We start from the raw sequence: 55,033 nt of genomic DNA, 5'->3' as shown, positions 1-55,033 counted from the left end.
GAGAATTACAATGTATTGGTGCGACAACTTTAGATGAGTATCGTAAATATATTGAAAAGGATGCAGCTTTAGAGAGACGTTTCCAGCCAATTCATGTTGATGAGCCGAGTCTAGAAGAATCAACTCAAATCTTGAAAGGGTTACGCGATCGTTATGAGGCGCATCACCGTGTGTCTATTACAGATGATGCAATTGATGCAGCTGTAAAACTTTCAGATCGTTATATTACGGATCGTTTCTTACCAGATAAAGCAATTGATTTAATTGATGAAGCTGCTTCAAAAGTTCGCTTGCGTTCTTATACAACACCACCAAACTTAAAAGAGCTTGAAGTGAAGCTTGAGGAAATTCGAAAAGAAAAAGATGCGGCTGTACAAAGTCAAGAGTTTGAAAAGGCTGCTTCCTTACGTGATATGGAACAACGCTTACGTGAGAAATTGGAAGATACAAAACGTCAGTGGAAAGAACAACAAGGAAAAGAAAATTCAGAGGTTACGGTAGAAGATATTGCAAATGTCGTTTCTACATGGACACGTATCCCTGTTTCTAAACTTGCACAAACAGAGACTGATAAATTATTAAACTTAGAATCCATTCTTCATGATCGTGTCATCGGTCAGGATGAAGCTGTAGTGGCTGTAGCGAAAGCTGTTCGTCGTGCAAGAGCAGGATTGAAAGATCCGAAACGTCCAATTGGTTCATTTATTTTCTTAGGGCCAACAGGTGTAGGTAAAACAGAATTAGCAAGAGCATTGGCAGAATCTATGTTCGGTGATGAGGATGCAATGATTCGCATTGATATGTCTGAGTATATGGAGAAACATTCAACTTCTCGCTTAGTTGGTTCTCCTCCAGGATATGTTGGGTATGAAGAAGGCGGACAATTAACAGAGAAGGTTCGTCGTAAGCCTTATTCAGTTGTCCTATTAGATGAAGTAGAGAAGGCACATCCTGATGTATTTAATATTCTACTACAGGTATTGGAAGATGGTCGTTTAACTGATTCTAAAGGACGTACAGTTGATTTCCGTAATACGATTGTTATTATGACGTCTAACGTTGGTGCTGAGGCGTTAAAACGTAACAAACATCTTGGATTTAACGTACAAGATGAAAGCCGTGATTATTCGGATATGAAAGGTAAAGTAATGGATGAGCTGAAAAAGGCATTTCGTCCAGAATTCTTAAACCGTATTGATGAAATTATCGTATTCCATATGCTTGAGAAAAAACATATTCAAGAAATTGTGACTCTTATGGTAAATCAGTTAGTGAATCGCTTAAAAGAACAAGAAATTGAATTGCACTTAACAGAAGGAGCGATTGCAGCTATTGCTGATAAAGGGTTTGATCGTGAATATGGTGCTCGTCCACTACGTAGAGCAATTCAGAAGCATGTAGAAGATAGACTATCGGAAGAACTTTTAAAAGGTGCTATTGAGAAAGGTCAAAAAGTTATCTTTGATGTAGAAGGGGAAACATTTGTCATTCATAGTGCTGAAAAGGTAAAATAAGTATAGACAAACTAAGAGGGCTACGAGATAGCCCTCTTTCTTGTACGAGAAGGTCAAATGTTTATAGATGAAAGCGAAGTGAAATATAAAAAGATATGGCTAAAAAGAAAACAAAATTCACATGTCAAGAGTGTGGTTATCAATCACCAAAATATATGGGTAAATGTCCAGGGTGTGGTCAATGGAATTCGCTTGTTGAAGAGATGGAACCCGTTGTATCATCCAGACGCCTAAATTATGCAAATGCAATTCAAACAGAAGTAACAAAACCAAGACGTCTTACAGAAGTAGAAACAAAGTCTGAGGCACGTATTGAAACAAAATTTCAAGAGTTTAACCGTGTACTAGGTGGCGGAATTGTAGATGGATCTTTAGTACTTATTGGTGGGGACCCTGGGATTGGAAAATCAACGTTATTATTACAGATTTCCTCGCAATTAGCAGATGCTTCATATGATGTATTGTATATATCAGGTGAGGAGTCAGCAAAGCAGATTAAGCTTCGTGCAGATCGTTTACATGTAAATGGTAGTAATCTATTTGTTGTATCAGAGACAGATTTACAGCGTATTGCAGCACATATTGAAGAGATGAATCCTGCTTTTGTTGTTATTGATTCTATTCAAACGATACATTTACCTGAGGTGACATCAGCTCCTGGTAGTGTGGCGCAAGTACGTGAATGTACAGCAGAATTAATGAAACTTGCAAAAACAAAGGGAATCCCAATTTTCATCGTAGGACATGTGACAAAAGAAGGTGCAATTGCGGGACCGCGTATGCTAGAACATATGGTCGATGCAGTTCTTTACTTTGAAGGAGATCGACACCATACATATCGTATTTTACGAGCTGTAAAGAATCGTTTTGGTTCTACGAATGAAATGGGTATCTTTGAAATGAAAGAACTTGGCCTTGCAGAAGTCTTAAATCCTTCTGAAATTTTCCTTGAGGAAAGACCAGTTGGAGTTGCAGGTTCAACAGTAGTTGCCTCAATGGAAGGAACAAGACCAGTTTTAGTAGAAATACAGGCATTAATTTCCCCTACTAGTTTTGGAAATCCTCGAAGAATGGCGACAGGAATTGATCATAATCGTGTCTCGCTTATTATGGCGGTACTAGAGAAAAGAACAGGTTTACTATTACAAAATCAAGATGCGTATTTAAAAGTAGCTGGTGGTTTGAAATTAGACGAACCGGCAATTGATTTAGCTGTCGCCTTAAGTATAGCTTCAAGTTTTAGAAATAAATCTACGGCACCAACTGATGCGGTAATAGGAGAAGTTGGATTAACTGGAGAAATAAGAAGAGTATCAAGAATTGAACAACGTGTACAAGAAGCAGCTAAATTAGGATTTCAACGTGCTATCATTCCTAGAAAAAATTTAGGGGGATGGACAATTCCAGAGGGGATTGAGGTTGTAGGTGTTTCTAATTTGGGAGAAGCGCTTCGTTTGACATTAGGAGGCTAGGCTATGGAAGAAAATAAGCAACGTGTCAAAAGTATGATTAACATTTTACAGCTCGTGGCCCCAGGAACACCACTGCGCGAAGGGATAGATAATGTACTTCGCGCACAAACGGGGGGACTAATTGTTCTTGGGTATAATGAGCAGATTAAAAGCATTGTTGATGGTGGTTTTCATATTAATTGCGCATTCTCTCCTGCTAGTTTATATGAATTAGCAAAAATGGATGGAGCACTTATTTTAAATGAAACTGGAAGTAAAATTTTAATTGCAAACGCACAGTTAGTTCCAGATTCATCTATTGATTCTATTGAAACAGGTATGCGTCACCGAACAGCAGAGCGTGTAGCAAAGCAGACGGGCAGCCTTGTTGTGGCCATTTCACAAAGACGTAATGTAATTACGCTATATCAAGGGAACTTACGTTATACATTAAAAGATATAGGTGTCATTTTAACGAAGGCAAATCAAGCAATTCAAACGCTAGAAAAATATAAGGCTGTATGGAATGACGGCATTACGAATTTGGGTATTCTAGAATTTGAAGAGGTCGTTACAATGTCCGAGGTGGTTCACGTTTTACATAGTGTTGAAATGGTGCTGCGTATTAAAAATGAAATATTGAGCTATATTCATGAGTTAGGAACAGAAGGTAGGTTAATTCGTTTACAGCTTACAGAATTACTAGCTGATTTAGAGGCAGAGGCAGCATTGTTAATTAAAGATTATCACCAGGAGAAAACACAAGACCATCATCAAATCTTGAAAAAGTTACAAGATCTTGCAAATACACAACTTTTAGAGGATAGTGATTTAGTTAAATTACTTGGCTATCCAGGACAAACAAGTTTAGAAGAAAGTGTGACACCTAGAGGGTACCGAATCACAAGCAAGATTTCTCGTGTTCCGCCACTTATTATCGAGAATTTAATTAATCGATTTAAAACATTGCAAGGTGTTTGCCGAGCAACTATTAATGAATTGGATGATGTGGAAGGAATTGGAGAAGTGAGAGCGAAGAAAATACGAGAAGGTCTAAAAAGAATTCAAGAGCATCTCTATATGAGTAGACACAATTAAGAATATTACATTGATTCTATAATATAACGACACTAGAACATTTTTGGTATATGATATGATATATTGGTAAATAAAACTATTTACAAAAAAACACGTCCGCTTTTGCATTCGGCGTTTTGATTAGCGAAACAATGGTTAATAATGAGTAGGAGGTGGTTGGATGTTAAAACGGATTGTACAGCTCTTCTTTTTAGTGATCGGGGGAGCGTTAGGGATTTACTTAATCCCCAAAATTATTAATGTATTAGATATCGGTGCGGTTCCTTTGTTGGAAGGATCGTATGTTCGTGCAATTATTGGTGCAATTATTTTATTTTTAACAACATTTTGGCTTGTAGATTATATTGTTCAACTTATTAAGCATATTGAAGAGGCTCTTGTAAAGGCGCCTGTAGCAGATGTTTTATTTGGTACATTAGGATTAATCTCTGGTCTTATTGTTGCATATTTAATTTTGATACCAATTCGTGAATTTACAATTCCAGTTATTAGTACGGTGTTGCAAGTGTTCTTCACCCTTTTACTTGGATATTTAGGATTCCAAGTAGGATTTAAAAAGAGGAATGAATTGCTAGGATTATTTACATTACCCCAACGCGGAGGTAAGAAGAAAAACAATAGTGAGAATGAAGAGATAGAGGTCGAAGCAGAAAAATCTACGACTCATTGGAAAATTCTCGATACGAGTGTAATTATTGACGGACGTATTGCAGATATTTGCCAAACAAAGTTTTTAGAAGGAACAATTGTCATTCCGCAATTCGTATTAGAAGAGCTTCAGCATATTGCCGATTCTTCAGATGCTTTAAAGCGTAATCGTGGCCGCAGAGGGCTAGACATTTTAAATCGTATTCAAAAGGAGATGCCAATTCCGGTAGAAATTTATGAAGGCGATTTCGATGATATCCAAGAAGTAGATAGCAAGCTTGTAAAGTTGGCAAAAATCACTGGTGGAACTGTAGTAACAAACGATTTCAATTTAAACAAAGTTTCTGAATTACAAGGGGTTACGGTGTTAAACATTAATGATTTAGCTAATGCGATTAAACCAGTCGTACTCCCTGGTGAAGAATTAAGTGTTTATGTTGTGAAAGATGGTAAAGAACAAAATCAAGGTGTTGCATACTTAGATGATGGTACGATGATTGTAGTAGAAGATGGTAGAGAGTATGTGGGTTCACAACTTGACGTACTTGTTACTAGCGTATTACAAACATCGGCTGGTCGTATGATTTTCGCAAAACGTAAATTGCTAGAAAAAGCATTATAAGTAGAGGATTATTAATATGTATACATTAATTATTCCGGCAGCGGGCCAAGGAAAACGAATGGGTGCTGGTAAAAATAAGTTATTTTTACTTATAGATGAAGTACCAATTATTGTGCACACATTGCGTGCTTTTGAAAAAGATAAAGCGTGCAAAAGTATTATTATGGCAATTAACGAAGAAGAACGCCCGTATTTTGAAGAGTTAATGCAGAAGTACCAGATTGAAAAGCACGTACAATTCATTCAGGGTGGAGCCGAAAGACAAGATAGCGTCTATAACGCACTTCAGTATGCGAGTGGTGTCGAATATGTTCTTGTGCATGACGGGGCGCGCCCGTTCGTAACGAATAAAGTGATTCGCGATGTATTAACTGCAGCAGAAAAATATGGAGCTTCCATTTGTGCAGTGCCAGTAAAAGATACTGTTAAGAAAGTAGAGCAGGGTGTTGTTGTAGAAACGGTAGAGCGATCTCAACTTAACGCTGTACAAACACCGCAAGGATTCTCTGTTTCTCTTTTGCTAGAAGCTCATAGAAGCGCAAAGCAAAGTTGTTTTCTTGGCACAGATGATGCAAGTCTCGTAGAACGTGTTGGGAAGCAAGTAGGTGTAGTAGAGGGGAGTTACTATAATATTAAAGTGACGACTCCGGAAGATCTATTAATTGCTGAAAGTTTCCTACGTGTTCAAAAGAAATAACATTGATGACGTGTTAATAAAGAAAAGCTCGGCAACAGCCGGGCTTTTCTTTATAAGGATAGCGATATAATATAGAGTCATAAAGCTCAGTAGTTTAGCTTAAGGAGGAAGTAAGGATGTTTCGAATTGGACAAGGTTTTGATGTACATGAATTTGCGGAAGGGCGCCCGTTGATTATCGGTGGAATTACAATTCCACACGAGAAAGGATTAATCGGCCATTCAGATGCAGATGTATTATTACATACGATTGCTGATGCATGTTTAGGTGCGATTGCAGCAGGAGATATCGGAAAGCATTTTCCTGATACAGACCCAGCTTTTAAAGATGCAGATTCAGCTGTATTGTTACAAAAAGTTTGGGAATTTGTGCGTGAACAAGGTTACGAGTTAGGAAATTTAGATTGTACAATTATTGCTCAAAAACCAAAAATGGCACCACATATTGAGAGTATGCGTAAGCGCATTAGTGAACTGTTAGAAACGTCTATCGATAACATTAATGTAAAGGCAACAACAACAGAAAAATTAGGATTTACAGGTAGAGAAGAAGGGATTGCTTCTCAAGCGGTTGTTTTATTACAGAAAAAATAATGGTTTTTAATTCGTAAGATGGATAATCACATTTTTTTGGTGTACAATTATAGAATGTGTTGACATTAAGAATGGAAGGTGTACCAATTATGGAAAAGCAAGTGAGAGTGCGCTACGCGCCAAGTCCAACAGGACACTTACATATCGGAAATGCGCGTACGGCATTATTTAATTATTTATTTGCTCGTCATTTAGATGGCAAATTTATTATTCGTATTGAAGATACTGATGTAAAACGTAACGTGGCTGGTGGAGAAGAAAGCCAATTAAAATACTTGAAATGGCTCGGTATGGACTGGGATGAAGGTGTTGATGTTGGTGGTGAATTTGGACCATATCGCCAAACAGAGCGTTTAGATATTTATAAAAAATTATATGAAGATTTATTAGAGCGTGGTCTAGCTTATAAATGTTATATGACAGAAGAAGAGCTAGAAGCAGAGCGTGAAGGACAAATCGCTCGCGGTGAAACACCTCGTTACGCAGGTAACCACCGTGAATTAACTGAAGAACAAGTGAAAGAATTTGAAGCTGAGGGACGTATTCCAAGTATTCGTTTCCGTGTACCAGCTGATCGTGACTACACATTCAAAGATATTGTAAAAGATGAAGTTGCGTTCCATTCAAATGATTTCGGTGATTTTGTTATTGTGAAAAAGGATGGAATTCCAACTTATAACTTTGCAGTAGCAGTAGATGATCATCTAATGGAAATTACACATGTACTTCGTGGTGATGATCATATTTCAAATACACCGAAACAAATGATGATTTATGAAGCTTTCGGCTGGGATATTCCACAATTCGGTCATATGACTCTAATTGTTAATGAAAGTCGTAAAAAGTTAAGTAAGCGTGATGAATCTATTATTCAATTTATTGAGCAATATAAAGAGCTTGGGTATCTTCCAGAAGCAATCTTTAACTTTATTGCACTACTAGGTTGGTCTCCGGTAGGAGAAGAAGAAATCTTCTCTAAAGATGAGTTTATCAAAATGTTCGATGCAGCTCGTTTATCAAAATCACCTGCATTATTTGATTCTCAAAAACTAAAATGGATGAACAACCAGTATATGAAAAAGCAAGATTTAGATACGGTTGTAGAGTTAAGCTTACCGCATTTAGTGAAAGCTGGACGTGTGGGAGAAACTTTAAGCGAACAAGACCAAGCTTGGATTCGTGATGTAATTGCTTTATACCATGAACAAATGAGTTTTGGAGCTGAAATTGTAGAGCTTTCTGAAATGTTCTTTAAAGATCATGTTGATTATGAAGAAGAAGGACAAGAAGTATTAAATGGTGAACAAGTACCTGAAGTACTTCGTGCATTTGCTGGTCAAATAGAAGCTCTAGAAGCAATGGAGCCAGCAGCAATTAAGGCAGCGATTAAAGCAGTTCAAAAGGAAACAGGACATAAAGGTAAAAATTTATTTATGCCAATCCGTGTTGCAACTACAGGACAAACGCATGGTCCAGAGCTTCCGAATGCTATTGCACTTCTTGGAAAAGAAAAAGTTTTAAATCGTCTTCAAAAAGTAATTGGTTAACATTTTCTAGGTTTAGAAATATAATAAGTATACCTAAAACCTAATAAGGAAAAGCGACGAGAAGGAGAAGTAGAAAATCAGGCTTTTTACAGAGAGAACCACCTTTAGGCTGGGAGTGGTTTATAAGCGGATTTTTGAAATGCCCCTTCGAGTCTTCTGCTGAACAGCGAATTGCTTCGTGGGATGTCTTAGGCCGCAAAGTAAGCAGAAGCGGTTTACACCGTTATCATGGATGAGTTTGAGGCTTTTTTAAGCCTAAACAGAGTGGAACCGCGCTTAAAAGGCGTCTCTGTCAATATGACAGAGACGCCTTTTTTTTATACCGTGTAAATAGGTATGAATATAGAATTTATCTCCTTATATAAAGAATTAGGGGAGAAGTGATGAGTTAGGGGAGTTAGTTCGCTCGACAAAAAAGCAGCCCATAAAGGGGAGGGAACACCGATGTTTAAGAGGCTTCGGGAAGATATTGAAGTCGTTTTTGAACAGGATCCAGCGGCAAGAGGTTATTTCGAAGTCATTTTAACTTACTCTGGATTACATGCAGTTTGGGCCCATCGAATTGCACATGCTTTTTATAAAAGAAATTTTTTCTTTCTTGCACGTTTTGTTTCACAAGTGAGCCGCTTTTTTACTGGTATTGAGATCCATCCAGGAGCAACAATTGGTCGACGTTTTTTCATAGATCATGGAATGGGAGTTGTAATCGGAGAAACTTGTGAAATTGGTGATAATGTAACGATTTATCAAGGGGTTACATTAGGTGGTACAGGAAAAGAAAAAGGAAAGAGGCATCCAACAATTCAGGATAATGTATTAATTGCGACGGGTGCTAAAGTTCTTGGTTCTATTACTGTGGGAGAGAATTCTAAAATCGGAGCAGGGTCTGTCGTATTAAAAGAAGTTCCTGCACATTCTACAGTTGTAGGTATACCTGGCCGTGTCGTTATTCAAAATGGAGTAAAGATTGGTCAAGAATTAAATCACTCTGACCTTCCGGATCCGATTTTTGATAAATTAAAGGCTATGGAAGTAGAACTTGATAAATTGAAGAAACAATTGGAATTAAAGGTAGAAAGGAAGGATAAAAATGACTATTCACATTTATAATACGTTAACACGTCAAAAAGAAGAGTTTGTTCCATTAGAAGAAAATAAGGTAAAGATGTATGTATGCGGACCTACAGTTTATAACTACATTCATATTGGGAATGCAAGGCCTCCTATGGTATTCGATACAGTGCGTCGTTATTTAGAATACAAAGGATACGATGTGCAATATGTATCTAACTTTACGGATGTAGATGATAAATTAATTAAAGCGGCAAATGAATTAGGTGAAGATGTACCGACAATTGCTGATCGTTTTGTTGAAGCGTACTTTGAAGATGTAACAGCACTAGGTTGCAAACACGCAACAGTTCATCCTCGTGTAACAGAAAATATGGATATCATTATTGAATTTATTCAAGAACTTGTGAATAAAGGGTATGCATATGAATCAGAGGGTGATGTGTACTTTAAGACGAAGGAATTCGAAGGTTACGGTAAATTATCACATCAACCAATCGCAGATTTACGTCACGGTGCTCGTATTGAGGTAGGGGAAAAGAAACAAGACCCTCTTGATTTTGCTTTATGGAAAGCTGCGAAAGAAGGAGAAATCTTCTGGGAAAGCCCTTGGGGGCAAGGACGTCCAGGATGGCATATTGAATGCTCAGCAATGGCGCGTAAGTACTTAGGGGATACAATTGACATTCATGCTGGTGGTCAAGACTTGGCTTTCCCACATCATGAAAATGAAATTGCGCAGTCAGAGGCATTGACTGGAAAAACGTTTGCACGTTACTGGATGCATAATGGATATATTAATATTAACAATGAGAAGATGTCTAAATCGCTTGGTAACTTTATTTTAGTTCACGATATTATTAAGCAATACGACCCGCAGTTAATTAGATTCTTTATGTTATCAGTACACTATCGTCACCCGATTAACTTTAGTGAAGAGTTATTACAAAGTACGAATAATGGACTGGAAAGAATTAAAACAGCTTATGGAAACTTAAAGCATCGTATGGAGAGTAGTACGGATTTAACGGACCATAATGAGAAATGGTTAGCTGAAATAGAGAAATTCCAGACTGCATTTGAAGAGGCAATGAATGATGACTTTAACACTGCAAATGCAATTACCGAATTATACAACGTAGCAAATCATGCAAATCAATATTTACTTGAAGAGCATACATCTAAAGTTGTGATTGAAGCATACGTAAAACAACTGGAAACGTTATTTGATATTTTGGGATTAGAATTATCAAAAGAAGAATTACTGGATGAAGAAATTGAAGAGCTTATCCAAAAGCGCATTGAAGCTCGTAAAAATCGTGATTTTGCATTGTCTGATCAAATTCGTGACGATTTAAAAGAACGTAATATTATTTTAGAAGATACTGCTCAAGGTACAAGATGGAAAAGAGGATAAGGATGATCGATGCAAAGCAATTAAACAGCTTGGCGTTAGCGTATATGGGTGATGCGGTATATGAACAATATATCCGCTATCACCTCCTTCAAAAAGGAAAAGTTCGCCCTAATCAATTACACCGCTTAGGGACGAGCTTTGTTTCAGCAAAAGCACAGGCGAAAGTTGTTTATCATTTATTAGAGACGGCATTTTTGACAGAGGAAGAAGAGGCGGTATTAAGAAGAGGGCGTAATGCAAATTCAGGTACAGTTCCGAAAAATACGGATGTACAAACATATCGACATAGTACAGCCTTTGAAGCGCTAATTGGTTATCATCATTTATTAAATAATCGTGAAAGATTAGACGAAATTGTATATAAGGCAATTGCAGTTTTAGAAGAAAAGGAAGGGGGCACATCATCATGACTAGTGAATATATTATCGGACGTAACCCTGTAATTGAAGCGTTAAGATCAGGGAGAGATATTAATAAAATTTGGATCGCAGAAGGTGCTGCCAAAGGACAAGTACAAATTGTACTAGCGTTAGCGAAAGAAAATAAGATTATTTTACAACATGCACCAAAGAAAAAGTTAGATCAATTAGTTGAGGGTAATCATCAAGGTGTAATTGCTCAAGTAGCTGCATATCAGTATGCAGAGTTAGAAGATTTATTCAAAGTGGCAGAAAAACGTAATGAAGATCCATTCTTCTTGATTTTAGATGAGATTGAAGATCCGCATAACCTAGGTTCTATTATGCGTACTGCTGATGCAACAGGAGCTCATGGAATTATTATTCCGAAGAGAAGAGCTGTGGGACTTACAGCATCAGTTGCGAAAGCATCAACAGGAGCGATTGAATACATTCCTGTTGCACGCGTAACAAACTTATCTCGTACAATTGATGAATTAAAAGAGCGTGGACTTTGGATTGCTGGTACAGATGCCAAAGGGAAAACGGATTACCGTAATTTAGATGGTACAATGCCGATTGGGTTAGTAATTGGTAGTGAAGGAAAAGGTATGAGTCGTATTATTGGTGAAAAGTGTGATTTCTTAATCACTTTACCGATGGTTGGTAAAGTTACATCCTTAAATGCTTCAGTAGCCGCAAGTTTGTTAATGTATGAGGTATATCGTAAACGTCACGAAATTGGTAAATAAAAAATGAACGATATTTTAATCGTTGACGGTTACAACATTATCGGAGCTTGGGGAGATTTGAAGAAACTGCGGGATGTAGATTTACAATCATCAAGAGATGCGCTTATTGATAAGATGGCGGATTATCAAGGTTATACAGGTACAAAAGTGATGATAGTCTTTGATGCCTATACAGTCCATGGTATTGAAAAAAAGATGAAACAATCTCGTGTAGAAGTAATATTCACACGAAAGAATCAAACTGCAGACGAAAAGATAGAGCAACTTGCGATAGAGCTTAGAAATATAAATACACAAATATATGTTGCGACTTCTGATTATACAGAACAATGGGTTATATTTGGGCAAGGTGCCCTTCGAAAATCTGCGCGTGAATTAGAGTTGGAAGTACAAGCGATGGAACAACAAGTAAGAAGGCGCACAAAAGACACGAAAGAACAGCAGCCCGCCATGCGAAAGATATTTAGTAAAGATATTACAGAAAAATTAGAAAAATTAAGAAGAGGAGAGCGTTGAAGCATTGACGCTCTTTATCTTTTTACTGTATAATATTGCTAAATAAATAGCGGTCGGAGGGATCAAGGTGGAAGCAGGCTTCGTAAGTATAGGCGACGTTACATTTCGTGATTTAGAGGATGAGGCAATCGTTGAGTTAGTTCGAAAAGGTAATACTGACGCTCTAGAATATTTAATTCACAAGTATAAGAACTTTGTTCGTGCGAAATCAAGATCTTACTTTTTAGTGGGTGCCGATCGAGAAGACATTGTTCAAGAAGGTATGATAGGGTTGTTTAAAGCAATTCGTGATTATAAAGAGGACAAGCTGTCTTCATTCAAAGCATTTGCTGAACTATGTATCACTCGACAAATTATTACCGCTATTAAAACGGCAACAAGACAAAAACATATTCCTTTAAATTCGTATGTGTCTTTAGATAAGCCGATTTACGATGAGGAATCTGATCGAACGTTATTGGATGTTATTTCTGAAGCGAAGGTGACTGATCCTGAAGAGATGATCATTAGCCAGGAAGAATATACAGACATAGAATCAAAAATATCTGAATTATTAAGCGATTTAGAAAGGAAAGTGCTTTCTTTATATTTAGATGGTCGTTCTTATCAAGAGATTTCAGAACAGTTAAACAGGCATGTGAAATCTATTGATAACGCTTTACAAAGAGTAAAGAGAAAATTGGAACGATATATGGAAATGAGAGAAAGTACAACTTTAAATTCATAAGAAGTAACAAGTGCTACAGGTGTAAAATAAATCACCTGTTTTCTTTTGTAGAGAGTACAAAATGCATGTCATTGACATTGTCTTTTATTGTATGATACATTTTTAGGGACATAATGTTACAAGGTTGGTGTAACTAATGAGGAAAAAAGTTGTACTCTCATGTGAAGAGTGTAAAAATCGAAACTACTCTACTATGAAAGATACGAGCTCAATAGAGCGACTTGAAATAAAAAAGTTTTGTAAAACATGCAATCAGCATACAGTTCACAAGGAAACAAAATAAATAATTGAAATAATACACTGGAGGTCCCGCAGATGCGTTTAACGAACTTTTTCGGCGATGTAGGTCGCGAAATGAAAAAAGTAAGTTGGCCTAAAAAAGATGAATTACTCCGCTCAACAGCGACTGTTGTTGCTACAGTTGTGTTCTTTGCGATTTTCTTCGCAGTAGTTGATATGGGCATTTCTTCTTTAATTCGGTTAATTCTTGGTTAATTCTTGGTTAATTCTTGAATAAGAAGCACTTATCCATGATATAATGTTATTTATAAGAACTGTGTAAAAGCCCGGTGAACGGGTTTTTTCATTTGCGCAAAAAAATGTACGTCAGGGAGGGAAGGACGCTCGTCCTAAATGAATGGAAAAAAGTTGGTATGTTGTCCATACTTATTCTGGATATGAAAATAAAGTAAAAGCAAACCTAGAGAAACGTGTAGAATCAATGGGTATGCAAGATAAAATTTTCCGTGTTGTTGTCCCGGAAGAAGTAGAAGTAGAAATGAAAAACGGAAAAGAAAAATTAATGAAAAGAAAAGTGTTCCCAGGTTATGTATTAGTAGAATTAATCATGACTGATGACTCTTGGTATGTTGTACGTAACACGCCGGGTGTAACTGGGTTCGTTGGTTCTTCTGGTTCTGGATCTAAACCATCACCTCTATTAGAAGAGGAAGTTGTTACCATTATGAAACATATGGGAATGGATAACGAAGTGGTTGATTTCGACTTTGAACTTCATGAGACAGTACGTGTAAATGAGGGACCATTCGCAGATTATACAGGTGCTATTGAAGAAATTGATGTGGAGAAGAAAAAGGTTAGCGTGCTTGTGGACATGTTTGGTCGCGAGACTCCAGTTGAACTTGACTTCCATCAAATTGAAAAATTATAAAATGAAACTTGAAATGAATTGTAAAAAGTGATAATATCTTTTAAGTCAGTACGTCTTCGTTATCGGAGACGTTTTTTGAAAGATTTTATCCTTACAGATAAAATATGACGTGGGAGGGCAAATCACTGTCCAATTGACCACATCACGGACTTAAGGAGGTGTGTCTCGTGGCTAAAAAGGTAATTAAAATGGTAAAGCTTCAAATTCCTGCAGGTAAAGCTAACCCAGCTCCACCAGTTGGTCCAGCATTAGGACAAGCAGGTGTTAACATCATGGGCTTCTGTAAAGAGTTTAACGCTCGTACAGCAGATCAAGCTGGTCTTATCATCCCTGTTGAAATTACGGTATTTGAGGACCGTTCATTCACTTTCATTACTAAAACTCCTCCTGCTGCTGTTCTTCTTAAGAAAGTAGCTGGTATTGAGTCTGGTTCTGGTGAACCAAACCGTAATAAAGTGGCAACTGTTAAGCGTGATAAAGTACGCGAAATCGCTGAAACTAAAATGCCTGACCTAAACGCTGCTAGCGTAGAAGCTGCAATGCGTATGGTTGAAGGTACTGCACGCAGTATGGGCATCGTTATCGAAGACTAATTCGATTTGTTTTTAAAAAAGGTTGCGGGTCTGGAATTCCAATTCGCAACCTTTATTATCGTAAATGATTATCGTTTTTAAATAAATGGATGGCGCTCATCCTCAGGTTATACCTGAAAACAGGCGTAAACGTGGGAGGTTATTCCGCTAAAACCACATTCGAGGAGGAAATAAAAATGGCTAAAAGAGGTAAAAAGTACGTAGAAGCTGCAAAGCTTGTTGATCGTGCAGCTGCTTACTCTGCGACAGAAGCAGTAGAATTAGTAAAGAAAACAAACACAGCTAAATTTGATGCAACTGTAGAAGCTGCATTCCGTTTAGGTGTTGACCCTAAGAAAGCTGACCAACAAATCCGTGGTGCAGTTGTTCTTCCACACGGTACTGGTAAAGTACAACGTGTATTAGTATTTGCTAAAGGTGAAAAAGCTAAAGAAGCTGAAGCTGCTGGAGCTGACTTCGTAGGCGATACTGATTACATCGGTAAAATCCAACAAGGTTGGTTCGATTTCGATGTAGTAGTAGCAACTCCTGACATGATGGGTGAAGTTGGTAAACTTGGTCGCGTATTAGGACCTAAAGGTTTAATGCCAAACCCTAAAACTGGAACAGTTACTTTCGATGTAACTAAAGCTGTTAACGAAATCAAAGCTGGTAAAGTTGAATACCGCGTTGATAAAGCTGGTAACATCCACGTTCCAATCGGTAAAGTATCTTTCGAAGATGCTAAATTAGTAGAAAACTTCAAAACAATTGCTGACACTTTACAAAAAGTTAAGCCAGCTGCTGCAAAAGGTACTTACATGAAGAACGTAACAGTTGCTTCTACAATGGGACCTGGCGTACGTGTAGACGTTTCTACATTAGCGTAAATTTTGGAAGTTGACTTCATAAAGAAGTTTTAATATAATCATTTATGTTGTGAATTTAATTAGTGTACCGTAGACAGTAGGTGTCAATAGACTTAATTTCCTACCTAGGTGTTAATATACGAAGCGGAATCTTTTTTCTGTGACTATATGCCTCCATGTCTACAAGTTGGGCATGGAGGTTTTTAGTGCACTTTCGGTACATCTTCTATATAATCTACAGGAGGTGTAATAACATGAGCAAAGTAATCGAAACTAAACAACAAGTTGTAACTGAAATCGCGGACAAACTTCGCGCTAGTAAATCTACAATCGTTGTTGACTACCGTGGTTTAACAGTTTCTGAAGCAACAGAATTACGTAAGCAATTACGTGAAGCTGGCGTTGAGTTCAAAGTTTACAAAAACTCTCTAACTCGTCGTGCTGCAGAATCTGCTGAAATGGCTGAGTTAAATGAATTCTTAACAGGACCAAACGCAATCGCGTTCAGTAACGAGGATGTAGTTGCTCCTGCGAAAGTATTAAACGACTTCGCTAAAGATCATGAAGCTTTAGAAATTAAAGCGGGCGTAATCGAAGGTAAACTTGTAACACTTGATGAGGTTAAAGCAATCGCTACTCTTCCATCACGTGAAGGCTTACTTTCTATGCTTCTTAGCGTTCTTCAAGCTCCAATCCGTAACCTTGCACTTGCTACTAAAGCAGTTGCAGACCAAAAGGAAGAGCAAGGCGCTTAATTTTTTAAAAGATAATTACGTATTATCGATAAAACAATACAAACCTATTTAAGGGAGGATATTTACAATGACTAAAGAACAAATCATTGAAGCAGTTAAATCTATGACTGTATTAGAACTTAACGACTTAGTAAAAGCTATCGAGGAAGAATTCGGCGTAACTGCTGCTGCTCCTGTAGCTGTTGCTGGTGGCGCTGGAGAAGCTGCTGCTGAGAAAACTGAATTTGATGTGGAACTAACTAGCGCTGGTGCACAAAAAATCAAAGTTATCAAAGTTGTTCGTGAAATCACTGGTCTTGGCTTAAAAGAAGCTAAAGAATTAGTTGACAACACTCCAAAAGTAATCAAAGAAGCTGCTGCTAAAGAAGAAGCTGAAGAAATCAAAGCTAAACTTGAAGAAGTTGGCGCTGCTGTAGAAGTTAAGTAATTAACTTTTGATGCTTTAAAAAAAGCTCGCTCTCATGCGAGCTTTTTTTTTAACTGTAAAGAAAAGAGGTGGCCATATGGCAGACCATTATTTTTCTAACGACCCTTCTAGTAAAAGTGATCGTAAGCGATGGGAGTTTGCCCTTCGTGGATCTCGATTTACTTTCTTATCTGACCATGGGGTGTTCTCGAAAAACGAAGTGGACTTTGGTTCCCGTCTTTTAATTGAAGCGTTTCAAATGCCAGATATTAAAGGTGATATATTAGACGTAGGTTGCGGATACGGTCCTATTGGTTTGTCGTTAGCGAAAGAGTTTCAAGGTCGTGAAGTTCACATGGTGGATGTGAATGAGAGGGCACTTGGGCTTGCGAAAGAAAACGCCGCTAATAACAAAATCGAGAATATACGTATTTTTCAAAGTAGCGTCTATGAAAATGTAGATGGTAAGTATGCTGCTATTCTATCTAACCCTCCAATTCGTGCGGGTAAAGATATCGTACATGAGATTTTAGAAAAAGCTGTGGAGTATTTAGTTCCAGGTGGAGAACTTTGGATTGTTATTCAAAAGAAACAAGGTGCACCGTCTGCGCTAAAAAAACTAGAAGAAGTATTTTCTGAGGTTGAGGTTGTAGAAAAGAAAAAAGGATATTATATCATAAAATCAAAAAAACGTTGACGGTTATTTTTGGCTATGTTAACATTATACAATGCCAATATATGATTTTCTGCGTTGAGAAAGATGTATATTTTTGTTTCTCTTGGAAAAGATAGTAAAATCAGCAGATTATGAAACAGAATGATGGTTTTCTTATAGAAGCCATTTTTCTTTTTTGAGCAGGTAGAAAGACTCAACGTATTTATCTTTAAGAGAAAGAGACTACGCTAATAGCAGTAGTTGTATTTATTTGTGATTTTGCACAAATTTTTTTGTGCATTTATAATACTCATGATTTGAGGGGTGAAGCAGTTGACAGGTCAACTAGTTCAATACGGACGCCACCGCCAACGAAGAAGTTATGCCCGTATTAGTGAAGTATTAGAGTTACCAAATCTTATCGAAATTCAAACCTCTTCTTATCAGTGGTTTCTTGATGAGGGTTTGCGAGAAATGTTCCAAGACATTTCTCCGATTGAAGACTTTACGGGAAATCTATCGCTTGAATTTATCGACTACAGCTTAGGTGAACCTAAATACTCTGTAGACGAATGCAAAGAGCGTGATGTGACGTATGCAGCACCACTTCGTGTAAAAGTGCGTCTAATCAACAAGGAAACTGGTGAAGTAAAAGAACAAGATGTGTTCATGGGAGATTTCCCACTCATGACAGAGACTGGAACATTCGTAATTAACGGTGCAGAACGTGTTATCGTTTCCCAGTTAGTTCGCTCTCCAAGCGTATACTATAGTGGCAAAGTGGATAAAAACGGAAAACGTGGTTTTACTGCTACTGTAATTCCAAACCGCGGAGCTTGGTTAGAGTATGAGACAGATGCTAAGGATGTTGTATATGTGCGTATTGACCGTACGCGTAAACTTCCTGTAACTGTTTTGTTACGCGCATTAGGGTTTGGCTCTGATCAAGAAATCACCGAGCTTTTAGGTGATAACGAATACTTAAGCAACACATTAGAAAAAGACAACACAGATAGCACAGAAAAAGCATTGCTTGAAATTTATGAGCGTCTACGTCCTGGTGAACCACCAACGGTAGAAAATGCTAAGAGCTTACTTGTGTCTCGTTTCTTTGATCCAAAGCGCTACGATTTAGCAAATGTAGGTCGCTATAAGATCAACAAGAAGTTACACATTAAAAACAGATTGTTTAATCAACGTTTAGCTGAAACATTAGTGGATCCAGAAACTGGTGAAATTTTAGCGGCAGAAGGAACAATCTTAGATCGTCGTACACTTGATCGCATTTTACCTTACTTAGAGAAAAACATTGGATTCAAAACAGCGAAACCAATGGGTGGAGTGGTAGAAGGCGATGTTGAGCTGCAATCTATTAAGATTTATGCTCCTGAGTCGGAAGGCGAACGCGTAATTAATGTAATTGGTAATGCAAACATTACTCGTGATGTGAAACACATCACACCAGGTGATATCCTTGCTTCTATCAGTTACTTCTTCAACCTACTATACAAAGTAGGGGATACAGATGATATTGACCATTTAGGAAACCGTCGTCTGCGTTCTGTTGGAGAACTGTTACAAAATCAATTCCGTATCGGTCTTTCTCGTATGGAACGTGTTGTTCGTGAGAGAATGTCGATCCAAGATACAAATGCAATTACACCACAGGCACTAATTAATATTCGTCCTGTTATTGCATCTATTAAAGAGTTCTTCGGAAGTTCTCAGTTATCTCAGTTTATGGACCAAACAAACCCATTAGCAGAGTTAACTCACAAACGAAGACTATCTGCATTAGGACCTGGTGGTTTAACGCGTGAGCGCGCAGGCTTTGAAGTGCGTGACGTTCATTACTCTCACTACGGTCGTATGTGTCCGATTGAAACACCAGAGGGACCAAACATCGGTTTGATTAACTCATTATCTTCGTTCGCAAAAGTAAATGAGTTTGGTTTCATTGAAACACCATACCGTCGTGTTGACCCAGAAACTGGTCTTGTAACAGGGCATGTTGATTACTTAACAGCAGATGAAGAAGATAACTATGTTGTAGCCCAAGCGAATATGAAATTATCTGACGAAGGTGAATTCCTAAGTGAAGATATCGTAGCTCGTTTCCGTGGTGAAAACATTGTCACAAATAGAGAACGCATCGACTACATGGATGTATCTCCAAAACAAGTAGTGTCGGCAGCGACAGCTTGTATTCCGTTCTTAGAAAACGATGACTCTAACCGCGCACTTATGGGAGCGAACATGCAACGTCAGGCGGTTCCGTTAATGAATCCGGAATCTCCGATTGTAGGTACAGGTATGGAGTACGTATCAGCAAAAGACTCAGGTGCTGCAGTAATCTGTAAACATCCTGGTGTTGTTGAGCGCGTAGAAGCACGTGAAGTTTGGGTACGTCGCTATGTAGAAGTTGACGGTCAAACAGTAAAAGGCGACTTAGATCGCTACAAAATGCAAAAATTCATTCGTTCTAACCAAGGAACTTGTTACAACCAACGTCCAATCGTAAGTGTTGGAAATGAAGTTGTAAAAGGTGAAATCCTTGCGGATGGTCCTTCTATGGAATTAGGTGAACTAGCACTTGGACGTAACGTGCTTGTTGGCTTCATGACTTGGGACGGTTATAACTACGAGGATGCGATCATTATGAGTGAGCGCCTTGTAAAAGATGATGTGTACACTTCTATTCATATTGAAGAATATGAATCAGAAGCTCGTGATACGAAGCTTGGACCAGAAGAAATTACACGTGACATTCCAAACGTTGGGGAAGACGCATTACGTAACCTTGACGAGCGCGGTATCATTCGCGTTGGTGCTGAAGTAAAAGATGGAGATTTACTTGTTGGTAAAGTAACACCTAAAGGTGTAACAGAATTAACAGCTGAAGAACGTCTATTACATGCTATCTTTGGAGAAAAAGCGCGTGAAGTACGTGATACATCACTACGTGTACCACACGGTGGTGGCGGTATTATCTTAGACGTAAAAGTATTCAACCGTGAAGATGGCGATGAATTGCCACCGGGCGTGAATCAACTTGTACGTGCATATATCGTTCAAAAACGTAAAATTTCTGAAGGTGACAAGATGGCCGGACGTCACGGTAACAAAGGTGTTATTTCTCGTATTTTACCAGAAGAAGATATGCCTTACCTACCAGACGGTACGCCAATCGATATCATGTTAAACCCATTAGGGGTACCATCTCGTATGAATATCGGTCAGGTATTAGAGCTTCATCTTGGTATGGCAGCAAGATACCTTGGCATTCACATTGCAACACCAGTATTCGATGGTGCTCGTGAGGAAGATGTTTGGGGCACAATTGAAGAAGCTGGTATGGCAAATGACGCGAAAACAATCCTGTATGACGGACGTACTGGTGAACCATTCGATAACCGCGTATCTGTTGGTGTCATGTATATGATCAAACTTGCGCACATGGTTGACGATAAACTTCATGCTCGTTCTACTGGACCATACTCACTTGTAACGCAGCAACCTCTTGGAGGTAAAGCTCAGTTCGGTGGACAGCGTTTCGGTGAGATGGAGGTTTGGGCACTTGAAGCTTACGGTGCTGCTTATACTCTTCAAGAAATCTTAACAGTGAAGTCTGATGATGTTGTTGGACGTGTTAAGACTTATGAAGCAATTGTTAAAGGCGAAAATGTTCCAGAACCAGGCGTTCCTGAATCATTCAAAGTATTGATTAAAGAGCTGCAAAGTTTAGGTATGGACGTTAAAATGATGTCTAGCGACGATACAGAAATTGAAATGCGTGATACAGAAGATGACGATGATCATCAATCAGCAGATAAATTGAATGTCGAAGTTGAGACAACTAAGGAATAATTGGGATAACCTGTAGACTAAAAGGGAGGTAGGCCCCTTGATAGATGTAAATAACTTTGAATATATGAAGATTGGACTTGCTTCACCTGACAAGATTCGTTCTTGGTCATACGGTGAAGTTAAGAAACCAGAAACTATTAACTATCGTACGTTAAAGCCTGAAAAAGATGGCTTGTTCTGTGAGCGTATTTTCGGACCACAAAAGGACTGGGAATGTCATTGCGGAAAATACAAACGTGTACGTTATAAAGGTGTAGTTTGTGATCGATGTGGCGTTGAAGTAACGCGTGCAAAAGTACGTCGTGAACGTATGGGTCATATCGAATTAGCTGCTCCTGTATCTCATATTTGGTATTTCAAAGGTATCCCGAGCCGCATGGGACTTGTCTTAGACATGTCCCCTCGCGCGCTTGAAGAAGTAATTTATTTCGCTTCTTATGTTGTAACAGAAAGTGGAGATACACCACTTGATAAGAAGCAATTACTTTCTGAAAAAGAATACCGTGCATATCGTGATCGATATGGTAGCACATTCCAAGCTGCTATGGGTGCAGAAGCAATTAAAAAGCTACTACAAGACATCGATTTAGATAAAGAAGTAGACTTCTTAAAAGAAGAATTAAAAACAGCACAAGGACAACGCCGTACTCGTGCTATTAAACGTCTAGAAGTATTAGAAGCATTCCGTAACTCTGGAAATGAACCGTCTTGGATGATCTTAGATGTTCTACCAGTAATCCCACCAGAACTACGCCCAATGGTACAGTTAGACGGTGGACGTTTTGCTACTTCTGACTTAAACGACTTATACCGTCGTGTAATTAACCGTAACAACCGTTTAAAACGTCTATTGGACTTAGGTGCACCAAGCATCATCGTTCAAAACGAAAAACGTATGTTACAAGAAGCTGTAGACGCATTAATCGATAATGGTCGTCGTGGCCGTCCAGTTACTGGGCCAGGTAACCGTCCATTAAAATCACTATCTCACATGCTAAAAGGTAAACAAGGACGTTTCCGTCAAAACTTATTAGGTAAACGTGTTGACTACTCTGGTCGTTCTGTAATCGTTGTAGGACCGAACTTAAAGATGTATCAATGTGGATTGCCAAAAGAAATGGCGCTTGAACTGTTCAAACCTTTCGTAATGAAAGAGTTAGTTGAAAAAGGATTAGCACATAACATTAAGAGTGCGAAACGTAAAATCGAGCGTGTACAACCTGAAGTTTGGGACGTTTTAGAGTCTGTGATTAAAGAACATCCAGTACTTCTAAACCGCGCACCAACACTTCACCGTCTTGGTATCCAGGCGTTTGAACCTACATTAGTAGAAGGTCGCGCAATCCGTCTTCACCCACTTGTATGTACTGCATACAACGCGGACTTTGACGGTGACCAAATGGCCGTTCACGTACCTTTATCATCAGAAGCTCAAGCTGAAGCTCGTCTTCTTATGTTAGCGGCACAAAACATCTTGAACCCGAAAGACGGTAAACCAGTTGTTACTCCATCTCAGGATATGGTATTAGGTAACTATTACTTAACACTTGAGCGTGAAGGTGCAATCGGTGAAGGTATGGTCTTCAAAGATGCAAACGAAGCATTGCTTGCATATCAAAATGGATATGTTCATCTTCATACACGTGTTGCAGTAGCTGCAAGTGCAGTAAACAACGCAACATTTACTGAAGAGCAAAAGAGTATGCTTCTATTAACAACAGTTGGTAAATTAATATTTAACGAAATCTTACCAGAGTCGTTCCCTTATATTAATGAACCAACAAATTCAAACCTTGAAAAAGAAACACCAGCGAAATATTTCGTTGAAAAAGGTGCGAACATTAAAGAAATTATTGCTAGTCGCGAAGAAGTGGCGCCATTTAGCAAGAAGATCCTTGGTAACATCATTGCGGAAGTGTTCAAACGTTTCCAAATTACAGAAACGTCTCGCATGCTTGACCGTATGAAAAACTTAGGATTCAAGTACTCTACAAAAGCTGGTATTACAGTTGGAGTATCTGACATTCTTGTATTAGGCGAAAAAGATGAAATTCTCCACGAAGCACAAGCAAAAGTAGATAATGTAATTAAACAATTCCGTCGCGGTTTAATCACGGAAGAAGAACGTTACGATCGCGTTATCTCTATTTGGAGTAATGCAAAAGATGTTATCCAAGGAAAACTAATGAAATCCTTGAATAAACGCAACCCAATCTTCATGATGAGTGACTCAGGTGCCCGTGGTAACGCATCTAACTTTACTCAGCTTGCTGGTATGCGTGGTCTTATGGCCAATCCATCTGGTCGTATCATCGAACTTCCAATCAAATCGAGTTTCCGTGAAGGTTTAACAGTACTTGAGTACTTCATCTCTACGCATGGTGCGCGTAAAGGTCTTGCCGATACAGCACTTAAAACTGCCGATTCTGGTTACTTAACACGTCGTCTTGTTGACGTTGCACAAGATGTAATCGTTCGTGAAGATGATTGTGGAACAGATCGCGGTTTATTAATTGGTGCGATTAAAGAGGGTAATGAAGTTATCGAGTCATTATATGATCGTCTTGTTGGACGTTTTGCAAGAAAAACTGTAAAACATCCTGAAACAGGTGAAGTATTAGTTGCTGAAAATCAATTAATTACTGAAGATATCGCTCATATCGTTGAAAATTCGGGTGTTGAAACTGTAAACATTCGTTCAGCGTTTACGTGTAACACTCGCCACGGTGTATGTAAGAAGTGTTACGGTCGTAACTTAGCAACTGGAACAGACGTAGAAGTAGGAGAAGCGGTAGGTATTATCGCAGCTCAATCTATCGGTGAGCCAGGTACACAGTTAACGATGCGTACATTCCATACAGGTGGGGTTGCCGGAGATGATATTACTCAAGGTTTACCTCGTATCCAAGAGATCTTCGAAGCTCGTAATCCGAAAGGTCAGGCAGTTATCAGTGAAATCGACGGTGTTATCGCAGCGATCAACGACGTTAAAGATCGCCAAGAAGTAGTTGTACAGGGTGAAGTTGAAGCTCGTACGTATGCTATTCCTTACGGTGCTCGTCTGAAAGTAACTCCAGGACAGCCAATTAGCCACGGTAAAGAGTTAACAGAAGGTTCTATTGATCCGAAAGAATTACTAAAAGTAACGGACATTACGGCGGTTCAAGAATACTTATTACGTGAAGTTCAAAAAGTATACCGTATGCAAGGGGTAGAAATTGGTGACAAACACGTAGAGGTAATGGTACGTCAAATGTTACGTAAAGTTCGTGTAAGTGATGCAGGTGAAACAGATGTATTACCAGGAACATTACTAGATATCCATCAGTTTACTGATGCGAATGCTAAGGTCTTACTGCAAGGTAAGCAACCAGCAACAGCTAGACCTGTTCTACTTGGTATTACAAAAGCTTCACTTGAAACAGATTCATTCTTATCTGCAGCATCGTTCCAAGAAACAACTCGTGTCTTAACTGATGCAGCAATTAAGGGTAAACGCGATGAACTTCTAGGATTAAAAGAAAATGTTATTATCGGTAAACTTGTTCCTGCTGGAACAGGTATGAATCGTTATCGCAAAGTGGATCTTGTAAAAACAACACAAGATGACATGAACGTAGAAAACGATGAGGTTTATGTGGAACAGTAAAATTTTCCGTCATAAATTTTGTATAAAAACAATTAATCTTAGTTGACATTGTATGAGTCAAAATGTTACTATAATCAAGGTTGCTCCTGAACGATGCTTTGGAGGATATTTATATGTCTTATCAAAAAGTATCAACTGCTGAAAATGTAGTCGTTGGTCATAAACGCACATTGGAAGCAATCAAAAATGGTACAGTTAAAGAAGTTGTCATCGCAGAGGATGCTGACATGCGGTTAACCCATGCTATCATTCGTATTGCAATGCAATATAACGTGCCCATAACAAAAGTTGAATCAGTTCGTAAGCTTGGTAAAGCTTCGGGGATTCAAGTGGGAGCTTCAGCAATAGGAATAATAAGTTAAAACTGTTTTTGTGAGGAGAGAGCATTTGCTCTTCCTTGCAAAAACTTTGTTTTCAACTAATAATGAACCACCTGGATATGTGGTCATACAAACATGCGAAGGGAGGATAATCAAATGCCTACTATTAACCAATTAGTGAGAAATGGTCGTACTGATAAAGTATGGAAATCTAAATCACCTGCGTTAAACAAAGGTTTTAACTCTTTAAAGAAAAAATCAACTGATATCTCTGCACCTCAAAAACGTGGTGTATGTACTCGTGTTGGTACAATGACTCCAAAGAAACCTAACTCAGCGTTACGTAAATACGCTCGTGTACGTTTAACAAACGGTATCGAGGTTACAGCTTACATCCCAGGTATCGGTCATAACCTACAAGAGCATAGCGTAGTATTAATTCGCGGTGGTCGTGTAAAGGATTTACCGGGGGTACGTTACCACATCGTTCGTGGTGCGCTTGACACAGCTGGTGTTGACAAACGTATGCAAGGACGTTCTAAATATGGTACTAAGAGACCAAAACCTGCTAAAAAATAATAACTTTAAAATGAAAGGAGGAACTCAATATGCCTCGTAAAGGACCTGTTGCGAAACGTGACGTGTTACCAGATCCAATGTACAATTCGAAGCTAGTAACACGCCTTATCAACAAAATGATGGTTGACGGTAAAAAAGGTAAATCTCAAACAATTCTTTATAATGCGTTCGATATCGTAAACGAACGTACTGGTAAAGAGCCAATGGAAGTATTCGAGCAAGCTCTTAAGAACATCATGCCTGTTCTTGAAGTACGCGCTCGTCGTGTTGGTGGTGCTAACTACCAAGTTCCAGTTGAGGTTCGTCCAGAACGCCGTACAACTTTAGGTCTTCGTTGGTTAGTAAACTACGCTCGTCTTCGTGGTGAAAAAACTATGGAAGAGCGTCTTGCTAACGAAATCTTAGATGCAGCTAACAACGCTGGTGCATCTGTTAAGAAACGTGAAGACACTCATAAAATGGCAGAAGCTAACAAAGCATTTGCTCATTACCGTTGGTAGGATTCAACGTAAAATAAATGTAAGCATAAACCGCTTTATTTGTCGCTTATGGAAGTGTGGAGAGGGAGAATGCCTCTCCCTTTCATCGGGCGCTCGTTTTACATAATGAGAGTACTGGACATACTGACATGTGTAACAATATAAAGTGGCTTTTTTGCTACTTAAAATAAAAAAATCCAATCCATATATGGAAGGAGCAAGACACCAAATGGCAAGAGAGTTCTCTTTAGAAAACACTCGTAATATTGGTATCATGGCTCACATCGATGCTGGTAAAACAACAGCAACTGAGCGTATTCTGTACTACACAGGACGTATTCATAAAATCGGTGAAACTCACGAAGGTGCATCTCAGATGGACTGGATGGAGCAAGAGCAAGAGCGTGGTATCACAATTACTTCTGCTGCAACTACAGCACAATGGAAAGGTCATCGTGTAAACATCATTGATACTCCAGGACACGTAGATTTCACAGTAGAAGTAGAACGTTCTTTACGCGTACTTGATGGCGCTGTAGCAGTACTTGATGCGCAATCTGGTGTAGAACCACAAACAGAAACTGTTTGGCGTCAGGCTACTACTTACGGCGTACCTCGTATCGTATTCGTTAACAAAATGGATAAGATCGGTGCAGATTTCTTATACTCTGTAGGAACAATCCACGATCGTTTACAAGCAAACGCACATCCAATTCAGTTACCAATCGGTGCTGAAGATGAGTTCAATGGTATCATTGACCTTGTTGAAGAGTGTGCTTACATGTACGGTAACGATTTAGGAACAGACATTCAACGTGTTGAAATTCCTGAAGAGCACAAAGAATTAGCTGAAGAATACCGTGGAAAACTTATTGAAGCGGTAGCTGAGCTTGATGAAGAAATGATGATGAAGTACCTAGAAGGTGAAGAAATCACTGTAGAAGAGCTTAAAGCTGGTATCCGTAAGGCTACAACTTCTGTAGAATTCTTCCCAGTAATCTGTGGTTCTGCATTCAAAAACAAAGGTGTTCAAATTCTGTTAGACGCAGTTATCGACTACCTTCCATCTCCACTAGATGTACCTGCTATTAAAGGTACTCTACCGGATACAGATGAAGAAGTAGAACGTAAGTCTAGCGATGAAGAACCATTCGCAGCTTTAGCATTCAAAATCATGACTGACCCTTATGTTGGTAAGTTAACGTTCTTCCGTGTGTACTCTGGTGTGTTAAACTCTGGATCATACGTGAAAAACTCAACTAAAGGTAAGCGTGAGCGTGTAGGTCGTATCCTACAAATGCACGCTAACAGCCGTGAAGAGATTTCAACAGTTTACGCTGGTGATATCGCTGCTGCTGTAGGTTTAAAAGATACTACTACTGGTGATACTCTTTGTGACGAGAAGAGCCTTGTTATCCTTGAGTCTATGGAATTCCCAGAGCCAGTTATCTCTGTAGCTATCGAACCAAAATCTAAAGCTGACCAAGATAAAATGGGTACAGCATTATCTAAGCTTTCTGAAGAAGATCCAACATTCCGTGCTCACACTGACCAAGAAACTGGCCAAACTATCATCGCTGGTATGGGTGAACTTCACCTTGATATCATCGTTGACCGTATGCGCCGTGAATTCAAAGTGGAAGCAAACGTTGGTGCTCCTCAGGTAGCATACCGTGAGACTTTCCGCGCTGCTGCGAAAGTTGAAGGTAAGTTCGCTCGTCAATCTGGTGGTCGTGGACAATTCGGTCACGTTTGGATTGAGTTTGAACCTAACGAAGAAGGTAAAGGATTCGAATTCGAAAACAAGATCGTCGGTGGTGTAGTTCCTCGTGAATACATCCCAGCTGTTGGAGCAGGTCTTGAAGATGCACTTAAAAATGGTGTACTAGCTGGTTATCCACTAGTTGACATTAAAGCTGCATTAGTTGACGGATCTTACCATGATGTCGATTCATCTGAGATGGCGTTCAAAATCGCTGCATCTATGGCACTTAAAGCTGCGGTTTCTAAATGTAGCCCAGTAATTCTTGAGCCAATGATGAAAGTTGAAGTTGTAATTCCTGAAGAGTACATGGGTGACATTATGGGTGACGTAACATCTCGTCGTGGACGTGTAGAAGGTATGGAAGCTCGCGGTAACGCACAAGTTGTTCGCGCTATGGTTCCACTTTCTGAAATGTTCGGTTATGCAACGTCATTACGTTCTAACACTCAAGGACGCGGAACATTCTCTATGGTGTTTGACCACTATGAAGAAGTACCAAAGTCTGTTTCTGAAGAAATTATCAAAAAAAATAAAGGTGAATAATTGATTTTTATCGATTGTTCAAGTATAACTACTTATGTAAGCTTAGAAAGTGGGACGTAAGTTTCACTTTCTAGTCTAAATATAAAATAACCTATATAAACTAAGGAGGAATTTAGAATGGCTAAAGCTAAATTCGAACGTTCTAAACCCCATGTTAACATCGGTACAATCGGCCACGTTGACCATGGTAAAACTACATTAACTGCTGCGATCACTACAGTTCTTGCAAAAGCTGGTGGTGCTGAAGCACGCGGATACGATCAAATCGATGCTGCTCCAGAAGAAAGAGAGCGCGGTATCACAATCTCAACTGCACACGTTGAGTACGAAACTGAAACTCGTCACTATGCACACGTTGACTGCCCAGGTCACGCTGACTATGTTAAAAACATGATCACTGGTGCTGCTCAAATGGACGGCGGTATCTTAGTAGTATCTGCTGCTGATGGCCCAATGCCTCAAACACGTGAGCACATCCTTCTTTCTCGTCAAGTAGGTGTTCCTTACATCGTTGTATTCTTAAACAAATGCGACATGGTAGATGACGAAGAATTATTAGAATTAGTAGAAATGGAAGTTCGCGACCTATTATCTGAATACGGATTCCCAGGCGACGACATTCCTGTAATCAAAGGTTCTGCTCTTAAAGCTCTTCAAGGAGAAGCTGATTGGGAAGCAAAAATCATTGAATTAATGGCTGAAGTTGATGCTTACATCCCAACTCCAGAACGTGAAACTGACAAACCATTCTTAATGCCTGTAGAGGACGTATTCTCTATCACAGGTCGTGGTACAGTTGCTACTGGTCGTGTTGAGCGCGGTATCGTTAAAGTTGGTGACGTAGTAGAAATCATCGGTCTTGCTGAAGAAAATGCTTCTACAACTGTAACTGGTGTAGAGATGTTCCGTAAACTTCTTGACCAAGCTCAAGCTGGAGACAACATCGGTGCTTTACTTCGTGGGGTTGCTCGTGAAGACATCCAACGTGGACAAGTACTTGCAAAAAGCGGTTCTGTAAAAGCTCACGCTAAATTCAAAGCTGAAGTTTTCGTATTATCTAAAGAAGAAGGTGGACGTCACACTCCATTCTTCGCTAACTACCGTCCTCAGTTCTACTTCCGTACAACTGACGTAACTGGTATCATCCAATTACCAGAAGGTACTGAAATGGTAATGCCTGGTGACAACATCGAAATGACTATCGAACTTATCGCTCCAATCGCTATCGAAGAGGGAACTAAATTCTCTATTCGTGAAGGTGGACGTACAGTAGGTTACGGTGTAGTTGCTACTATCGTTGAGTAATCTTAACTGATATAAAAAAACCTAAGGGATTTTCCCTTAGGTTTTTTGTTTGCGTTTATATAAGGAAGAAGAGGGTGTTTTTTGTTTTGACGAGTTTCTTCTATAGTATTATAAAAACGACAAAAGATAATCCAGAAACTGTAAAATGAATTCTGTTAGATGAAAACTTGAAATTCTTTAAAGTGCCATGTATAATAGCAAAAGTAGAGAAAAGCAGATGCAAACAAAAAGATGCTTGCATCTAGACGAATAACATTGTATAATAGACAATGTTGGTCTTTGACTGCGATGAAGTGGAAGGTTGCTGACACACCCGGCCGCTTTGCCATGGCATGGTGTGGGGAAATTTCCATGGAGAAGGTCTATTTTAGAAATAGGCGAACGAAGGAGGGAAAATAATGGCAAAAGAAAAAATTCGTATCCGTTTAAAAGCTTACGATCACCGTATTCTTGATCAGTCAGCTGAGAAAATTGTAGAAACAGCTAAGCGTTCTGGGGCAACAGTTTCTGGTCCAATCCCATTACCAACTGAAAAAACTGTTTACACAATTCTTCGTGCTGTTCATAAGTACAAAGATTCTCGTGAGCAATTCGAAATGCGCACGCACAAACGTCTAATCGACATCGTGAGTCCTACTCCACAAACAGTAGATTCATTAATGCGTTTAGACTTACCATCTGGTGTAGATATCGAAATCAAACTATAATTTATATAACTTAAAAATGTAGGAGGTGTAACTCATGACCAAAGGAATCTTAGGAAGAAAGATCGGTATGACTCAAGTATTTGCTGAGAACGGTGAGTTAATCCCAGTAACAGTTATCGCTGCTAATCCAAACGTTGTTCTTCAAAAGAAAACAACTGAAACTGATGGCTACAATGCAATCCAGTTAGGATTTGAAGATAAACGTGAAAAGTTAACTAACAAACCTGAACAAGGCCACACTGCTAAAGCATCTACAACTCCTAAGCGCTTCATTCGCGAAATCCGCGATGCAGACGTGGACGGATTAGAGGTTGGTCAAGAGGTAAAAGTTGACGTATTCGCTACAGGTGAAATCGTTGATGTAACAGGAATTTCTAAAGGTAAAGGTTTCCAAGGTGTTATCAAACGCCACGGACAATCTCGCGGACCTATGTCTCATGGTTCTCGCTATCACCGTCGTCCAGGTTCAATGGGCCCAGTTGCTCCGAACCGTGTATTCAAAGGCAAAAAACTTGCTGGACGTATGGGTGGAGACCAAGTTACTATCCAAAACTTAGAAATCGTTCAAGTTGACACTGAGCGCAACTTATTACTAGTAAAAGGTAACGTTCCAGGTGCTAAGAAATCTCTTGTAGTTGTTCAAGGCGCTGTGAAGGTTAGCAAATAATTCACAATAGGAAGGAGGAATTCCAATGCCAAAAGTTACTGTATATAACCAAACTGGTTCACAGGTTGGTGAAATCGAATTAGCTGAAGCTATTTTCGGTATCGAACCAAATGAAGCTGTACTTTTCGAAGCTGTAATGATGCAACGTGCATCTTTACGTCAAGGTACACACAAAGTAAAAACTCGCTCTGAAGTTCGCGGTGGTGGTCGTAAACCATGGCGTCAAAAAGGAACTGGACGTGCTCGTCAAGGGTCTATCCGCTCTCCTCAATGGCGTGGTGGTGGTACGGTATTCGGACCTACACCAAGAAGCTATGCGTACAAACTTCCTAAGAAAGTTCGTCGTTTAGCAATCAAATCTGCATTAGCTACTAAAGTAGTTGAGAACAACATTGTAGTTCTTGAAGACCTAGTGTTAAATGCACCAAAAACAAAAGACATGCTAGCAGTACTTAAAGGATTAACTGTTGAGAAGAAAGCTCTTATCGTAACTGCTGATGCAAACGAATCTGTAGAGTTATCTGCTCGCAATATCCCTGGAGTAACAGTAATCACTGCTGATGGCGTAAACGTTTTAGACGTGCTTCATCATGATAAGCTAATCATGACAAAAGCGGCAGTGGAAAAAGTAGAGGAGGTGCTTGCATAATGAGAGATCCTCGTGATATCATTAAGCGCCCAGTTATCACTGAACGTTCTATGGAAATGATGGCTGAAAAAAAATACACGTTCGATGTGGACGTTAAATCTAATAAAACAGAAGTTAAAGATGCTCTTGAAGCGATCTTTGGTGTTAAAGTAGAAAAAGTGAACATCATGAACTACAAGCCGAAAGCAAAACGCGTTGGTCGTCACGCTGGTTTTACTAGCCGTCGTCGTAAAGCAATCGTTAAGCTAACTGCTGACAGCAAAGAAATCGAAATCTTCCAAGGCGTTTAATTCTTACTAAAGAAGGAGGGAAATTGAGATGGGAATCAAAAAGTATAATCCAACTACTAACGGTCGTCGTAATATGACTACGAATGATTTCGCTGAAATCACGACTGATAGACCCGAAAAGTCATTACTTGCTCCTTTAAGCAAGAAGGCTGGTCGTAATAACCAAGGTAAAATCACTGTACGTCATCAAGGTGGCGGACATAAGCGTCAATACCGTATCATCGACTTTAAGCGTAACAAAGATGGAATTCCAGGACGCGTTGCTACGATCGAATACGATCCAAACCGCTCTGCGAATATCGCATTAATTAACTACGTTGACGGTGAAAAACGTTACATTCTTGCTCCTAAATCTTTAGAAGTAGGTATGGAAGTTATGTCTGGCCCAGAAGCTGACATTAAAATCGGTAACGCATTACCATTAATCAACATTCCAGTAGGTACTGTTGTTCATAACATCGAGCTTAAGCCTGGTCGTGGCGGACAATTAGTTCGTTCTGCTGGTACATCTGCTCAAGTACTTGGTAAAGAAGGTAAATACGTACTTGTACGTTTAACTTCTGGTGAAGTACGTCTTGTATTATCTGCTTGTCGCGCTTCAATCGGTCAAGTAGGTAACGAACAACACGAACTTATCAAAATCGGTAAAGCAGGTCGCTCTCGCTGGTTAGGTAAACGCCCAACAGTTCGTGGTTCTGTAATGAACCCTGTTGATCACCCACACGGTGGTGGTGAAGGACGTTCTCCAATCGGACGTAAGTCTCCAATGTCTCCATGGGGTAAACCAACTCTTGGATTCAAGACTCGTAAGAAAAACAAAGCGTCTGACAAATTTATCGTTCGTCGTCGTAAAAAATAATGGGATTGTAGTACGGTTCATTTCTAGAACCGTACGCCAATCACGAAGGGAGGCACCAAAATGGCTCGTAGCTTAAAAAAAGGACCATTTGTCGATGATCACTTAATGAGCAAAATGGAAAAATTAGTTGCATCTGAGCAAAAACAAGTTGTTAAAACTTGGTCTCGCCGTTCAACAATCTTCCCTCAGTTCATCGGACACACAATCGCTGTATATGATGGTCGTAAACACGTACCTGTGTACATCACTGAGGATATGGTTGGCCATAAGTTAGGTGAATTCGCACCAACTCGTACGTACAAAGGTCACCTTGCTGACGATAAGAAAACTAGAAGATAATGAGAGGAGGCACTTCAATGCAAGCTAAAGCAGTAGCGAGAACAGTTCGTATTGCTCCTCGTAAAGTTCGTTTAGTAGTAGACTTAATCCGAGGTAAGCAAGTGGGTGAAGCGATTGCTATCCTTAACCACACACCAAAAACTGCTTCTCCAGTTGTAGAAAAAGTTTTAAAATCTGCAATCGCAAATGCAGAGCACAATTATGAGATGGACATTAACAACCTAGTTGTAGAAAAAGTTTTCGTTGACGAAGGTCCAACGTTAAAACGTTTCCGTCCACGTGCAATGGGTCGTGCAAGCCAAATTAACAAACGCACAAGCCACATCACAGTTGTGGTATCAGAAAAGAAGGAGGGATAATCGATGGGTCAAAAGGTTAATCCAATTGGTCTTCGTGTCGGCGTTATCCGTGACTGGGAATCTCGTTGGTTCGCTGAGAAAGATTACGCTACATTATTACATGAAGACATCAAAATCCGTGAGTACATTAATGTACGCTTAAAAGATTCTGCTGTTGCTAAAGTAGAAATCGAACGTGCAGCAAATCGTGTAAATGTTACAATTCACACTGCAAAACCTGGTATGGTAATTGGTAAAGGTGGTACTGAAGTTGAAGCACTTCGTAAAGCTCTTAACCAATTAACAGGCAAGCGTGTACACATCAACATTTTAGAAGTTAAGAGAGCTGATCTTAACGCTAAATTAGTAGGCGAAAACATCGCTCGTCAATTAGAAAACCGTGTATCATTCCGTCGTGCACAAAAGCAAGTTATTCAACGTGCTATGCGTGCAGGTGCTAAAGGTATTAAAACACAGGTTTCTGGTCGTCTTGGCGGAGCTGATATCGCTCGTGCAGAATCTTACAGTGAAGGAACTGTTCCACTTCATACACTTCGCGCTGATATTGACTATGCAGCAGTTGAAGCTGATACAACATACGGTAAATTAGGCGTAAAAGTATGGATCTACCGTGGAGAAGTCCTTCCTACAAAAAAGAAAGCTTCTGAGGAAGGAGGAAAATAATATGTTAATGCCAAAACGCGTAAAATATCGTAGAGAGCATCGTGGTAAAATGCGTGGTCGTGCTAAAGGTGGAACTGAAATTGCTTTCGGTGAATTCGGTTTACAAGCACAAGCTGCTTCATGGATTACAAACCGTCAAATCGAAGCTGCTCGTCGTGCAATGACTCGTTACATGAAACGTGGCGGTAAAGTATGGATTAAAATTTTCCCTTCTAAACCTTACACTGCAAAACCTCTAGAAGTACGTATGGGTTCCGGTAAAGGGGCACCAGAAGGCTGGGTAGCAGTAGTAAAACCTGGGAAAATTATGTTCGAAATCGCGGGTGTATCTGAAGAGGTAGCACGCGAAGCATTACGTCTTGCAGCTCACAAGTTACCTGTGAAATGTAAATTCGTAAAACGTGAAGAAAATGGTGGTGAATCTAATGAAAACTAATGATATTCGTGAATTAACCACTGCCGAAATCGAAACAAAAGTTAAAGCTTTAAAGGAAGAGTTGTTTAATCTTCGCTTCCAACTTGCTACAGGACAATTAGAGAATCCAACTCGCATTCGTGAAGTGCGTAAAGCAATTGCTCGTATGAAAACTGTAGTTCGTGAAAGAGAGATCGGAATTAATCGATAAATTGAGGGGAGGTTTGCATAGTGAGCGAACGTAACCAACGCAAAGTTTATACTGGTCGTGTAGTGTCTGACAAAATGGACAAAACGATTACAGTTTTAGTTGAAACTTACAAAACTCATTCCTTGTACGGAAAACGTGTTAAGTATTCTAAGAAGTACAAAGCCCATGATGAGCAAAACCAAGCGAAACTTGGCGATATCGTTAAAATCATGGAAACTCGCCCGCTTTCTGCTACTAAGCGTTTCCGTTTAGTTGAAATCGTTGAAGAAGCGGTTATTATCTAAATAGACGAATCGGAATTTTTAGTCCGAAGGGAGGTTTCATAACATGATCCAACAAGAATCTCGTTTGAAAGTTGCTGACAACTCTGGTGCACGTGAACTTTTAACAATTAAAGTATTAGGCGGCTCTGGTCGTAAATATGCTAACATTGGTGACATTATTGTTGCTACGGTAAAACAAGCAACACCAGGTGGCGTTGTTAAAAAAGGTGACGTTGTTAAAGCAGTAGTAGTACGTACGAAGAGCGGAGCTCGTCGTCCGGACGGTTCTTACATCAAATTTGATGAAAACGCAGCGGTTATCATTAAAGACGATAAGAGCCCACGTGGTACTCGTATCTTCGGACCAGTAGCTCGTGAATTACGTGATAGCAACTTCATGAAGATCGTTTCTTTAGCTCCAGAAGTTCTATAATTTAAGGTATTGCCTTGCTAAGGAGGTGCAGAATTAAGATGCATGTAAAAAAAGGTGATAAAGTACAGGTAATCACTGGTAAAGACAAAGGAAAACAAGGCGTTATCCTTGTGGCTTTCCCAAAGCAAAACCGTGTTATCGTTGAGGGTGTCAATATCGTTAAGAAGCACTCTAAGCCATCTCAATTAAATCCACAAGGTGGAATTATTACTAAAGAAGCACCTATTCACGTTTCTAACGTTATGATTTTAGATCCGAAAACAGGTGAACCTACTCGCGTAGGCTTCAAAGTAGAAGATGGTAAAAAAGTTCGTATTGCAAAAAAATCTGGTGAATTATTAGATAAATAATTTTCTTAAGAAAGGAGGTCACTTCATTGAATCGCCTTAAAGAGAAGTTCCAAAAGGAAATTACTCCTGCTCTAGTGAGCAAGTTTAACTATAAATCTGTAATGCAGGTACCAAAAATCGAAAAGATCGTAATCAACACTGGTGTTGGTGACGCGGTATCTAACTCAAAAGCGTTAGACAACGCAGTAGAAGAATTAACACAAATCACAGGTCAAAAACCTGTTGTAACTCGTGCTAAAAAATCAATCGCTGGTTTCCGTCTTCGTGAAGGTATGCCAATCGGTGCGAAAGTAACTTTACGCGGCGAGCAAATGTATGAGTTCTTCGACAAATTAGTATCAGTTTCTTTACCACGTGTACGTGATTTCCGTGGTGTTTCTAAGAAATCATTCGATGGTCGTGGAAACTATACATTAGGTGTTAAAGAGCAACTTATTTTCCCTGAGATTGATTATGATAAAGTAAGCAAAGTCCGCGGTATGGACATCGTAATCGTTACTACAGCGAAAACTGATGAAGAAGCTCGTGAACTTTTAACACAATTCGGTATGCCATTCCAAAAATAATGGAAGCCAACGCTAAGTAGAGGAGGCGAAAACGTGGCTAAAAAATCTATGATAGCGAAACAAAAGCGTACTCCTAAGTTTAAAGTACAAGAGTATACACGTTGCGAACGCTGCGGTCGTCCGCATTCTGTATACCGCAAATTTAAACTTTGCCGTATTTGTTTCCGTGAACTTGCATATAAAGGTCAAATTCCTGGTGTTAAAAAAGCTAGTTGGTAAAACCCACAAATGGGAAGGAGGTAAAACACATGGTGATGACAGATCCAATTGCAGACATGCTTACTCGCATCCGTAATGCGAACATGGTACGTCATGAGAAATTAGAGGTTCCTGCTTCTAAAATCAAAAAAGAGATCGCTGAACTTTTAAAACGTGAAGGTTTCATTCGTGATGTAGAATACATCGAGGATAACAAACAAGGTATCCTTCGTATTTTCCTGAAATATGGTGCAAACAATGAACGTGTAATCACTGGATTAAAACGTATCAGTAAACCTGGCTTACGCGTTTACGCTAAAGCTGACGAAGTACCACGTGTACTTAACGGATTAGGTATCGCTCTTGTTTCTACATCTAAGGGAGTAATGACAGACAAAGACGCTCGTCAATTACAAACTGGTGGAGAAGTAGTAGCATACGTTTGGTAATATATATTTAAAACGAACGGAGGTGTGACCACATGTCTCGTATTGGTAAAAAGATTCTTGAAATCCCTGCAGGTGTTACTATTACAGTTGCAGAAGACAATACTGTAACAGTAAAAGGCCCTAAAGGTGAATTAACTCGTACTTTCAATGCTGATATGCTTATCAAAATTGAAGAGAATACATTAACAGTTGAGCGTCCATCTGAACAGAAGGAACACCGTGCATTACACGGTACAACTCGTGCTTTAATCGGAAACATGGTTGAAGGTGTAACTGAAGGTTTCGCACGCGGACTTGAATTAGTCGGTGTTGGTTACCGTGCTCAAAAACAAGGTGATAAACTTGTATTAAGCGTAGGTTATTCTCATCCAGTAGAAATGACTCCGGAAGCAGGTCTTGAAGTTGAAGTACCTGCACCAACTAAGATCGTAATTAAAGGTATCGACAAGCAACGTGTTGGCGAATTCGCTGCTAACATCCGTGCTGTACGTGCTCCTGAGCCTTACAAAGGTAAAGGTATTCGTTACGAAGGCGAAGTTGTTCGTCGTAAAGAAGGTAAAACTGCTAAGTAAACCCGTTAGGTGAGAGAAAGGAGTGACAAGAATGATCACTAAAGCTGATAAAAATGCGACTCGTAAGAAAAGACATGCACGTGTACGTGCTAAACTTACTGGTACTGCAGAGCGTCCACGTTTAAACGTGTTCCGTTCTAACCAACATATTTACGCTCAAGTTATTGATGATGTGAATGGTGTAACGTTAGTAAGTGCATCTACTCTTGATAAAGACCTTGCTCTTAACGGTACTAGCAATATTGAAGCTGCTACGAAAGTTGGAGAATCAGTTGCTAAGCGTGCTGTAGAGAAAGGCGTTAAAGAAGTAGTATTTGATCGCGGTGGTTACTTATACCATGGCCGTGTTAAAGCTCTAGCTGAAGCTGCTCGTGAGGCTGGATTACAATTTTAATGGTCAAAGGAGGGAAAATTGATGCATCGCATTGACCCAAGTAAATTAGAACTTGAAGAACGTGTAGTTACGATAAATCGTGTCGCGAAAGTTGTTAAGGGTGGTCGTCGTTTCCGCTTTGCTGCACTAGTTGTAGTTGGCGATAAAAACGGTCATGTTGGATTCGGTACTGGTAAAGCACAAGAGGTACCAGACGCAATCCGTAAAGCTATCGAAGACGCTAAGAAAAACTTAATCGCTGTACCATTAGTTGGTACAACAATTCCACACACAATCAACGGTCATTTTGGCGCTGGTGAAGTATTCTTAAAACCTGCTGCTGAGGGTACTGGTGTTATTGCTGGTGGACCTGTTCGTGCGGTCCTTGAATTAGCTGGTGTACAAGATATTCTTTCGAAATCTCTTGGTTCTAACACACCAATCAACATGATTCGCGCTACTGTGAACGGATTAAGCGAACTTAAGCGCGCTGAAGATGTTGCAAAATTACGCGGTAAATCTGTAGAAGAGCTACTAGGTTAAGGAGGGAAAACAAATGGCGAAAAAGTTAGAAATTACCCTCACTCGTAGTGTAATTGGTCGTCCACAAGATCAACGTGCGACGGTAGAAGCTTTAGGTCTTAAAAAGTTGAATTCAACTGTAGTTAAGGAAGAAACTCCTGCTATTCTTGGTATGATCAACAAAGTTTCTCACCTTGTAACTGTAAAAGAAGCTTAAGGATAACTCATTAATATAAGGAGGTGCCTGGGAATGAAACTTCATGAATTAAAACCTGCAGAAGGTTCTCGTAAAGTACGTAACCGTGTCGGTCGTGGTATCGGTTCTGGTAACGGTAAAACTGCTGGTAAAGGTCATAAAGGACAAAACGCACGTTCTGGCGGCGGTGTTCGTCTTGGCTTCGAAGGTGGTCAAACTCCATTATTCCGTCGTTTACCAAAACGCGGCTTCACAAACATTAACCGTAAAGAGTTTGCTATTGTAAACTTATCAACGTTAAATCGTTTTGAAGATGGTACAGAAGTAACACCTGAATTATTGCTGGAAACTGGCGTTATCAGCAAGTTAAACGACGGTGTTAAAGTTCTTGCAAGCGGAGCAGTAGAGAAAAAACTAACTGTTAAAGCGCACAAGTTCTCTTCAAGTGCTAAAGAAGCAATTGAAGCAGCTGGCGGATCAGTTGAGGTGATCTAATGTTTCGTACAATCTCCAACTTTATGCGCGTTGCTGAGATAAGACGTAAAATATTATTCACTTTAGCGATGTTAATCGTATTCAGGATTGGCACGTTTATCCCCGTGCCATTTACAAATGGAGACGTACTGAAGGCACAAGATCAATTAAATGCTTTAGGTATTCTAAATACATTTGGCGGTGGAGCCTTGAAAAACTTCTCCATCTTTGCGATGGGAATCATGCCGTATATTACAGCATCCATCATCGTGCAATTATTGCAGATGGATGTTGTTCCTAAATTTTCGGAATGGTCGAAGCAAGGTGAAATGGGCCGTCGTAAATTAACGCAATTCACGCGTTACTTTACAATTGTTCTTGCGTTTATTCAGGGGTTTGGTATGTCAATCGGTTTTAACGGTATGGTAGGTGGACAATTAATTTTGAATCCAGGTTGGAGCACTTATTTATACATTGCTACGGTACTGACTGCTGGTACTGCATTTTTAATGTGGTTAGGTGAACAGATTACAGCTAAAGGTGTAGGTAATGGTATTTCCATCCTTATCTTTGGCGGTATTGCCGCAGCGATCCCAAGTGTTATATCTCAAGTGTATCAGCAACAGTTTCAAAATATCGGAGATCAATTGTTCATGAGTATCGTTAAAGTTGCATTGATTTTACTAGCTGTGCTAGCAGTTATTGTGGGTGTTATTTTCATTCAACAGGCTGTTAGAAAGATCCCAATTCAATATGCGAAGCGTGTAACAGGAGGAAATGGTGGTTATGCTGGAGCACAAAACACACATTTACCGCTTAAGGTAAATAGTGCTGGTGTTATTCCAGTAATTTTTGCTGTTTCATTCTTAATTACGCCTCCGACTATTGCACAGTTCTTCCCGAAACATGATGTATCGCAGTGGATTATTGCAAACTTTAACTATTCTCACCCAGTGGGAATGATCATATATGTTGCGCTCATTGTAGCCTTCACATATTTCTATGCATTTGTTCAGGTTAATCCAGAGCAAATGTCAGAGAATCTAAACAAGCAAGGTGGATATGTTCCAGGTATTCGTCCGGGTAAGAATACGGAACAATATCTAACAAAAATCTTGTATCGTTTGACCTTTGTAGGATCAATTTTCCTAGCAGCGATTGCAATCTTACCAGTTATCTTTACGAAATTGGGAAATCTTCCTCCATCTGCACAGATCGGTGGAACGAGTATGTTAATCGTTGTCGGCGTTGCTTTAGAAACAATGAAGCAGCTAGAAAGCCAACTGGTAAAACGCCATTACAAAGGGTTTATCAAGCAGTGAGTAAGTGGGAAGAATTGTCTTCCCTACATGCTCATGTACTCTGAGGGGGAACAAGGATGAACTTAATTTTAATGGGGCTTCCTGGTGCTGGTAAAGGTACACAAGCCGAACAGATTGTTGCCAAGTATAACATCCCTCACATTTCAACAGGAGACATGTTCCGTGCAGCTATGAAGGCTGAAACTGAAATGGGTCTACAAGCAAAATCTTTTATTGATAAAGGTGCACTTGTTCCAGATGAAGTTACAATCGGAATCGTTCGTGAACGTTTAAGTCAAGACGACTGCGTAAGAGGTTTCTTACTAGACGGTTTCCCACGAACTGTTGCACAAGCATCAGCTCTTGAAGAAATTATGAAAGATCTTGGCAAAAAAATCGACTATGTTTTAAACATTAATGTGGATTCAGGGTTGTTATTAAAACGCCTTACAGGCCGTCGCATTTGTAAAGAGTGCGGTGCGACTTACCACTTAGAATTCAATCCACCAGCAAAAGCTGATGTGTGCGATAAATGTGGTGGCGAATTATATCAACGCTCTGATGACAATGAAGAAACTGTAGCAAATCGTTTAGATGTAAATATTAAGCAAACAAAACCTTTGCTTGATTTCTACGAAGAGCTTGGTTACTTACAAAGCATTAATGGTGAGCAAGATATCAATAAAGTATTTGCTGATATCGATGTTCTCATCGGAGGCTTAGCGTAATGATAATCTGCAAAACTCCTCGCGAGATAGAAATCATGCGAGAAGCTGGCAGGATCGTTGCTTTGACTCATCAAGAGTTGAAACAGCACATTACTCCAGGAATTACAACGAAAGAGCTCGATCAAATAGCGGAAAAGACGATTCAAAAATATGGTGCTACGCCATCTTTTAAAGGATACAACGGATTTCCGGGGAGCATATGTGCTTCTGTAAATGAAGAGCTTGTACACGGAATTCCAGGGAAGCGCAAGCTCAAAGAGGGCGATATCATCAGTATCGATATTGGTGCGAAATACAATGGGTACCATGGAGATTCTGCATGGACGTATCCAGTTGGAAACATTTCTGAATCTGTTCAAAAGCTACTTGATGTCACAGAAAAATCGTTGTATCTTGGTCTAGAACAAGTAAAACCAGGCGAGAGATTATCAAATATCTCACATGCGGTTCAAACCCATGCTGAAGAGAATGGATTCTCGATCGTTAGGGAGTATGTTGGTCACGGAATCGGGCAAGACTTACATGAGGACCCTCAAATCCCGCACTATGGTCCACCAAATAGAGGCCCTAGATTAAAGCCGGGAATGGTCATCTGTGTTGAGCCGATGGTGAATCAAGGAAGACGATATGTAAAAACACTATCTGATGACTGGACAGTGGTAACGGTAGATGGTAAATGGTGTGCCCATTTTGAGCACACGATTGCTCTTACAGAAGCAGGATACGAAATCCTTACCACTTTATAAGTAGCTGGCTCTCCGGGATTTCAGAGCAGTGTAAAATGTTACTGATTTGAAGAAGGGAGAACTATTGAATGGCTAAAGATGATGTAATTGAAGTCGAAGGTACCGTTCTTGAAACGTTGCCAAATGCTATGTTCAAAGTAGAATTAGAGAATGGGCATGTCGTATTGGCTCACGTTTCTGGTAAAATCCGTATGAACTTCATTCGTATTTTACCAGGAGACAAAGTTACGGTAGAATTATCTCCGTACGATTTAAATCGTGGTCGTATTACGTACCGTTTTAAATAATATAGCACTCCGTAATCTTTAAGGAGGTTCGAGACATGAAAGTAAGACCGTCAGTTAAACCAATCTGCGAAAAATGTAAAGTTATTCGTAGACGTGGAAAAGTAATGGTTATTTGTGAAAACCCTAAACATAAACAAAAACAAGGTTAATCAGAAGGAGGTGCATTCGTAATGGCACGTATCGCAGGTGTAGATATTCCTCGAGACAAACGCGTTGTTATTTCTTTAACTTACGTATTCGGCATTGGTCGCACAACTGCTGAAAAAATTCTTGCTGAAGCAGGTATTTCTGAAGAAACACGAGTTCGTGATTTAACGGAAGACGAATTAGGACGTATCCGTGATATCATCGATCGTATTAAAGTTGAGGGAGACCTTCGTCGTGAAGTATCTCTTAACATCAAACGTCTAATGGAGATCGGTTCTTACCGTGGTCTTCGTCACCGTCGTGGTTTACCAGTTCGTGGTCAAAACTCTAAAAACAATGCTCGTACACGTAAAGGTCCACGTCGTACAGTAGCAAATAAAAAGAAATAATAAGTAAAGGAGGTTGAACTAACAATGGCACGTAAAACAAACACTCGTAAAAAACGTGTGAAAAAGAATATTGAAGCTGGTATAGCTCATATTCGTTCTACTTTCAACAACACAATCGTAACACTTACAGATACTCACGGTAACGCACTTTCTTGGTCTAGTGCTGGTGCACTTGGTTTCCGTGGATCTCGTAAATCTACTCCATTCGCTGCGCAAATGGCTGCTGAAACTGCTGCTAAAGCTGCAATGGAACACGGTTTAAAAACTTTAGAGGTTACTGTTAAAGGTCCTGGTGCTGGTCGTGAAGCTGCAATTCGTGCTCTTCAAGCTGCAGGTCTAGAAGTAACAGCAATTAGAGATGTTACTCCAGTTCCTCATAATGGATGTCGTCCACCAAAACGTCGTCGTGTGTAATTTTTCTGTATAGAATTTTCCCTTTTGTCTATAATGGATATGATGCATTATCGAGAAATTTCGTACAGAAACATCGCTTGTTGTGCACAATCGGGAACTGCCTAAGGGGGACTTTCGGTTAGACAGGGGTTATACCTTTGTTTAACCGGGGTTTCGACGTTTTGAAGGAGGGTTTAGTTAATGATTGAAATCGAAAAGCCGAAAATCGAAACGGTTGAACTTAACGAAGATGCTAAATATGGTAAATTCGTAATTGAACCGCTTGAGCGTGGATATGGTACTACTTTGGGTAACTCCTTACGTCGTATTCTTTTATCCTCACTCCCTGGTGCCGCTGTTACTGCTATCCAAATCGATGGCGTATTACATGAATTTTCAACAGTTGAGGGCGTAGTAGAAGACGTTACGACGATCATCTTAAACTTGAAAAAGTTAGCTCTTAAAATCTACTCTGAAGAAGAGAAGACGTTGGAAATTGATGTACAGGGCGAAGGTATTGTCACAGCTGCTGATATTACTCACGATAGTGATGTAGAAATCTTAAATCCAGATTTACACATTGCAACGTTAGCAAAAGATGCGCATTTCCGCGTGCGTTTAACTGCAAAGCGTGGCCGTGGGTATACGCCAGCTGATGCAAATAAAAGCGAAGATCAACCAATAGGAGTAATTCCTATTGATTCTATTTATACTCCAGTATCACGTGTGACTTACCAAGTGGAAAAGACACGTGTCGGACAAGTGGCTAATTATGATAAGCTTACGCTTGATGTATGGACGGATGGAAGCATCGGGCCAAAAGAAGCTATCTCTTTAGGTGCCAAAATCTTAACTGAGCATTTAAATATCTTTGTTGGTTTAACTGATGAAGCACAAAATGCTGAGATTATGGTCGAGAAGGAAGAAGATCAAAAAGAGAAAGTTCTTGAGATGACTATCGAAGAACTAGACCTTTCTGTTCGTTCTTATAATTGCCTAAAACGTGCAGGAATTAATACTGTACAAGAGCTTGCGAACAAAACAGAAGAAGATATGATGAAAGTTCGTAACTTAGGACGTAAATCCTTAGAAGAAGTTAAACATAAACTTGAGGAATTAGGTTTAGGTTTACGTAAAGACGACTGAGGATTTAAACCCATCAACAAAGGAGGGAACTACGAATGGCATACAGAAAATTAGGCCGTACAAGTGCGCAACGTAAAGCTATGTTACGTGATTTAGCTACTGATTTAATTATCAACGAGCGCATCCAAACGACAGAAACTCGTGCAAAAGAACTTCGTTCTGTAGTGGAAAAAATGATCACTTTAGGTAAACGCGGAGATCTTCATGCTCGTCGTCAAGCAGCAGCTTTCATTCGCAATGAAGTAGCTAACGCTGAGACTGGTCAAGATGCACTTCAAAAACTATTCGCTGATGTAGCTCCACGCTATGCTGAGCGCCAAGGCGGATACACTCGTATTGCAAAAATTGGTCCACGTCGCGGAGACGCAGCACCAATGGTAATTATCGAGTTAGTATAATGATAATTAAAAGGGCAGGACAGTTCTTTTCAAGAAACTGGTCATGGCCCTTTTTTTTAAATATAAAAATAGGCTAACTTGGCGAAGGAAAGGGTGCCTTCTATTGAAAAAAGAGAAACTTCGGATAGAAAATATATCATTTCAATATCCTGGGGCAGCCACTTATGCATTAAAAGATGTTTCATTTTCCTTATATGAGGGAGAATGGGTATCTATTATTGGACAAAACGGTTCAGGAAAGTCTACACTTGCAAAATTATTGAATGGTTTGTTTTTGCCAGAAGCAGGGACTATTACAGTAAATGATACAATGGTTTTATCAGAGGAAACGGTATGGGATGTTCGAAAACAAATTGGAATGGTATTTCAAAATCCAGATAATCAATTTGTTGGAACGACAGTGCAAGATGATGTTGTATTTGGCTTGGAGAATATCGGAATGCCAAGAGAACAAATGATTGAAAGATTAGAACAGGCCTTGCAACTTGTCCGTATGGAAGATTTTCTTAATGATGAGCCTCATTCCTTATCTGGTGGGCAAAAGCAGCGAGTGGCAATAGCAGGCGTTTTAGCACTTCAACCATCTATTTTAATATTAGATGAAGCAACGTCAATGTTAGACCCTCAAGGGAGACGTGAAGTAGTAGAAACGGTTAGACAACTTGTTACTCAAAAAGGTATTACCGTGTTATCAATTACGCACGATTTAGAAGAAGCGGCACAGTCAGATCGTGTCATTATTTTAAATAAGGGAGAAATATTAGAGGAAGGGACTCCAGAAAAAATTTTCAAATCCTCTCATATGCTCCAAGAAATTGGCTTAGATGTACCGTTTTCGGTGAAAATAGCAGAATTATTAAAAAGAAATGAAATTCTCTTGCAAAATACGCATCTTACAATGGAAAGCTTGGTGAACGAACTTTGGAGATTACATTCCAAAAAGTAGAACATCGTTATCAATATAAAACTCCATTTGAAAGACGCGCACTTTATGATGTAGACGTGTCGTTTCCAAGTGGGGGCTATTATGCCATTATCGGTCATACTGGTTCAGGAAAGTCGACGATGATTCAACATTTAAATGGTTTATTGCAGCCGACAAATGGTACAGTTCAAATTGGTGAACATTTGATTTCGGCAGGAAAGAAAGAAAAAAAGCTAAAGCCACTACGTAAAAAAGTAGGGGTTGTCTTTCAATTTCCAGAACATCAGTTGTTTGAAGAGACTGTGGAGAAAGATATTTGTTTCGGCCCTACTAATTTTGGAGTATCTGTAGACGAAGCAAGGCAAAAGGCTAGAAAGGCAATTGAACTTGTAGGGCTAGAACCAGAACTGTTAACACGTTCTCCGTTCGAATTAAGTGGTGGACAAATGAGACGTGTTGCTATAGCGGGTGTACTGGCAATGGAACCTGAAGTGCTTGTATTAGATGAACCTACAGCAGGACTAGATCCAAAAGGGCAGAACGAACTTATGGAGATGTTTTATAAGCTGCACAAGGAGAAGGGTCTTACAGTCATCCTTGTAACGCATAATATGGAGGATGCTGCTCAGTATGCGGAGCAGATTGTAGTTATGCATAAAGGAACGGTCTTTTTGCAAGGAAGTGCAGAGGAAGTATTTTCACATGCTGATGAACTAGAGAAAATTGGTGTGGATCTTCCTATGTCATTAAAGTATAAACGTGCAATTGAAGAGAAGTTTGGTATTTCAATTCCAAAGGCTACCTTATCTTTAGAGGATCTTACTCATGAAGTTGTGCAGGTGTTACGAAAAGGTGGTCATGAATCATGCAGCAGTTGATTATTGGGAGATATATCCCGGGGAATTCACTTATTCATCAACTTGATCCACGTACGAAGCTGCTGATTGTCTTTTTATATGTATTTGTTGTTTTCTTAGCAAATAATGCGATTTCATATGGATTTTTATTTTTATATGCACTCATTGCTTTATTTTTTGCAAAAGTGCCGATTCGTTATGTACTTTCGGGCTTAAAACCAATTTTATGGATTTTTCTTTTTACATTTTTCCTGCATATTTTTACAAATAAAGAGGGGGATGTACTATTCCAGCTTGGTTGGTTTTCGATATATGAAAAAGGATTAGAGCAAGGGATATACATTTCTGTACGATTCTTCGTTATTATTTTAATGACGACATTATTAACGTTAACGACGACACCTATTGAAATTACAGATGGTTTGGAGACGTTATTAAAGCCGTTGAAGCGTATAAAGGTTCCTGTTCATGAAATCGCATTAATGATGTCAATTTCTCTTCGTTTTATCCCGACATTAATGGATGAAACGAGTAAAATAATGAAAGCACAAGCGTCACGTGGTATTGATTTTGCCGGGGGACCGATAAAAGATAGAATGAAAGCTATTATTTCACTGCTCGTTCCTCTGTTTATCAGTGCTTTTAAGCGTGCAGAGGACTTAGCCATTGCGATGGAAGCTCGTGGATATCAAAGTGGTGAAGGACGTACTAAATTTAGGCAACTACGCTGGAAAACAAGCGATACAGTAACGATTGTCAGCTTATTTTGTTTAGCTTGTATTTTGGCATGGGTGCGATCGTAATGGAGAATAGAGAAATGGATAGAATAAAATGTACGGTTGCATATGATGGCATGCATTTTTGTGGTTATCAAATTCAGCCGAACCATCGTACTGTTCAACAGGAGATAGAAAAAGCATTGCAGAAATTGCATAAGGGAGAACTTGTTCGTGTTCAGGCATCTGGTAGAACAGATTCTACAGTTCATGCAAAAGGACAAGTAATACACTTTGATACTCCCTTGTCTCTTGAAGAGTGGCAATGGAGTAATGCTTTAAACACAATGTTGCCAGATGATATTGTTATTAGGCAAGTAGAGAAAAAAACAGAAGAATTTCATGCACGTTACGGTGTTGAGAAAAAAGAATATCGTTATCGTGTATTATTATCAAAGACTGCGGATGTATTCCGTAGAAATTACGTATATCAATATCCATACCCGCTCGAAATCAACTCTATAAGAGAAGCAATTCCTTATTTTATTGGAACGCATGATTTTACTTCTTTTTGTTCGGCAAAAACTGACAAAAAAGATAAAGTGCGAACAATTTATGAAATCGAGTTAATTGAACAAGATGATGAAATAATTTTTCGTTTTGTAGGTAATGGATTTTTATATAATATGGTCAGAATTATTGTTGGTACGTTACTTAGCGTAGGGCAAGGAAAGCTTGATCCTGATAGCATTCCAGAGATTTTAGCGAAACAAAATCGTCAGTTTGCTGGAAAGATGGCTCCAGGTCATGGGCTTTACTTGTGGGAGGTAAACTATAACAACTAATCCTGGTGTAACATTTGCTTGACATTAGAAACTCAAAAGTATATCATAACATATGGTATTGTTTCTAAAACCACGATTAGCCCCGGAAGGAAATCGTGTTTAAGATAAACAATAGATTTTTTCTATGGAAAAGATAACGAGGAGGGAAACACATGCGTACGACTTTTATGGCAAAAGCTAACGAAGTTGAGCGTAAATGGTATGTGGTTGATGCTGAAGGTCAAACTTTAGGTCGCCTTGCTAGTGAAGTAGCATCCATTTTACGTGGTAAAAACAAACCTACATTTACACCACACGTTGACACGGGTGATCATGTAATTATTATTAACGCTGAGAAAATTCATTTAACAGGTAATAAATTAAACGATAAAATTTACTACCGTCACACTAACCACCCAGGTGGACTTAAGCAAAGAACAGCTCTTGAAATGCGTACAAACTACCCTGTACAAATGTTAGAGCTTGCAATTAAAGGCATGCTTCCAAAAGGACGCTTAGGCCGTCAAGTTTCTAAGAAACTTAACGTGTATGCTGGAGCAGAGCATCCACACCAAGCACAAAAACCAGAAGTTTACGAACTTCGCGGATAATTAATTAAAGGAGGGCTTACTTTGGCACAGGTTCAATACTATGGCACTGGACGTCGTAAGAGTTCAGTAGCGCGCGTACGCCTAGTTCCAGGCGAAGGACGCGTTATCATTAACGGTCGTGATTTTGAAAACTATATCCCATTTGCTGCATTACGTGAAGTAGTGAAACAACCTCTAGTTGCAACAGAAACTTTAGGTAACTACGATGTACTTGTAAACGTAAATGGTGGTGGATACACTGGTCAAGCTGGTGCTATTCGTCACGGTATTTCTCGCGCTTTATTAAAAGCTGATCCAGAATACCGTCTAACACTAAAACGTGCAGGTCTATTAACTCGTGACGCACGTATGAAAGAGCGTAAAAAATACGGTCTTAAAGGCGCACGTCGTGCACCTCAGTTCTCAAAACGTTAATTTTTGCGAACTACAAACCCCAACCATTTTGGTTGGGGTTTTTTATGTTTCATTCCTCTTTTGCAATTTTTATAGCTTGGAATATTTTAGTGCTACCGCCGCGCGTATGCTTCTTCTTTAGAAGTTTAGACTAATACGTATTAGGGAGGTTTATAAGTACTATGAATGTCATTGTCAGCTTACAAGAAAAACAAAAAGAAAAGCAGTTAAAATACGAGCGGAAGATGTTGCGGGAATTATCATTAAAAACATTGCGTTCAAATATTCGTGATGCCTTTCAAATGCAAGAGCTTCATCGTCAGTATGAAGATTACTGTATTGAATTAGGGATAGAATCTTATTTATTAGGAGCGAGATACAGTAAATTTGGTTATTATGGTGAATCGTTTTTTGATGTGAAATATAGAGCTTTAGAAGAAGAACAACAATTAACTGAAACGCTATTTCAATTTTTAACGAGTATGACTATGCGAGAAATAAAGTTGAAAGATGAGGAATTACTTTTTGAATCTTGTCAGCAGTTTATAGGATTGTGGTGGCAAGAAGGGTATGAAAAAGGTGAAAGAAGATATCGATTAAAGCTTCATTAAGACAAGCATAAACTTTCCTCTTGTCCCATATAAGTAATTAGAGGGACTAGCTGGAGGAGGAAAGGTATGAAGAGAATTCGAATTATCTCTTTTGCACTCGCTGCGGTGGTATTGTTTTTTTTAGTCAAACAAGAATTTCAAATTACAAAATCGTGGCGAGCTTGGAATTTACCCTTATCAGGGAAAGTGATTGTATTAGATGCTGGACATGGTGGACCAGATGGAGGGGCTGTTGGTGGAAAGGATATTATAGAAAAGGATATTACGCTTGAAATTACAAAAAAGGTACAAGACTATTTACAAGAACAAGGTGCACTAGTTATTTTAACGCGTGAGGGAGATTATGATTTAGCTAACAAAGATACAAAGTCATATAGTAGACGTAAAGCAGAGGATTTAAAAAAACGTGTAGAAATCATCAATAAACCTGATGTAGACTTTTTTGCAAGTATTCATTTAAATGCTTTAACTAGTAGTGGATCGAAAGGCGCACAAACGTTCTATTACCGCTCTTCGATTGAAAATGAACGTGCTGCAAAATTTATACAGGCTGAATTGAGAACAAGTTTAGAGAACACGAATCGTTCTGCTAAGACAATTTCGCATGTGTATTTATTAAAGTATTCTAAAACACCAGGTGCTTTAATTGAAGCCGGCTTTTTATCGAATGTGAACGAAAGGTATATGTTAAATTCGGAGAAATATCAGCAAAAGGTAGCAGCTGCAATATACCGTGGTATATTACGTTATTTCACGGAAAAAGGAAATCCTCCAGAATAAGGAGGATTTTTTTGAGCTTCTCTCGTTAACGAAGTTTTCGGAAAATATGTTATACTGGAAATGTAAACGCATTTATTTCAAGAATACGCAGAGATAAATTCAATTAACATTACGTTATTTTTCATACAGGGGGCTGGGCTAATTATGGTAACGAAAGAGCAAGTGGTTGAAGCGTTAGAAGGGATTGTAGATCCGTTTTTACATAAAACATTAAAAGAAACAAGTGCAATTAAAGAGGTAACAGTCAAGCCAGAGAAGGAACATGTGAGTGTTAAAATTGCAATCGTAAAAACCGGTACAGCGGAACAAATGCAGTTGCAGTCTGGAATTGTAAAGTTAGTAAAAGAACTTGGGGCAGCAACAGTTGGACTTCGTTTTGCAGAATTTACAGAAGAGGAATTAGCTCAGTTTGCATCGGAACAAGAAGAAGAGCAAAGTGAATCTTTATTGTCACCTAATTCAAAAACAACATTCTTAGCAGTAGCGAGTGGAAAAGGTGGCGTGGGAAAATCAACTGTTTCCGTTAACCTTGCAGTTGCTTTAGCTCGTTTAGGAAAAAAAGTTGGTATTATTGATGCGGACATTTACGGTTTTAGTGTGCCAGACATGATGGGGATAGAAAAACGTCCTATCGTAAGAGGTGACAAGATAATTCCGGTGGAACGTTTAGGTGTAAAGGTAATCTCAATGGGCTTCTTTGTAGAGGATAATGCACCAGTTATTTGGAGAGGACCTATGCTTGGGAAAATGTTAAACCACTTCTTCACAGAAGTAGAATGGGGCGATTTAGATTATTTAGTACTAGATTTGCCACCAGGCACAGGTGATGTTGCGTTAGATGTGCACTCAATGTTGCCATCTTGCAAAGAGATTATTGTAACGACGCCTCATCCAACAGCTGCGTTTGTAGCAGCGCGTGCTGGAGCGATGGCATTGCGCACTGAACATAGTATTCTTGGTGTTGTTGAGAATATGGCATATTTTGAAAGTAAGGTAACTGGTGAGAAAGAATATGTATTTGGAAAAGGCGGGGGAGATAAGTTAGCTACCGAATTACAAACGAATGTTCTTGGTCGTATTCCACTGCAACAACCCGATTGGAATAAAGAAGACTTTGCTCCTTCAGTATATGAAGATACACATACAACGGGCATTATTTATAGTAAAATAGCTGAAACAGTAATTGATAAAACAGCTGTTACACAAAAATAAAGTGAAACTTTAATCAGTGGGGTTCACCTGTTACTGACAACAATAAGGCTTTTGTTGCTAGTAAACCTTTCGCTTAATTAGAGGGGGCCATTTTGTGTGTTAATAGCAAGATAAAGTAATAACGAGTGAACAATATATAAATTGTCCACTCGTTATTATAGTTATTATTTTTTACTGTTCTTCCTTCTTCTCGCCTTGAGAACCACCGTCACCGCCTGCTTCTTTCTTACCAGATCCGCCTTTTTCAGCTTTTTGCACACCTTTACTAATGATATCAATCATCTTGGCTTGGAAGAGTGGACTTTCAGCAGTTTCTGTTAGTACTTGTTGTAGATATTGACGGTATTCTTTACTCTTCATTGTTTGTAACATCATTTTTTCTACTTCAGGATTTTTCATAATTTCTATAACGCCTGCTTGGTATTCAGGGTCTTTTAATAAGGTTTTCATTAATTGAGTTTGTTCTTTCCCCATACTTTTAGCAAATTTTGATGAGAACTCAGGATCTTTAAAGAGCTTTTCCCAGAATTGTTGCCCTTTATCGGATACCATGGCATCTTCAATCGTTTTCTTTACTACTGTTTCATCTAGTATGAGTGCTTGTTTCATTTTTTCATCAGTTAATACATCTTGAATAGCTTTCTTACCTTGATCTGTTTTTAAAATATCAACAATCATTTTCTTTGTTTGATCGTAATCTAGTTCAGATTTCGTTTCTTTTCCTTGTGCGCATGCTGCAAGTGCGATAAGTAGAAAAGAAGAAACGAAAATGAATAGCATCCGTTTCATAAGTTGGAACTCCTTTCAGCACAGTTCTCTCTTTTTAATATAAATATCTTTAAGGAATTTATACATGAACATGGCTAGCTTTTTGAAATTGTCATTGATACAATTTAATTAGAAATATAAGGATAATGGGGGATGTGTTGTGAATAGCCGCAAGTGGGTACGACTATTTTTAACGACGTTGTTTCTTGGTGGGATTAGCACAGTTATTATTGGTTTTGTTTTGGAGTGGGACAAGTACAATGAATTTTTTCAAAATTTCGACGGTAAGGAGATTTTAGCAGTATCTTTCTGGCTGATGGGTGTAGGATTTATTTTTAGTGTTATAAGTCAAATGGGATTCTTTGCATATTTAACAATCCACCGTTTTGGACTAGGGATGTTTCGCTCATCTTCTTTATGGAATGCAGTCCAGCTCTTCTTTATTGCATTCGTATTATTTGATTTTGTGTATTTAAGATCTGTACTTATTGCAAATGGGGAAGTCTCGTTAGGGAATAATATACTTGTTGCTGGAATGTTATTTGTGTTTGGAGCAATTGTTGCTTATGTAAAAAGTAAAGAAACAAATAAAAAAGCATTTGTGCCAGCTCTGTTCTTTATGGTTGTTGTAACGATCCTTGAATGGGTACCGGCGCTTCGGATTAATGATACAGATTGGTTATATTTAATGGTTATACCGCTATTGTTATGTAATGCATATCAATTACTTGTATTACATCGTTTAATCGGAAAAACAAGTAAATCAGCTTAATAGAGAGGTTTTATACAACAGCAGTTATAATGTTGTAAATGGTATGATTAAAAAAGCTCTACTACCTTCTTGAAAGGTAGTAGAGCTTTTTATGCGTGAAGAGTAGTAGGGAAGAAGCTACTTCACATCTTCACTTTTCGTACTTGTGTTGGAAATAAGTTGTGAAACGGATATTTGCTCATATCCATCACTTTTTATTTTTTGCAGGAGCAGCGGTAAAGCTCTATTTGTTTGAAGGGCAGAATCGGATGCGTGTAATAACACGATATCTCCACCTTTCAAATTATTAGAGACAGTGGAAACGATGTTATTTACACCTGGGTTTTTCCAATCGTTTGAATTATTACTCCAATGCACGACGGTGTATCCAAGTGATTCTGCGATTTTAAGGGTTGCTTTGTTAAATTCGCCACTAGGTGGACGTAACAGCTTGACTTGTTTTACACCAAGTTTCGTAAAAACATCTTGTGCTCGTAAAAGGTCTCGTCTTATTTCATTTGTCTCTAGAGAAGTATAGGATGTGTAATTGTAACCCATACTACCGATTTCGTGTCCATCTTTCATGATTCGCTCTACAATATCGGGGTGTCTTTCGGCCCATGCAGCAGAAAGGAAGAAGGTTGCATTCTTAATTTCTTTTTCTTTAAGAGTATCTAGGATTGGAATTGCTTTTTTGTCTCCCCAACTAATATCAAACGTAAATGCAACTTGCTTTTTAGCGGTGTCTCCTTTGTAAATTACTTTAGGGCCTGTAGCAGTTGAAAAAGCAGATTCATGTGAATATGTTTTTAAAAAGAGTAGCCATGCTGTAAATAAGGACAGTATCACTATTAAGCTAATGTGTTTAAAATTTCTCTTACTCGTAATAAAAAAGAAAAACATAATATTACGCCCCTTTGTCCAATCCTTTTCAGTTACATATATGCTGGAAATATAAAAAAGAGAACAAAGGATTAATATCGTAAGTAGTGGAGATAATGGATGATAGGATTGTGATAATTGAAAATGAGCGGAACGTTTATTGTTGCGTAAGGAATTATTGAGGTGATTGTTTGCTTGGGCTGATGTTGACAAAAGAAGAGAGAAAAGAAATGGAATACATATTGAAGAGAGAATTAGAGGAACTTTTATTTGATTTTGAAGATGAGCGTATTCATGAAGTTGTAAAAAAAGCTATGGAAGAAAGATATAAAATCATTTTCTGTTTATTCCGGAGAGTAGCTAACACAGAAGAATGTATTCGTTATGTAAGAAAAAGAATTTTTTATTAAAAAGTGTTGACGTTAATAGTTTGTATATGTTAAATTAATAACCGTCGCTGATGCGGAAACGCAGAAAACGACAAAAAGAAATTGAAAAACTTAGTTGACATTAACTAACGAAGATGTTAACATAAGGAAGTCGCAAATGAGCGACCAAGTAGTTCTTTGAAAACTGAACGAAACAAACAACGTGAAACGTCAATTTTTATTTTAGATGCTAGACAAA

General features: G+C 39.0%; 71 protein-coding genes and 2 other annotated features (1 of these 73 cut by a window edge). Of the genes, 69 read left to right on the top strand and 2 right to left on the bottom strand.

The features are described from left to right. The 67 genes from clpC to ACTFSL_RS26750 form a co-directional block, all read left to right on the top strand. Window positions 1–1,514, top strand: partial view of an ATP-dependent protease ATP-binding subunit ClpC gene (gene clpC / locus ACTFSL_RS27080; RefSeq protein ID WP_000971183.1) — the 3' portion only. 922 nt of this gene lie to the left of the window's left edge; 1,514 of the gene's 2,436 nt are visible here — the last part of the coding sequence; its start codon lies beyond the left edge, outside the window; it ends in the stop codon at window positions 1,512–1,514. Between the two features lie 95 nt (window positions 1,515–1,609). Next, window positions 1,610–2,986: a DNA repair protein RadA gene (radA, locus tag ACTFSL_RS27075; protein ID WP_440042681.1), complete on the top strand. Its 1,377-nt coding sequence runs from the start codon at window positions 1,610–1,612 to the stop codon at window positions 2,984–2,986. 3 nt (window positions 2,987–2,989) lie between these two features. Then, window positions 2,990–4,063 (top strand): DNA integrity scanning diadenylate cyclase DisA, encoded by a 1,074-nt coding sequence (disA, locus tag ACTFSL_RS27070; protein ID WP_000392163.1) that lies wholly within the window; start codon window positions 2,990–2,992, stop codon window positions 4,061–4,063. Between the two features lie 160 nt (window positions 4,064–4,223). Next, window positions 4,224–5,333 carry a PIN/TRAM domain-containing protein gene (locus tag ACTFSL_RS27065; RefSeq protein ID WP_340881869.1) on the top strand — a complete coding sequence of 370 codons (1,110 nt, stop codon included), beginning with the start codon at window positions 4,224–4,226 and terminating at the stop codon, window positions 5,331–5,333. A 16-nt stretch (window positions 5,334–5,349) separates the two neighbouring features. After that, window positions 5,350–6,030 carry a 2-C-methyl-D-erythritol 4-phosphate cytidylyltransferase gene (gene ispD / locus ACTFSL_RS27060; RefSeq protein WP_000288284.1) on the top strand — a complete coding sequence of 227 codons (681 nt, stop codon included), beginning with the start codon at window positions 5,350–5,352 and terminating at the stop codon, window positions 6,028–6,030. 116 nt (window positions 6,031–6,146) lie between these two features. Beyond that, window positions 6,147–6,623: a 2-C-methyl-D-erythritol 2,4-cyclodiphosphate synthase gene (ispF, locus tag ACTFSL_RS27055; RefSeq protein ID WP_000488386.1), complete on the top strand. Its 477-nt coding sequence runs from the start codon at window positions 6,147–6,149 to the stop codon at window positions 6,621–6,623. Window positions 6,624–6,712: 89 nt separating this feature from the next. After that, window positions 6,713–8,170 (top strand): glutamate--tRNA ligase, encoded by a 1,458-nt coding sequence (gltX, locus tag ACTFSL_RS27050; protein ID WP_000415143.1) that lies wholly within the window; start codon window positions 6,713–6,715, stop codon window positions 8,168–8,170. Between the two features lie 47 nt (window positions 8,171–8,217). Further along, window positions 8,218–8,464: a binding site (T-box leader), on the top strand. 150 nt (window positions 8,465–8,614) lie between these two features. Then, window positions 8,615–9,280 (top strand): serine O-acetyltransferase, encoded by a 666-nt coding sequence (gene cysE / locus ACTFSL_RS27045; RefSeq protein WP_000476497.1) that lies wholly within the window; start codon window positions 8,615–8,617, stop codon window positions 9,278–9,280. Beyond that, on the top strand, window positions 9,261–10,658 hold the full coding sequence (cysS, locus tag ACTFSL_RS27040; protein ID WP_000152276.1) for a cysteine--tRNA ligase: 1,398 nt from the start codon (window positions 9,261–9,263) through the stop codon (window positions 10,656–10,658). The genes cysE and cysS overlap by 20 nt, the downstream gene beginning before the upstream one ends. Before the next feature lie 2 nt (window positions 10,659–10,660). Further along, on the top strand, window positions 10,661–11,068 hold the full coding sequence (locus tag ACTFSL_RS27035; RefSeq protein WP_000564261.1) for a Mini-ribonuclease 3: 408 nt from the start codon (window positions 10,661–10,663) through the stop codon (window positions 11,066–11,068). Continuing rightward, a complete protein-coding gene (rlmB, locus tag ACTFSL_RS27030; protein WP_000200237.1) occupies window positions 11,065–11,808 on the top strand; it encodes a 23S rRNA (guanosine(2251)-2'-O)-methyltransferase RlmB in 744 nt (247 codons plus the stop codon). The genes ACTFSL_RS27035 and rlmB overlap by 4 nt, the downstream gene beginning before the upstream one ends. 3 nt (window positions 11,809–11,811) lie before the next feature. Continuing rightward, window positions 11,812–12,324, top strand: a complete 513-nt coding sequence (locus ACTFSL_RS27025; protein ID WP_000997886.1) for an NYN domain-containing protein — start codon at window positions 11,812–11,814, stop codon at window positions 12,322–12,324. A 67-nt stretch (window positions 12,325–12,391) separates the two neighbouring features. Continuing rightward, on the top strand, window positions 12,392–13,051 hold the full coding sequence (locus ACTFSL_RS27020; RefSeq protein WP_000387193.1) for an RNA polymerase sporulation sigma factor SigH: 660 nt from the start codon (window positions 12,392–12,394) through the stop codon (window positions 13,049–13,051). A 136-nt stretch (window positions 13,052–13,187) separates the two neighbouring features. After that, window positions 13,188–13,334, top strand: coding sequence for a 50S ribosomal protein L33 (gene rpmG / locus ACTFSL_RS27015; RefSeq protein ID WP_014481927.1), 147 nt, complete (start codon window positions 13,188–13,190; stop codon window positions 13,332–13,334). A gap of 32 nt (window positions 13,335–13,366) precedes the next feature. After that, a complete protein-coding gene (secE, locus tag ACTFSL_RS27010; RefSeq protein WP_001241323.1) occupies window positions 13,367–13,546 on the top strand; it encodes a preprotein translocase subunit SecE in 180 nt (59 codons plus the stop codon). 142 nt (window positions 13,547–13,688) lie between these two features. After that, complete coding sequence (gene nusG / locus ACTFSL_RS27005) at window positions 13,689–14,222, top strand: transcription termination/antitermination protein NusG (RefSeq protein ID WP_000415794.1); 534 nt, start codon at window positions 13,689–13,691, stop codon at window positions 14,220–14,222. A gap of 167 nt (window positions 14,223–14,389) precedes the next feature. Next, window positions 14,390–14,815 carry a 50S ribosomal protein L11 gene (gene rplK, locus ACTFSL_RS27000; protein WP_001085872.1) on the top strand — a complete coding sequence of 142 codons (426 nt, stop codon included), beginning with the start codon at window positions 14,390–14,392 and terminating at the stop codon, window positions 14,813–14,815. Window positions 14,816–14,991: 176 nt separating this feature from the next. Next, complete coding sequence (gene rplA / locus ACTFSL_RS26995; protein WP_001987630.1) at window positions 14,992–15,684, top strand: 50S ribosomal protein L1; 693 nt, start codon at window positions 14,992–14,994, stop codon at window positions 15,682–15,684. A 49-nt stretch (window positions 15,685–15,733) separates the two neighbouring features. After that, window positions 15,734–15,878: a sequence feature (ribosomal protein L10 leader region), on the top strand. Window positions 15,879–15,917: 39 nt separating this feature from the next. Next, the gene (gene rplJ, locus ACTFSL_RS26990) at window positions 15,918–16,418 is read left to right on the top strand and encodes a 50S ribosomal protein L10 (protein ID WP_000048716.1); all 501 of its coding nucleotides are present in this window, start codon (window positions 15,918–15,920) and stop codon (window positions 16,416–16,418) included. Between the two features lie 67 nt (window positions 16,419–16,485). Beyond that, window positions 16,486–16,845 carry a 50S ribosomal protein L7/L12 gene (gene rplL / locus ACTFSL_RS26985; RefSeq protein ID WP_000159736.1) on the top strand — a complete coding sequence of 120 codons (360 nt, stop codon included), beginning with the start codon at window positions 16,486–16,488 and terminating at the stop codon, window positions 16,843–16,845. 76 nt (window positions 16,846–16,921) lie between these two features. After that, window positions 16,922–17,521 carry a class I SAM-dependent methyltransferase gene (locus ACTFSL_RS26980; protein ID WP_000763263.1) on the top strand — a complete coding sequence of 200 codons (600 nt, stop codon included), beginning with the start codon at window positions 16,922–16,924 and terminating at the stop codon, window positions 17,519–17,521. Between the two features lie 291 nt (window positions 17,522–17,812). Next, a complete protein-coding gene (gene rpoB / locus ACTFSL_RS26975) occupies window positions 17,813–21,346 on the top strand; it encodes a DNA-directed RNA polymerase subunit beta (protein WP_000147553.1) in 3,534 nt (1,177 codons plus the stop codon). A 37-nt stretch (window positions 21,347–21,383) separates the two neighbouring features. Beyond that, a complete protein-coding gene (gene rpoC / locus ACTFSL_RS26970; protein WP_000567939.1) occupies window positions 21,384–24,995 on the top strand; it encodes a DNA-directed RNA polymerase subunit beta' in 3,612 nt (1,203 codons plus the stop codon). A gap of 113 nt (window positions 24,996–25,108) precedes the next feature. After that, on the top strand, window positions 25,109–25,357 hold the full coding sequence (locus ACTFSL_RS26965) for a 50S ribosomal protein L7ae-like protein (protein ID WP_000121836.1): 249 nt from the start codon (window positions 25,109–25,111) through the stop codon (window positions 25,355–25,357). Window positions 25,358–25,471: 114 nt separating this feature from the next. Next, window positions 25,472–25,894 (top strand): 30S ribosomal protein S12, encoded by a 423-nt coding sequence (rpsL, locus tag ACTFSL_RS26960; protein ID WP_001142341.1) that lies wholly within the window; start codon window positions 25,472–25,474, stop codon window positions 25,892–25,894. A gap of 29 nt (window positions 25,895–25,923) precedes the next feature. Beyond that, window positions 25,924–26,394, top strand: coding sequence for a 30S ribosomal protein S7 (gene rpsG, locus ACTFSL_RS26955; protein WP_001137491.1), 471 nt, complete (start codon window positions 25,924–25,926; stop codon window positions 26,392–26,394). Between the two features lie 208 nt (window positions 26,395–26,602). Beyond that, on the top strand, window positions 26,603–28,681 hold the full coding sequence (gene fusA / locus ACTFSL_RS26950) for an elongation factor G (RefSeq protein ID WP_000090370.1): 2,079 nt from the start codon (window positions 26,603–26,605) through the stop codon (window positions 28,679–28,681). A gap of 117 nt (window positions 28,682–28,798) precedes the next feature. Beyond that, complete coding sequence (gene tuf / locus ACTFSL_RS26945; RefSeq protein ID WP_001029614.1) at window positions 28,799–29,986, top strand: elongation factor Tu; 1,188 nt, start codon at window positions 28,799–28,801, stop codon at window positions 29,984–29,986. 398 nt (window positions 29,987–30,384) lie between these two features. Next, window positions 30,385–30,693 carry a 30S ribosomal protein S10 gene (rpsJ, locus tag ACTFSL_RS26940; protein WP_001040596.1) on the top strand — a complete coding sequence of 103 codons (309 nt, stop codon included), beginning with the start codon at window positions 30,385–30,387 and terminating at the stop codon, window positions 30,691–30,693. Between the two features lie 34 nt (window positions 30,694–30,727). Then, window positions 30,728–31,360: a 50S ribosomal protein L3 gene (rplC, locus tag ACTFSL_RS26935; RefSeq protein WP_000160207.1), complete on the top strand. Its 633-nt coding sequence runs from the start codon at window positions 30,728–30,730 to the stop codon at window positions 31,358–31,360. Between the two features lie 25 nt (window positions 31,361–31,385). Further along, a complete protein-coding gene (rplD, locus tag ACTFSL_RS26930) occupies window positions 31,386–32,009 on the top strand; it encodes a 50S ribosomal protein L4 (RefSeq protein WP_001127258.1) in 624 nt (207 codons plus the stop codon). Continuing rightward, window positions 32,009–32,299 carry a 50S ribosomal protein L23 gene (gene rplW / locus ACTFSL_RS26925; RefSeq protein WP_001205558.1) on the top strand — a complete coding sequence of 97 codons (291 nt, stop codon included), beginning with the start codon at window positions 32,009–32,011 and terminating at the stop codon, window positions 32,297–32,299. The genes rplD and rplW overlap by 1 nt, the downstream gene beginning before the upstream one ends. Before the next feature lie 28 nt (window positions 32,300–32,327). Further along, a complete protein-coding gene (gene rplB, locus ACTFSL_RS26920; RefSeq protein ID WP_000511583.1) occupies window positions 32,328–33,158 on the top strand; it encodes a 50S ribosomal protein L2 in 831 nt (276 codons plus the stop codon). 60 nt (window positions 33,159–33,218) lie between these two features. Beyond that, window positions 33,219–33,497 (top strand): 30S ribosomal protein S19, encoded by a 279-nt coding sequence (gene rpsS, locus ACTFSL_RS26915; RefSeq protein WP_000124454.1) that lies wholly within the window; start codon window positions 33,219–33,221, stop codon window positions 33,495–33,497. A 17-nt stretch (window positions 33,498–33,514) separates the two neighbouring features. Then, window positions 33,515–33,856 carry a 50S ribosomal protein L22 gene (rplV, locus tag ACTFSL_RS26910; RefSeq protein ID WP_001148024.1) on the top strand — a complete coding sequence of 114 codons (342 nt, stop codon included), beginning with the start codon at window positions 33,515–33,517 and terminating at the stop codon, window positions 33,854–33,856. Window positions 33,857–33,859: 3 nt separating this feature from the next. Further along, the gene (gene rpsC, locus ACTFSL_RS26905; RefSeq protein ID WP_000529956.1) at window positions 33,860–34,519 is read left to right on the top strand and encodes a 30S ribosomal protein S3; all 660 of its coding nucleotides are present in this window, start codon (window positions 33,860–33,862) and stop codon (window positions 34,517–34,519) included. Between the two features lies 1 nt (window position 34,520). Further along, entirely contained in the window at window positions 34,521–34,955 is a 435-nt protein-coding gene (gene rplP, locus ACTFSL_RS26900) for a 50S ribosomal protein L16 (RefSeq protein WP_000928969.1), read from the top strand. Continuing rightward, window positions 34,945–35,145 (top strand): 50S ribosomal protein L29, encoded by a 201-nt coding sequence (gene rpmC / locus ACTFSL_RS26895; RefSeq protein WP_000855718.1) that lies wholly within the window; start codon window positions 34,945–34,947, stop codon window positions 35,143–35,145. Before rplP ends, rpmC begins: the two co-directional genes overlap by 11 nt. Window positions 35,146–35,165: 20 nt before the next feature. After that, window positions 35,166–35,429: a 30S ribosomal protein S17 gene (gene rpsQ, locus ACTFSL_RS26890; protein ID WP_000004106.1), complete on the top strand. Its 264-nt coding sequence runs from the start codon at window positions 35,166–35,168 to the stop codon at window positions 35,427–35,429. Between the two features lie 43 nt (window positions 35,430–35,472). Then, window positions 35,473–35,841 carry a 50S ribosomal protein L14 gene (gene rplN, locus ACTFSL_RS26885; protein ID WP_000615912.1) on the top strand — a complete coding sequence of 123 codons (369 nt, stop codon included), beginning with the start codon at window positions 35,473–35,475 and terminating at the stop codon, window positions 35,839–35,841. A 38-nt stretch (window positions 35,842–35,879) separates the two neighbouring features. Further along, window positions 35,880–36,191, top strand: a complete 312-nt coding sequence (gene rplX, locus ACTFSL_RS26880; protein WP_000558200.1) for a 50S ribosomal protein L24 — start codon at window positions 35,880–35,882, stop codon at window positions 36,189–36,191. A 26-nt stretch (window positions 36,192–36,217) separates the two neighbouring features. Then, window positions 36,218–36,757 carry a 50S ribosomal protein L5 gene (gene rplE, locus ACTFSL_RS26875; protein WP_001080831.1) on the top strand — a complete coding sequence of 180 codons (540 nt, stop codon included), beginning with the start codon at window positions 36,218–36,220 and terminating at the stop codon, window positions 36,755–36,757. Window positions 36,758–36,790: 33 nt separating this feature from the next. Then, a complete protein-coding gene (rpsN, locus tag ACTFSL_RS26870) occupies window positions 36,791–36,976 on the top strand; it encodes a 30S ribosomal protein S14 (RefSeq protein ID WP_001085700.1) in 186 nt (61 codons plus the stop codon). A gap of 29 nt (window positions 36,977–37,005) precedes the next feature. Further along, window positions 37,006–37,404, top strand: a complete 399-nt coding sequence (gene rpsH / locus ACTFSL_RS26865) for a 30S ribosomal protein S8 (RefSeq protein ID WP_000245511.1) — start codon at window positions 37,006–37,008, stop codon at window positions 37,402–37,404. A 32-nt stretch (window positions 37,405–37,436) separates the two neighbouring features. Beyond that, window positions 37,437–37,976: a 50S ribosomal protein L6 gene (gene rplF, locus ACTFSL_RS26860; RefSeq protein WP_000086558.1), complete on the top strand. Its 540-nt coding sequence runs from the start codon at window positions 37,437–37,439 to the stop codon at window positions 37,974–37,976. Between the two features lie 31 nt (window positions 37,977–38,007). Next, on the top strand, window positions 38,008–38,370 hold the full coding sequence (rplR, locus tag ACTFSL_RS26855; protein WP_000628816.1) for a 50S ribosomal protein L18: 363 nt from the start codon (window positions 38,008–38,010) through the stop codon (window positions 38,368–38,370). Window positions 38,371–38,391: 21 nt separating this feature from the next. After that, window positions 38,392–38,892: a 30S ribosomal protein S5 gene (rpsE, locus tag ACTFSL_RS26850; protein WP_000554646.1), complete on the top strand. Its 501-nt coding sequence runs from the start codon at window positions 38,392–38,394 to the stop codon at window positions 38,890–38,892. 13 nt (window positions 38,893–38,905) lie between these two features. Beyond that, on the top strand, window positions 38,906–39,088 hold the full coding sequence (gene rpmD / locus ACTFSL_RS26845; RefSeq protein WP_001085234.1) for a 50S ribosomal protein L30: 183 nt from the start codon (window positions 38,906–38,908) through the stop codon (window positions 39,086–39,088). 33 nt (window positions 39,089–39,121) lie between these two features. Continuing rightward, window positions 39,122–39,562 (top strand): 50S ribosomal protein L15, encoded by a 441-nt coding sequence (gene rplO / locus ACTFSL_RS26840; RefSeq protein WP_000766081.1) that lies wholly within the window; start codon window positions 39,122–39,124, stop codon window positions 39,560–39,562. Then, on the top strand, window positions 39,562–40,863 hold the full coding sequence (secY, locus tag ACTFSL_RS26835) for a preprotein translocase subunit SecY (RefSeq protein ID WP_000490117.1): 1,302 nt from the start codon (window positions 39,562–39,564) through the stop codon (window positions 40,861–40,863). Before rplO ends, secY begins: the two co-directional genes overlap by 1 nt. A 56-nt stretch (window positions 40,864–40,919) precedes the next feature. After that, window positions 40,920–41,570: an adenylate kinase gene (locus tag ACTFSL_RS26830; RefSeq protein ID WP_001048989.1), complete on the top strand. Its 651-nt coding sequence runs from the start codon at window positions 40,920–40,922 to the stop codon at window positions 41,568–41,570. Continuing rightward, window positions 41,570–42,316, top strand: a complete 747-nt coding sequence (gene map, locus ACTFSL_RS26825; protein WP_000582539.1) for a type I methionyl aminopeptidase — start codon at window positions 41,570–41,572, stop codon at window positions 42,314–42,316. The genes ACTFSL_RS26830 and map overlap by 1 nt, the downstream gene beginning before the upstream one ends. 68 nt (window positions 42,317–42,384) lie before the next feature. Continuing rightward, window positions 42,385–42,603, top strand: a complete 219-nt coding sequence (gene infA / locus ACTFSL_RS26820) for a translation initiation factor IF-1 (RefSeq protein ID WP_001029884.1) — start codon at window positions 42,385–42,387, stop codon at window positions 42,601–42,603. A gap of 35 nt (window positions 42,604–42,638) precedes the next feature. Next, window positions 42,639–42,752 carry a 50S ribosomal protein L36 gene (gene rpmJ, locus ACTFSL_RS26815; protein WP_000868344.1) on the top strand — a complete coding sequence of 38 codons (114 nt, stop codon included), beginning with the start codon at window positions 42,639–42,641 and terminating at the stop codon, window positions 42,750–42,752. Window positions 42,753–42,773: 21 nt separating this feature from the next. After that, window positions 42,774–43,139: a 30S ribosomal protein S13 gene (rpsM, locus tag ACTFSL_RS26810; RefSeq protein ID WP_000090788.1), complete on the top strand. Its 366-nt coding sequence runs from the start codon at window positions 42,774–42,776 to the stop codon at window positions 43,137–43,139. A gap of 24 nt (window positions 43,140–43,163) precedes the next feature. After that, window positions 43,164–43,553: a 30S ribosomal protein S11 gene (rpsK, locus tag ACTFSL_RS26805; protein ID WP_000101798.1), complete on the top strand. Its 390-nt coding sequence runs from the start codon at window positions 43,164–43,166 to the stop codon at window positions 43,551–43,553. A gap of 180 nt (window positions 43,554–43,733) precedes the next feature. Further along, a complete protein-coding gene (locus tag ACTFSL_RS26800) occupies window positions 43,734–44,678 on the top strand; it encodes a DNA-directed RNA polymerase subunit alpha (RefSeq protein WP_000569643.1) in 945 nt (314 codons plus the stop codon). A 35-nt stretch (window positions 44,679–44,713) separates the two neighbouring features. Beyond that, window positions 44,714–45,076 carry a 50S ribosomal protein L17 gene (gene rplQ / locus ACTFSL_RS26795; RefSeq protein WP_000331490.1) on the top strand — a complete coding sequence of 121 codons (363 nt, stop codon included), beginning with the start codon at window positions 44,714–44,716 and terminating at the stop codon, window positions 45,074–45,076. Between the two features lie 103 nt (window positions 45,077–45,179). Then, the gene (locus ACTFSL_RS26790) at window positions 45,180–46,022 is read left to right on the top strand and encodes an energy-coupling factor ABC transporter ATP-binding protein (RefSeq protein ID WP_000711757.1); all 843 of its coding nucleotides are present in this window, start codon (window positions 45,180–45,182) and stop codon (window positions 46,020–46,022) included. Continuing rightward, entirely contained in the window at window positions 45,998–46,879 is an 882-nt protein-coding gene (locus ACTFSL_RS26785; RefSeq protein WP_000406535.1) for an energy-coupling factor ABC transporter ATP-binding protein, read from the top strand. Before ACTFSL_RS26790 ends, ACTFSL_RS26785 begins: the two co-directional genes overlap by 25 nt. Further along, window positions 46,867–47,661, top strand: a complete 795-nt coding sequence (locus ACTFSL_RS26780) for an energy-coupling factor transporter transmembrane component T family protein (RefSeq protein ID WP_001186526.1) — start codon at window positions 46,867–46,869, stop codon at window positions 47,659–47,661. The genes ACTFSL_RS26785 and ACTFSL_RS26780 overlap by 13 nt, the downstream gene beginning before the upstream one ends. A 14-nt stretch (window positions 47,662–47,675) precedes the next feature. After that, complete coding sequence (truA, locus tag ACTFSL_RS26775) at window positions 47,676–48,419, top strand: tRNA pseudouridine(38-40) synthase TruA (protein WP_440042679.1); 744 nt, start codon at window positions 47,676–47,678, stop codon at window positions 48,417–48,419. Between the two features lie 152 nt (window positions 48,420–48,571). After that, window positions 48,572–49,009: a 50S ribosomal protein L13 gene (gene rplM, locus ACTFSL_RS26770; protein WP_001260793.1), complete on the top strand. Its 438-nt coding sequence runs from the start codon at window positions 48,572–48,574 to the stop codon at window positions 49,007–49,009. Between the two features lie 21 nt (window positions 49,010–49,030). Then, window positions 49,031–49,423, top strand: coding sequence for a 30S ribosomal protein S9 (rpsI, locus tag ACTFSL_RS26765; protein WP_000079986.1), 393 nt, complete (start codon window positions 49,031–49,033; stop codon window positions 49,421–49,423). Window positions 49,424–49,584: 161 nt separating this feature from the next. Continuing rightward, entirely contained in the window at window positions 49,585–50,013 is a 429-nt protein-coding gene (locus ACTFSL_RS26760) for a DUF2521 family protein (RefSeq protein WP_001101005.1), read from the top strand. Between the two features lie 66 nt (window positions 50,014–50,079). Then, the gene (gene cwlD, locus ACTFSL_RS26755; protein ID WP_000822439.1) at window positions 50,080–50,793 is read left to right on the top strand and encodes an N-acetylmuramoyl-L-alanine amidase CwlD; all 714 of its coding nucleotides are present in this window, start codon (window positions 50,080–50,082) and stop codon (window positions 50,791–50,793) included. Window positions 50,794–50,937: 144 nt separating this feature from the next. Next, a complete protein-coding gene (locus tag ACTFSL_RS26750) occupies window positions 50,938–52,005 on the top strand; it encodes a P-loop NTPase (protein WP_440042678.1) in 1,068 nt (355 codons plus the stop codon). Between the two features lie 171 nt (window positions 52,006–52,176). Here ACTFSL_RS26750 and gerD read toward each other — a convergent pair whose 3' ends face one another. Further along, on the bottom strand, window positions 52,177–52,794 hold the full coding sequence (gerD, locus tag ACTFSL_RS26745) for a spore germination lipoprotein GerD (protein WP_000827295.1): 618 nt from the start codon (window positions 52,792–52,794) through the stop codon (window positions 52,177–52,179). 139 nt (window positions 52,795–52,933) lie between these two features. On the opposite strand from gerD, the gene kbaA reads away from it, so the two are divergent. Next, window positions 52,934–53,545: a KinB signaling pathway activation protein KbaA gene (kbaA, locus tag ACTFSL_RS26740; protein WP_001088524.1), complete on the top strand. Its 612-nt coding sequence runs from the start codon at window positions 52,934–52,936 to the stop codon at window positions 53,543–53,545. Between the two features lie 117 nt (window positions 53,546–53,662). Here kbaA and pdaB read toward each other — a convergent pair whose 3' ends face one another. Then, the gene (pdaB, locus tag ACTFSL_RS26735) at window positions 53,663–54,427 is read right to left on the bottom strand and encodes a polysaccharide deacetylase family sporulation protein PdaB (protein ID WP_000464703.1); all 765 of its coding nucleotides are present in this window, start codon (window positions 54,425–54,427) and stop codon (window positions 53,663–53,665) included. Window positions 54,428–54,597: 170 nt separating this feature from the next. Here pdaB and ACTFSL_RS26730 point away from each other — a divergent pair, with 170 nt between their 5' ends. Beyond that, window positions 54,598–54,816 (top strand): hypothetical protein, encoded by a 219-nt coding sequence (locus ACTFSL_RS26730; protein WP_000901147.1) that lies wholly within the window; start codon window positions 54,598–54,600, stop codon window positions 54,814–54,816. Window positions 54,817–55,033 lie beyond the last annotated feature (217 nt).

This window comes from Bacillus cereus group sp. MYBK108-1 (genome assembly GCF_051917185.1).
GTDB classification, from domain to species: Bacteria; Bacillota; Bacilli; order Bacillales; family Bacillaceae_G; genus Bacillus_A; species Bacillus_A cereus.
This window is presented reverse-complemented; position numbering and strand designations above follow the sequence as displayed.

What these genes read in the sequence shown, in the direction of transcription:
- radA (WP_440042681.1), top strand. Translation starts at nt 1,610, where the DNA reads ATGGCTAAAAAGAAAACAAAATTCACATGTCAAGAGTGTGGTTATCAA.
- disA (WP_000392163.1), top strand. Translation starts at nt 2,990, where the DNA reads ATGGAAGAAAATAAGCAACGTGTCAAAAGTATGATTAACATTTTACAG.
- ACTFSL_RS27065 (WP_340881869.1), top strand. Translation starts at nt 4,224, where the DNA reads ATGTTAAAACGGATTGTACAGCTCTTCTTTTTAGTGATCGGGGGAGCG.
- ispD (WP_000288284.1), top strand. Translation starts at nt 5,350, where the DNA reads ATGTATACATTAATTATTCCGGCAGCGGGCCAAGGAAAACGAATGGGT.
- ispF (WP_000488386.1), top strand. Translation starts at nt 6,147, where the DNA reads ATGTTTCGAATTGGACAAGGTTTTGATGTACATGAATTTGCGGAAGGG.
- gltX (WP_000415143.1), top strand. Translation starts at nt 6,713, where the DNA reads ATGGAAAAGCAAGTGAGAGTGCGCTACGCGCCAAGTCCAACAGGACAC.
- cysE (WP_000476497.1), top strand. Translation starts at nt 8,615, where the DNA reads ATGTTTAAGAGGCTTCGGGAAGATATTGAAGTCGTTTTTGAACAGGAT.
- cysS (WP_000152276.1), top strand. Translation starts at nt 9,261, where the DNA reads ATGACTATTCACATTTATAATACGTTAACACGTCAAAAAGAAGAGTTT.
- ACTFSL_RS27035 (WP_000564261.1), top strand. Translation starts at nt 10,661, where the DNA reads ATGATCGATGCAAAGCAATTAAACAGCTTGGCGTTAGCGTATATGGGT.
- rlmB (WP_000200237.1), top strand. Translation starts at nt 11,065, where the DNA reads ATGACTAGTGAATATATTATCGGACGTAACCCTGTAATTGAAGCGTTA.
- ACTFSL_RS27025 (WP_000997886.1), top strand. Translation starts at nt 11,812, where the DNA reads ATGAACGATATTTTAATCGTTGACGGTTACAACATTATCGGAGCTTGG.
- rpmG (WP_014481927.1), top strand. Translation starts at nt 13,188, where the DNA reads ATGAGGAAAAAAGTTGTACTCTCATGTGAAGAGTGTAAAAATCGAAAC.
- secE (WP_001241323.1), top strand. Translation starts at nt 13,367, where the DNA reads ATGCGTTTAACGAACTTTTTCGGCGATGTAGGTCGCGAAATGAAAAAA.
- nusG (WP_000415794.1), top strand. Translation starts at nt 13,689, where the DNA reads ATGGAAAAAAGTTGGTATGTTGTCCATACTTATTCTGGATATGAAAAT.
- rplA (WP_001987630.1), top strand. Translation starts at nt 14,992, where the DNA reads ATGGCTAAAAGAGGTAAAAAGTACGTAGAAGCTGCAAAGCTTGTTGAT.
- rplJ (WP_000048716.1), top strand. Translation starts at nt 15,918, where the DNA reads ATGAGCAAAGTAATCGAAACTAAACAACAAGTTGTAACTGAAATCGCG.
- rplL (WP_000159736.1), top strand. Translation starts at nt 16,486, where the DNA reads ATGACTAAAGAACAAATCATTGAAGCAGTTAAATCTATGACTGTATTA.
- ACTFSL_RS26980 (WP_000763263.1), top strand. Translation starts at nt 16,922, where the DNA reads ATGGCAGACCATTATTTTTCTAACGACCCTTCTAGTAAAAGTGATCGT.
- ACTFSL_RS26965 (WP_000121836.1), top strand. Translation starts at nt 25,109, where the DNA reads ATGTCTTATCAAAAAGTATCAACTGCTGAAAATGTAGTCGTTGGTCAT.
- rpsL (WP_001142341.1), top strand. Translation starts at nt 25,472, where the DNA reads ATGCCTACTATTAACCAATTAGTGAGAAATGGTCGTACTGATAAAGTA.
- rpsG (WP_001137491.1), top strand. Translation starts at nt 25,924, where the DNA reads ATGCCTCGTAAAGGACCTGTTGCGAAACGTGACGTGTTACCAGATCCA.
- fusA (WP_000090370.1), top strand. Translation starts at nt 26,603, where the DNA reads ATGGCAAGAGAGTTCTCTTTAGAAAACACTCGTAATATTGGTATCATG.
- tuf (WP_001029614.1), top strand. Translation starts at nt 28,799, where the DNA reads ATGGCTAAAGCTAAATTCGAACGTTCTAAACCCCATGTTAACATCGGT.
- rpsJ (WP_001040596.1), top strand. Translation starts at nt 30,385, where the DNA reads ATGGCAAAAGAAAAAATTCGTATCCGTTTAAAAGCTTACGATCACCGT.
- rplC (WP_000160207.1), top strand. Translation starts at nt 30,728, where the DNA reads ATGACCAAAGGAATCTTAGGAAGAAAGATCGGTATGACTCAAGTATTT.
- rplD (WP_001127258.1), top strand. Translation starts at nt 31,386, where the DNA reads ATGCCAAAAGTTACTGTATATAACCAAACTGGTTCACAGGTTGGTGAA.
- rplW (WP_001205558.1), top strand. Translation starts at nt 32,009, where the DNA reads ATGAGAGATCCTCGTGATATCATTAAGCGCCCAGTTATCACTGAACGT.
- rplB (WP_000511583.1), top strand. Translation starts at nt 32,328, where the DNA reads ATGGGAATCAAAAAGTATAATCCAACTACTAACGGTCGTCGTAATATG.
- rpsS (WP_000124454.1), top strand. Translation starts at nt 33,219, where the DNA reads ATGGCTCGTAGCTTAAAAAAAGGACCATTTGTCGATGATCACTTAATG.
- rplV (WP_001148024.1), top strand. Translation starts at nt 33,515, where the DNA reads ATGCAAGCTAAAGCAGTAGCGAGAACAGTTCGTATTGCTCCTCGTAAA.
- rpsC (WP_000529956.1), top strand. Translation starts at nt 33,860, where the DNA reads ATGGGTCAAAAGGTTAATCCAATTGGTCTTCGTGTCGGCGTTATCCGT.
- rplP (WP_000928969.1), top strand. Translation starts at nt 34,521, where the DNA reads ATGTTAATGCCAAAACGCGTAAAATATCGTAGAGAGCATCGTGGTAAA.
- rpmC (WP_000855718.1), top strand. Translation starts at nt 34,945, where the DNA reads ATGAAAACTAATGATATTCGTGAATTAACCACTGCCGAAATCGAAACA.
- rplN (WP_000615912.1), top strand. Translation starts at nt 35,473, where the DNA reads ATGATCCAACAAGAATCTCGTTTGAAAGTTGCTGACAACTCTGGTGCA.
- rplX (WP_000558200.1), top strand. Translation starts at nt 35,880, where the DNA reads ATGCATGTAAAAAAAGGTGATAAAGTACAGGTAATCACTGGTAAAGAC.
- rpsH (WP_000245511.1), top strand. Translation starts at nt 37,006, where the DNA reads ATGGTGATGACAGATCCAATTGCAGACATGCTTACTCGCATCCGTAAT.
- rplF (WP_000086558.1), top strand. Translation starts at nt 37,437, where the DNA reads ATGTCTCGTATTGGTAAAAAGATTCTTGAAATCCCTGCAGGTGTTACT.
- rplR (WP_000628816.1), top strand. Translation starts at nt 38,008, where the DNA reads ATGATCACTAAAGCTGATAAAAATGCGACTCGTAAGAAAAGACATGCA.
- rpsE (WP_000554646.1), top strand. Translation starts at nt 38,392, where the DNA reads ATGCATCGCATTGACCCAAGTAAATTAGAACTTGAAGAACGTGTAGTT.
- rpmD (WP_001085234.1), top strand. Translation starts at nt 38,906, where the DNA reads ATGGCGAAAAAGTTAGAAATTACCCTCACTCGTAGTGTAATTGGTCGT.
- rplO (WP_000766081.1), top strand. Translation starts at nt 39,122, where the DNA reads ATGAAACTTCATGAATTAAAACCTGCAGAAGGTTCTCGTAAAGTACGT.
- secY (WP_000490117.1), top strand. Translation starts at nt 39,562, where the DNA reads ATGTTTCGTACAATCTCCAACTTTATGCGCGTTGCTGAGATAAGACGT.
- ACTFSL_RS26830 (WP_001048989.1), top strand. Translation starts at nt 40,920, where the DNA reads ATGAACTTAATTTTAATGGGGCTTCCTGGTGCTGGTAAAGGTACACAA.
- map (WP_000582539.1), top strand. Translation starts at nt 41,570, where the DNA reads ATGATAATCTGCAAAACTCCTCGCGAGATAGAAATCATGCGAGAAGCT.
- infA (WP_001029884.1), top strand. Translation starts at nt 42,385, where the DNA reads ATGGCTAAAGATGATGTAATTGAAGTCGAAGGTACCGTTCTTGAAACG.
- rpmJ (WP_000868344.1), top strand. Translation starts at nt 42,639, where the DNA reads ATGAAAGTAAGACCGTCAGTTAAACCAATCTGCGAAAAATGTAAAGTT.
- rpsM (WP_000090788.1), top strand. Translation starts at nt 42,774, where the DNA reads ATGGCACGTATCGCAGGTGTAGATATTCCTCGAGACAAACGCGTTGTT.
- rpsK (WP_000101798.1), top strand. Translation starts at nt 43,164, where the DNA reads ATGGCACGTAAAACAAACACTCGTAAAAAACGTGTGAAAAAGAATATT.
- ACTFSL_RS26800 (WP_000569643.1), top strand. Translation starts at nt 43,734, where the DNA reads ATGATTGAAATCGAAAAGCCGAAAATCGAAACGGTTGAACTTAACGAA.
- rplQ (WP_000331490.1), top strand. Translation starts at nt 44,714, where the DNA reads ATGGCATACAGAAAATTAGGCCGTACAAGTGCGCAACGTAAAGCTATG.
- ACTFSL_RS26780 (WP_001186526.1), top strand. Translation starts at nt 46,867, where the DNA reads ATGCAGCAGTTGATTATTGGGAGATATATCCCGGGGAATTCACTTATT.
- truA (WP_440042679.1), top strand. Translation starts at nt 47,676, where the DNA reads ATGGATAGAATAAAATGTACGGTTGCATATGATGGCATGCATTTTTGT.
- rplM (WP_001260793.1), top strand. Translation starts at nt 48,572, where the DNA reads ATGCGTACGACTTTTATGGCAAAAGCTAACGAAGTTGAGCGTAAATGG.
- ACTFSL_RS26760 (WP_001101005.1), top strand. Translation starts at nt 49,585, where the DNA reads ATGAATGTCATTGTCAGCTTACAAGAAAAACAAAAAGAAAAGCAGTTA.
- cwlD (WP_000822439.1), top strand. Translation starts at nt 50,080, where the DNA reads ATGAAGAGAATTCGAATTATCTCTTTTGCACTCGCTGCGGTGGTATTG.
- ACTFSL_RS26750 (WP_440042678.1), top strand. Translation starts at nt 50,938, where the DNA reads ATGGTAACGAAAGAGCAAGTGGTTGAAGCGTTAGAAGGGATTGTAGAT.
- gerD (WP_000827295.1), bottom strand. Translation starts at nt 52,794, where the DNA reads ATGAAACGGATGCTATTCATTTTCGTTTCTTCTTTTCTACTTATCGCA.
- pdaB (WP_000464703.1), bottom strand. Translation starts at nt 54,427, where the DNA reads ATGTTTTTCTTTTTTATTACGAGTAAGAGAAATTTTAAACACATTAGC.